The sequence below is a fragment of the Deinococcus sp. Arct2-2 genome (assembly GCF_004801315.1).
GTDB lineage: Bacteria > Deinococcota > Deinococci > Deinococcales > Deinococcaceae > Deinococcus.
Genome location: NZ_SSNW01000016.1, coordinates 1 through 55,338 on the forward strand (window position 1 = coordinate 1; position 55,338 = coordinate 55,338).

The following is a 55,338-nucleotide window of genomic DNA, read 5'->3' on the forward strand; positions in this document are numbered from 1 at the left end:
CAGCAGAACGCAGTTCCTACCTGATTCTCAGCTTTCCAGACAGTCTCTCATACGAGATTAAAGAGAGTCCCAAACATATGGTGTTGCCCTCTCCCACAAGTGGAGAGGGGCGCTGCGCCAGCAGCGGGGTGAGGGGGCCACCGGGAAGACTGTCAAGGAATCATCTTAATTTCGTATCACTGACTACTCACCACTCACAGATGTTCCTACACGCTGCCAGCCACTTCCTGCAAGGCGAACGCCGCATGTACTGCCCGCGTCGCGTGTTCTACCTGTGCGTCTTCTACCGCCACGCTGATGTTCAGCTCGCTGCTGCCTTGGCTGATCATCAGAATATTGACTTCATCGTTGGCGAGTGCGCCGAACAGCTTGGCCGCCACGCCTTTTTGCCCGCGCATGCCGCTGCCCACAATCGCCAGCACCGCCACGCCGGGTTGCTCCTCTACTTTCAGGTCTCCGCTGACGGCTGCACGCAAGGCCGACACGGTGCGCTCGGCATAGATGCTCTGCACAGCCAGAGACACGTTGCTCATCGAACTGCTCTGCGAGACCATCAGCAGGGTAATGTTTTCGCGGGCAATGGCGGTAAACAGGCTGGCGACGACCTCCGGCACGCCCAGCACGCCTGCTCCGGTCACGTTGATGATGCTCACGTTGCGGATGGCGGTGACGGCCTTGACCGGGTGGCGGGCGTCATCGTGCGCCTCGGCATGAACTAAGGTGCCGGGGAAATCGGGGTTGGTGGAATTTTTGAGGCGCAGGGCAATGCCGCTTTCTTGCAGCGGGGTCACGGCCAGCGGGTGCAGCACTTTGGCCCCGAAGTAGGCCAGTTCCATCACTTCGCCGTAGCTCAGCACTTCAATGTTGCGGGCGTCTTTTACGACTCTGGGATCGGCACTCATCACGCCGTCTACGTCTTTCCACGCCCACACTTCGGTGGCTGCCAGCGCCTTGCCGATAATCGTGGCGCTGAAATCGGTGCCGCCGCGCCCCAGCGTGGTCAGTGCGCCCTGTTCGGTTTCGCCCATGAATCCGGCCACCACTGGGGTCACGCCCGCGTTGAGCAGGCCGCTGAGTCGGTCTTTGATACGGGCGTAGGCACTGGGCAAGGGCCGGGCATTGCCGAAATGCGTGTCGGTCACGATGCCTGCCTCGCCGCCCGTGACGTGGTGGGCACGCTGGCCGGACTGCTCGAGGGCCAGCGTCATCAGGGGGGCCGACAACCGCTCGCCAAAAGACACGATCAGGTCACGGCTGCGGGGCGTCAGTTCGCGCAGGAGGTACACGCCGTACACCGCTTGGCGCAGGGTTTCGTGCATCTCGCGGATTTCGCGCACAGCGTCGCTGTCGGGGGCCGCGCCGAGTTCCTGCGCCGCCGTGAAGTGCCGGGTGCGCATGGCGGCAATATCGTCGTTGGCCGCAGCGATATCGCCCGTTTGGGCGGCCTCGGCCAGCCGCAGCAATTGGTTGGTCACGCCCGCCATCGCAGACACCACCACCACCACGCGCACGCCTTCCCTCACGCTGCGGCCCACCAACGACGCGCTGTGGCGAATGGCGCGGGCGTCGCCCATGTTGGTGCCGCCGAATTTCATGACCAGTAAGGTGGGAGCGTCTGACATGTACGCAGTATGAAGCCCCCGGCTGGGGTGGACAGCGGGGCGTCTGGGCAAGCGGGGCTGAAGGAGTCTGGGCAGTCCTTAGACCCTTAGACCCTTAGACGCCCTCCCCCATTCAGTGCCCCTCCATATTCATTTGCCCCGCGTCATGCGTGGGTGGCGGCGTTTCCGACAAAGTGGCTGTCACCGCCAATACACCCACCAACAAGGCCAGTTCCAGCGCCAACTGGGGCCGAATGCCCAAGGCGCGGGCAAAGGCGCGGCGGGCCACTGCGGCGGCCAACAAAGCCAAAGCCACCAGCCCCAGCTTGATCATCAATGTGACGCCGTAAGTGCTGTCCCAGACGCCCCAAAGCCTTCCGGTATGCTCCAACGTGGCAAATGTTCCGGTAAGCGCCAGTGTGCAGACGCAAGCGGTAGCTATCGGCGTAAAGCGGGCCGCATGCGCCTGTCCTGCGCCTCGCAGGGTCAGCAGGGCCAGCACACCGCCCACCCACAGGCACATGGCCCCAGCATGAATGACGTGCAGCAAGCGAACCGTCGGGCCATGACTCGCGCCGTGTCCGACTCCCGCCAGTCCCCACAGCGTTACAGCGGCGGCAGCGGCAGTCAGCAGGCGGGGCCACTGCCCCAATTCGGCAGCCAGCAGCAACAAGCCACCAATCAGGATCAGCATCAGGGCGCGGCCCGCTCCGGTTTGGGTCATGTAATCGAGATAATCGGCGGGAGCCGTGAACCCCACGACAGCCAACGTCGCTAGCAGCGTCAGGGACACTCCTAACACAAGCAGCAAGCCGCCCACGCCCAACACGCGGCGGGCAGGATGAGCAGGCGTCAACTGGCGGCGGGTAAAAATACCGCCTACCAGCAACACGACGCCCGCATACAGCAGGCCTTTGGCGAGAATGAGGAGCGGAATCACCGGACGCGGAACAGGCTTTGGCCGGTGACGGGGTGACCGTCGTCAGACAGCACGGCCCACGCGATCAGGTACGGGCCTGCTTTGAGGTTGGCCTTCAGCGGCAAGCTGAGTTTGGCCGCCATGCCGCTGGGGACGGGGCCAGTGTTGACCAATTGGGGTGAATCGGGCTTGAGGCCCAGTGCCAGCTTTGTTACCTCGGCGGGCGTTTTTCCTAGGGGCATCGGCAGGACACGGAAGGTGGCAAAGCGCAGATTCACAGGTTCGCCAAAGCGCAGCAGCACGGCTTTGGGGGCGCTGACAGGTAAGGCAGGTGTCGGGCTGACCACCGTAACAACGGTGTGGGCAGAGGCCGTACTGAGGGCGGCACTAAACGATAAGGCAAGAAGCCGGTTCAAGAGAAACCTCCGGGGTGAACGGGGCGGAAGACAGAGCAATCTATCTTTCCGCCCGGTGGATGTGAACGATTTTAGGGTGCCAGATTTAGGGTGTCAGACTTACTTGATGTTCGTCTTGCTGGCCGGGGTTTGTTCCGGATCGCTGTCATCCCACGCTACCACCGAGCCGTCGCTGTACTTTTGGTACACCTTCCAACTGACGGCCCCGGCGGTGTCGGGATTGCGGGCAGTAAACAGGAAGCGGGCATATTCCATCGGGGCGATTCGGCCGTTCCAGACCACTTCGGTGATGAGGCCAGCGGAATTTGTGGCTAGGGTGCGGGTAAACCCCGGCATCGTCTGAAAGCGGGTTACGGTCATGCCTGCCGGAACCACCAAGCGGACTTCAGTGGTGCTGATTTCTTTTTCGGTGGGCACATTCAGGCGGTAGGTTTCGTTTTTGCCAATTTCAGAGGAGGTCAGGCCCGCTTCGGTTTTGACGGTGGCGTGGGCGGCGGCAAACGGCACAGCAGCGAACATGGCGGTCAGAATTAGGGATTTGAACATGGAAAATCTCCGGTGGGTAAAACTGAGTTGGCTGGGGCACGGGGCATAGGAACGGCCCCTGCTCACACGGCGTGCAGTGGATTTGGCTTAAGCGTGATGTGGTGGCGCACGGGCATCGGCGTGACGCAGGAGAGCGACGCGGAAATACACCGCCACTGGTGGACTGGGGGCCACGTGAACGACTGGCGCGGGTGGCAACGCGGCGCTGTCGGCTTGCAGTGCGAATGCCCCAGTCAGACAAAATAGACAGTGGGCCTGATGGTTTTGCGGGTGCTGGTCTGAAGAGTCGGGGGAAGCGGCAGCAGCGGCTGTTGCATGCTGCATATGCATCTCGCCCATTGCCAAACCCTCAGGGAGCAGGGCCATCAGCGGGCCGCGCACGGGGAAGGCGAAGGCGGCAAGGATGGTCAGCAAGGCGGTTAGCCAGCGTTTGCCTCTATCCCACCGTCCGCGCTGCATCGTGCAGGCAGTGTAGCGACCAGAGCTGGACAGGTGGCCTTTCCTCTCTGTGTTATTCCAATGTAAATAAAAATGACCCAGCGCCCATCACTCAAGGTAGAGCGATCTTCAGAGTCAGTCAGCTTTATCTCATTTGCTTCACGGCTCAGGCCTCACCATGAAAGTATGACTCACCCCTCAGCTTTGCGTTGGATACAGATTTCTGCGTGTGCGGCGACATTATTGGGGGGAGCGCAGGCCGCCACAACCACCTATTCAGCGGCGGGCGGCACGGCTACCTTTGAACACAAGGTGCGGTTTATCAATGTGAAGGGCAATATTGCGGACGTGACCAGCACCGTGCAGCTTGATGCGGCAGATTTGGCCGCTACCAAAGGCACCGTGACCGTGCCCGTGGTTAAACTGAAAACTGGGCTGGGCCTGCGCGATGATCACGCCCGCAGCGAAGTGGCCCTCAACGCCGCCAAGTTTCCGAACGCGGTCTTTACGCTGGACAAGCTGACAGGCGGCAAGTTACTAGAGGGACAAACGCTGTCCACGACGGCCAGCGGCAAGCTGACCATCAAGGGCAAAACGCTGCCTGTGACTGCGCCGGTGAAGGCCACGTTACAGGGCGGCAAGGTGAATGTCAGCACGCAATTTAAGATCAATCCGCACGATTACGGAGTGGACTATCCGGGCAGCAGCGATTCGGCCACGCTGAACGTGACGTTTACGCTCGCGCCGCGCTGAGGGAGAACTGGTGCGGGACAAATGTAATTGAGGCTCAAAGCTTCTCCCGTCTTGCCGCCTTTCTGAGAGCGCCAAATAGGGGCAATTTCAAACGCCTATGCCAATCAAGTGAACGATAGATCGGCCAGATGCAGCACCAGATCGTGTGCCCGGATGCCCAACACCAACGCCGCACCGGGCGCAGGCAGGGGGCCGCACGCCCTATACCATTGGCCGCTTTCGGGCACACTGATGGGCTGGGCCGATTCGCCATCGGTGATAGGAAGCAGGCAGAGGGGAAAGACATCGGCGCTGTTGTAGGGCGTTTCTAGGTAAAAGCTGAACTGCCAATGCCGAGCGCCGGGGGGCGTGGGCTGATGCAGCCGCAGCTCGGGTGGGTGGTGGCCGCGTGCGCCGAGCCGCAAGACCGTAAGCAGGTTGGGGGCAAGGTGCAGACGGTAGCCGCCGGGCAGCGAGACGGTGGTTTCTGCGGGTATGGCTGCTGGGAGTGAGGAGAAGGTCGAGCGAAATGGGACAGCCTGCACAGGCAGCGGGGGTGTGGACGGTGGAATGTGGCCGGAGTAAGGGGGCGAGTCGCTCCTCTCAGACTGGCGCAGGCTGGCCCGCAATGCAGAATCCAGCGTTCCGGCCAGTGCCGCCCGTTGCAGTTCGCTACGGAAAGCCAAGGGATGCTCGCCGTCGGGCACGCTGAACTGGCCGCTGGGTAAGGTAACGTCCAAATGCGCCGGAACCCGTTCTAATAGCCCCGATTGCAGGGCACGCTCTAACGCCTGATGGGCGAGATTTTGCTCGCTTCCCCCTCCCCGCGCCGCCTGCCGCAGCGTGTGCAGGGCCGTTTCTGCCGAGAAGGGGCCGGGCAGGGCCGCCAACGGTGCAAGCAGAGCCATGTGGCTGTTCAGGACTTGATACGCCTCCCCGATCAGCACGGCCCGCACTTCGGGCGGCATAGGGGCACGCTGGGGCAAGGGCTGAGGCAGCGGCAAAAGGGCCAGCGCCGCCGTTGCCCACCCCTCGGATTGGCGGGCCACTTGAAACAGGTGCCGCTCGCCAGGCGGGTTGGGAGGCGGCAACTCGGGGGGATGCAGATCGGAGGCGGCCAAGGGGCGAGACCGGCTGAGCGTAAACCGTTCGGGGCGCACATGGCGGCCCAGAAGCTGCATCAGGGCTGCTTCGCGGGTGTCGGTGGTGACCAGCACCAACAAAAAAGGCAGCGGCCAATTCAGCGCAAAGTCAAACAATGGGGCCACTTCTTCAGATAGGGCCTCGGCTCCGTGCATCACGACGGTCAGCGGTGCATTGGCCTCTAGCAGCAGGGCCGAGAGCGCGGTCATGGCCTGAGCCGCAGGCAGAGAGCGGGCCATCAGTGCGTGCAGGGCGGGCCGCAAATCTTCGCGCAGCAGGGGCAGCAGCCGCATCATCAAGGACATGACCAGCAACGTAGGGTGCGCCACGGCGTCAAGGTGCGCCACCGGCCAAGGATGCTGTTCTAGGGCCGCTTGTAGCAGTTCGCGCCGCCCGCTGCCGTGCCGCCCTACCAGCAGCAGCAGATGGGGCGCACGCTCGGCCAACCGCGAAGCCCGCAGCAACTCGCCAGCCAGCGGCCCCGCCTGCGCCCGTGCCGGATGAAAGGCCTGAACGTCGGGCGGGTGAGCCAAAGTCAGGCCAAGTGCTTCGGCCCGGTCTTCCAGCACGGCGATGTGGGCACTCTGGCCCTGCTGGACGGCGTGTGACAGCGCGTGTTGCAAGGTGTGCTGCACCTGAGCCGAAATGCGGGCGCGTTGGCTCTGGAGCCAGGGCAGCAGGGCCGGACTCATGGCGTCGTCTAAGCCGCCCAGCGGTGGGCCGCGCAAGAGTTGGGGCCAAGTATGTTCAGCGGCAATGGGCGCGGTGGCGACGTGTTCCAGTTGTGCCCAATCTGTGGGCAAGGTGCAGCGCAGCAAAGGCGCACGCCCCGACGAGAGGTGTACTCCGGCTTGCCGCAATTTGGAGAGTTCTACCCGCAAGCTGCCCAAGCCGCCACCAGTGGGCCACAGCAAGTTGGCCACCGTCTCGCGGTGTATGGGGCGGTCTTCCAGCGTCAGGTAAGCCAGTAGCGCCAGACCTTTGGCCGACACCTTAACTGGCCCCGCCACCGTATGCAGTGAAGTTGCACCCAAGAGATTTGGGGTCAACATACAAGGCAGGTTACCTGCAAACTCACCATCATGAAAAACCTCACGTTTTAATGGCGGCCCCTTCTCATTTGTTTTTTATTCTACACTTAAAGAGTGTTAATGACGACTAATTTACACAGTTTATATACGATTGGACGTGAAAGGCGAAAAATCTACTTTAACGTTGACAAACTTTTACTTCACCTTTGGTGAGCCTGATGCGCTTGACGTGAGTTAGGTGTGTTTGGTCTCAAGCATGCTCCCTAAACTGCCGGGTAATGTAACCAAAGTCTGATTTTAGAGCCGGATATAGCTTCACCACACTTTAACGTTGAGCTTTACGTCATAGCGGGGCCGAACTTGACGCTCTGCCAGTTCGCCCATAGAGTGACCTCAGTTCAAGACAACTTCGCACTGCAGAGCACTTAGACCCATTTGGCCTCCGGGGGGATGCCGGGTCTGTGAGTTGGACTGCGTCGGGGAGCAATGAACGGGAGGAAGTTATGAAGAAAATGATGCTGCTCGCCGCAATGATGGTTGGAACCGCTAGTGCTGCACCTGCCGCCAGTGGCAACATCACGTTCAACACTCAGGTCAATAATGTGTGCGCGATTTCCGGAAATGCATCAGGCGGTGGCACCCTCTCGAGCGTTCCGGCCACTGTAAATCAGTCGGTGACCACAGCGGACTACAACGCCTTGCAAAATCCAACCTCTACGGCCACCACTGGCAATATCGGCTACTTGCAGTGCACCACAGGCACCCCGCTGACGCTGACGACCACTCCCTCTAGTGGATCTGCCGCCAATACTCAGAGCGGCAACAGCAGTGCGGCCATCGTCAACACTGGATTGATGAACCTCACCTCTGGGAGCAACACACTGACCGGCAATTACGAAGCCAAGCTGTCGACGACTGCTGCTGCTTCTCGCAACGGTGACGTCTGGCGAGGCGAATTTTCGTTTAAGCCTGATGGGGGCCAGTGGAACGCTCCCGCCGGTGCCTACAGCGGAACTCTGAACTTCACCATCACTTACAACTAAGCTTCCTGTTCGCTGGGCGTTCGGGCTGCTCTGCCCGGACGCCCACTCTCTTACCTCTTCCCTTTCTTTGCCCCGAGGTTGCCATGTTCCCCAACATCTTTTCTCTGCTGCATATGGCGCTGGCCCTCGGCGGAACCGCGCAGGCTGGGTGCGAAATTGCCCGCACTGCTTTCGATTTGACTGGTTACACGGCGCTGCAAGCCCAACAAGGCAGCTTTCAGGTGGACGTGCGCTGCGACGCGGTGACAGACCGTTTTCAACTGGAATTGCTGGGTACGGAGGGGTTTGGGGGTGGGGGGATGGCAACGGTGGCCCAACCGGGTGAGGCTCTTGCCGTCAGACTCAACGCTCTGGAATCCGGTGGACAGTTGCTGATCTGGCTGCAGGGCGCGGGGGCACTGCTGAACGGTGAGGTGATGGAGGGAAGCCAGCGCCTGCGCTTTCCTCTTGCTGTGCCTGCAGGGCAGTGGACTGGAGGCGGAACTTACCGGGCCAACTTGCGCCTCAGCTTGCTGGCGGTCGGCACGCTCAGCACCGCCGATATTTTTTCCGGAGTCAAACCATGATTTTAATTGTCAACTGGTCTTTTTGGCGCACGCTGCTGCTGGCTCTCGGCCTCTTTTTGGGGGTCAGCGCAGCACAGGCGCAGGGATTCGGAGTTGCGCCGACAGTGCTGAACATCAATGCACGCGAGTCGCTGAACACGTCTGCGACTTTGTTCAATACCACTGCCCGGCCCGCCCGTTTTGCCGTGACCCTCAAGAGTTGGAAGATGGTGGACGGGCAAACGGTTCTGGCCGACACCCGTGACCTGCTGATCAATCCGACGACTTTTACTATTCCGGCGGGAAGCAGCCAGATTTTGCGAGTAGGCCTCCGCAAGAACCCCACCAATGAAGAACTGACCTACCGTATTCTGATTCAGCAGTTGCCCCTCGAAGGCAGCATGGCCCAGATCGAAACCCAGCAGCCCAATGGAATTACAACCAATCTCAACTTGGCGTTGGGGTTTTCAGTGCCGATCTATGTGGCGAGTCCAGCCATGAAATCGGCTGTGCAGTACGCGGTGCAGCGTGAAGGCAGCGACCTGATGGTCAAGGTGACCAATCAGGGCAACCGCCACGCTACCTTCAATGGTTTGGCCGTCGTTCGGGACGACCAGAAGGTGGATATACAGTCGTTCGCGGTGCTGAGCGGCGCAACGTTTACGCTCCGAATTCCCGGCCTCGCCGAAAAAAGCGGCCAACTGAAATTCACTTTTCGTAATGAGGATGGGGTGACTGTCAATGACCTCATCTCTGTCCCCTAAAGGACGCACTGGCGCGGCCCACCGTATGCGGCATCCTTGGAGCAAGACGGTGCTATGCAGCCTCATTCTGTGCAGTGGGGCAGTCGCACAATCGGCTGCAACGCCAGTGGTGCCTCCAGTGGCAGCCGCATCTGAACCCCCCGGCTGTAGCGCCACCGAAGAACTGCTGAGTGTGGCTGTAGGCGGCACGGAGCGCGGTACGTTCATTGTGCGGGTCAGCCGCGACGCCCAAGACCGGGTTTCGGTGCTGCTGCCTGCAGCGGTGTTGCGGGCAGCAGAGCAGGCATATATCGCGCAGAACCTAAGCTGCGACGGTGAGGCGTTTGTGCTGCTGAGGCCAGAGATTCAGGTGCGCTATGACCAGAGCGCTCAGGCGGTGCGTGTGTCTCCGGCACTGAATCTGCTGGGGAGCGGCAGTGTCGATTTAAGCCTGCCTGATCCAACTGCAGAGGCCGCCCCTGAGCCTCAGGTGCAGCGTTCGTCTTGGGGCGTGAATGCGGGCGTGCAGGGTACGGCCAGCTACCGACAAAATGGTGCCTCTGGTGCTTTGCCCAACAACTCTCCCAACAGCTATACAGGCGCGGCTTATGTTGGCGTGGGCGCGGCGCAGGCAGGATTGGCAGGCTACGCGGGCCTGCTGGCACGTTCGGCCACCGCCACCCAAGAGGCGTCGATAGAGCTGCGGGCCGCAGGACAATGGACAGTCAATCCCGATCTGGTGGTCTACGGCGCTTGGAATGCCGCCCCCAACGGCAACGATCCGGCCTTTTCTCCGTCTACTTTCCGGGGTGTGGCTGTCGCAGCGCGGGGCGGCTTTTCGCGCCGACTACCCAAACTGGTCATCGAATTGCCAGTAGAAGCCGACATTGAAGTCACCGTCAATCTAAAAAGAATTAGGGCGTTCCGGGCCGCCGCCGGATCGTTGACGCTCCTTAACATTCCGCTCAGTGGGTCTGGGCCGAGCCGTGTGGTGGTCTATATCACCGATGAAACCGGCACGCGGCAAGTAGACGCCGAGGTGCCCGGCAGTGCCCGCGCCCTGCCCCCCGGCGCTTACTTAGCCAATGCACAGGCGGGAATTTCCAACGGCACCTTATCGGGCTCCGCAGCAGTTCAACTGGGACTGGCAAGCGGCTGGACGATCACAGGTCAGGCTGCCGCACAGGGGGCACCCTCGGCAGGCAACCGCTTTTCTGTGCGCGCAAGTGCCGCCTACAGTCAGGCCCGGTTCAGTGTAGCGGGAGGTCTAGAGGCCGTCCGGGCTACCGATTCGGCGGGCGCAGTGAGCCAAGCTTGGACGGCCAATCTCAGCGCCGGAACAAATTTGGGCGCTGGACAACTTCAGGCGTTTCTTAGCCTGCCGCTGAATGACCTGTCGGGCAGCGTGGTGGGGGGCAAGGCCTCTTACACCAACCGCAACTGGCTACTGGGGGCCAGCGCTTCTTCCGGATTTCAGCCCCAATCATGGCAGGCTGGCGCTTCGGCCACCTACTTTTTTGGCCAGCGGGGCAGCCTCACGGCCCAAGCCGACCTGTCTCCCGGAAGCTCACGCATCGGCCTGAGCGCGTCTTTTGTGCCTTGGCCAGAGCTACAGCTGGCGGCGCAAGTTTCGTCTAGTCCCACAGGAGCGCAGATCAGCGGCAGCGCCGGATACCAAATCAGCCCCGCTCAAGCCCTGCGTCTCAACGTTTCTAACGAAGACGCGGCGCTGTCTTATACCTATAACCGAGAAGTCGATGTTCAGGTCACGGCAGGGTTGCATGCAGCGGCGGTTCAGGCCACCGGCGCTTTGGTGTTGACGAATGGAACGGTGCAGCTCAAGCCTGCGCTGGCCCAAAGAGCGTTGCTGATTCAGACTGGTGTTCCCAATCTTCGCCTGTTGCTAGCAGGAACGGTGGTTGCCGTGACCGACGGACGCGGCGAAGCCCTCATCACCGATTTGCCGCTGGGAGAAGTGGTGTCCATCCGGGTTGATCTGGCATCCTTGCCGTTCGGTGTGGCGGTGGGCGCAGAACAGCGTGAGGCCGTACCGCCCCTGAGCGGCGTGACCACTGTGGATTGGCGCGACAACTTTAAAGCCTTCCGGTTTGTTCGTTTTTTTTGGTCGACACAGGAAGTGGCTGCCGGAACCGATGTGCTCATCAATGGTGAGCGTGTGCTGGTCGACGATGAGGGCTACGGCCTTACCCCTCGTTCCTCAGTGGTGTTGCAGGCCGAGATTCGTAGCAATACCGATGCTCGGAGCTGCCGCGTCGACATCGGCCCCAGTGCTGAACAGGCCGCTTGTACGGAGATCCGCTAGAATATAAGGCTAATAGAACGTGGCCCAGCCTGCCTGCTGCTGGTCTGCTTGCTGCACATCGGGAGAAGCGGCAAAGGTGTAGCGGTTTAGGGTTCCGCCCTCGGCAGCGGGCTGCGAGTCTGTGAGGGCCAGCAGCGGTTGTGCAGGCAACTGACCCCACAAAGAGATCACGGTGCGTGGATCTGCCGGACTGAACCCTTGAGTACAGCGCAGCGTCACGCCCTCAGCATCTACACCGCGCAGTTGGCAGGTACCCAGCACGTTGACATGGAACGTGACGGTACCGTGTTCTGCCGCAACAGCAGAGGCAGGAGAGGCACACAGCAGCGCGGCCAAACTGGCCTGAGTACAGAGCTTGAGCAGTCGTTTGAGTCGTAGGTGAACCATGTTGCCTCCCGGATGAACAGGCTTCCGGCTCAGGCAGCGGTCAGCCCTCACCTCGATAAGCCCAGCGTAGACGGCAAAGCCTCACGGGCTTCTCTCCGTGAGCGACATCAATCCGGGATTTTCAACGCGGCAGCACAAAGGGCGTGAACTAAAGCACGCCCGAAGTGAGGTTGGTACGTTTTGCTGGGTTCAGCGGCCCAGAGTCAGAGAAACCTGCGCCGACTCGGCAAACGGAGAGACTTTCACGGCGCGGCCTACATCGACCAGAAAGACGTTCCAGCCGCGCTTCAGGCTCGCTTCGTAGCCCCGGTTGGCCTTCACAGTCACGTCGGTGCCGACCCAAGCCACAAAGACGCTGCTGTTCCCCGAATTCAGCGTGACCTCGTTCAGCGGTTCATTGTCGTCACGTTGGCCGCTGCGGTTGGTGTCGCGGTAGGTAAAGAATTTCAGTTCCGCCGTTTGCACAGGGGCGCTGACCGTGACGGGGTCGATCACGCCGGGCCAACTCACGTTTTGGGCGCTGAGGGAAGTTTGGGCGCGGGCACTGGGAGCGATGGCAGGCAATTCTAGGCGGAATTTGCTGTCTACAACGGGCACACTCACGACCTCTTGTACGGCCTGACCGCTGGGTGTCACAGCCCAACCGCTGACCCGCGTTCCATCGGCAACGCTGCCGGTAACGGTGCCCGCAATGCCCAGCGCGGAAGCCGGGGCCAGCGTGCCCAGTCCCAGCAGGGTCAAGGTGGCGAGGGTACGAGCAGTGAGGTTCATACCCATAGTCTACTCGCGGGCCTGATGTTGGTGTGACGACGGATGACGATCTCTTTACGTGTGCGGGGGAAAATTGGTCACAAGAAAAAGGCCAGAGCGTATGCCCCGGCCTCTCCCCTGTTTTGCTTGCTCATACGGATTCCGGCCATTCCGTTATCCTCCGGAAAAACACCGGAGGCTAACTCCATTCTGGAATCCGTACTGTTTCCCACTCGCTCCGCTCGGATTAAAAGCCCAAATACATGGCTTTTAATCGGAATCAGTTCTGAATATTCAGCGCTTTCTTGACCATGTCCATGATTTGGGGCATGGTGTCGGCCACAGGCACATTCACGGCGGCAAAGGCGGCCAGCTTGCTTTCGGGCGTGCCCACGTTGCCCATGATGATGGCTCCGGCGTGGCCCATGCGCTTGCCAGCGGGCGCACTACGGCCACTGATGAAGGCGATCACGGGCTTCTTCATATGCTTGCCGATGTACTCGGCGGCGGCTTCTTCGTCGGCCCCACCAATCTCACCGATGAGCACGATGGCGTCGGTGTCGGGATCGGCTTCAAACATGGGCAGCACGTCGGCAAAGGTAGTGCCGATCACGGGGTCGCCGCCGATGCCCACCGTCGTCGACGTTCCGAGGCCCGCGTCGCTGAGCAGCTTGGCGGCTTCGTAGGTCAGCGTTCCGGAGCGGCTGATCAGGCCGATGCGGCCCTTTTCGCTGTAAATCTTGTTGGGCATGATGCCCACTTTGCACTCACCGCTGGTGACGAGGCCGGGGCAGTTGCCGCCGATCAAGCGCACGCCCTCGCCACCGTTTGCACGGCTGATGGCGTCAAGCGCCTTGACTTCCTGCACGGCCCGCATCATGTCGATGGTGGGCACGCCTTCGGTGATCAGGATGATCAGGGGCATTCCGGCGTGGGCGGCTTCCAGCACGGCGTCGGCGGCTCCGGCGGGGGGCACGAAGATGATGGAGACGTTTGCGCCGTGTGCCGCTTTGGCTTCCGCCACGCTGTTGTACACGGGCCAGCCTTCAAAGTCGCTGCCGCCTTTGCCGGGGGTCACGCCCGCGACGACTTGGGTGCCGAATTCTTTCATGGCGCGGCTGTGGCTCGCGCCTTCGCGCCCGGTCATGCCCTGCACGATGACCTTGCTGTCTTTGTTGACTAGGATGCCCATGACTTATTTCGCCTCCCCAGCTGAGTTTGCGTCTCTAGAGGCCGCTTCTGCCGCCTGAAACATATCGGGGTACATCTGAATCAAGGGGCTATTCACTTCTGCAAGCAGCGCCTTGGCTTCTTCTTCGGCGGTTCCGGCAATCCGCATTCGCACGGGCTTGGTCAGAATGCCTTCGTTGAGGGCCTGAATCACGCCTTTGGCCACTTCGTCGGCGCGGGTGATGCCGCCGAAAATGTTGATGAAAATGGCTTTCACGTCGGTGTCCTTAGACACCAACTTGACGGCGTTGTACACGATTTCGGCTTTGGCACCGCCGCCGATATCGAGGAAGTTGGCGGGTTTGGCTCCGGCGCGGTTCACCACGTCGAGGCTGGTCATGACAATGCCTGCGCCGTTGCCCAATACGCCCACGTTGCCGTCATCCAGTTTTACGTAAGCAAAGCCGTACTTGCTGGCTTCGATTTCCAGCGGATGCTCGGCTTCCAGTTCGCGCCAGTCCAGCAAGTCTTTGTGGCGGTACATGGCGTTGTCGTCGATTTCGAATTTAGTGTCCAGCGCCAGCGGCGTGCCGTCGGCGTCGATAAACAGCGGGTTGATTTCCACCAACACGGCGTCGCGGGCCAGTGCGGCCTGACTCATCTTCACCATCATGTCGGCAATCTTGTTCAGGTTGCCCTTGAATCCGGCGCGAATGGCGACTTCACGGGCCTCGTAGGGGCGCAGGCCGGTGATGGGATCGACGCGGTGGCGAATGATGGCTTCGGGACGCTCGGCGGCGAGTTCCTCGATTTCCATGCCGCCCTCGGCGCAGGCCATCAGCGTAAAGCTCTGCACGTTGCGGTCAACGATCATGCCCACGTAGTACTCGGTTCCGGCGTCGATATCCACGGCTTTGGTGACCAGCACCTTGTTCACCGTCAGGCCCTTGATGTCCATGCCCAGAATCTTCTCGGCATTCTCGAAGGCTTTGTCGATGGTAGGGCTAAACTTCACGCCGCCCGCTTTGCCGCGCCCGCCCACATGCACCTGAGCCTTGACGACGACGGCCTGACCGTACTCCCGCGCAATGGTGCGCACTTCGTCGGGGGTGTAGGCCACTTTGCCGTCTTGCACGTTCACGCCAAATTGCCGCAGCAGTTCCTTGCCCTGATACTCGTGAAGTTTCACGGTTTCTCCTCTTTGGTTCCCACGCGGGAACAGTCTGTTTTGTGTTGACCCATGCCCGATCAGGCAGGGGCCGCCGTCTTTTCGTCCCGAAGAAGTATAAGCGGCGGGGAGCGGGGGCGGGCGAATGTCCCTACAGTGGGGACAGTGACGGGCCGTCTGAGACTCCACATCCCCTCGGCGTCCCTTCTGTTACCTTGGCGGGCATGACACAACTCGCGGACTTACAGCAGGCCATTCGGGAAGCAGGTGTAGACGCCCTGTGGGTCAGCACTCCGGCCAATGTGCGGGCGCTGACGGGCTTTTCCAGCGGCGCAGACGGCAAGGTGTTGGTGGGGCCGGGAGACGCGGTGACGCTGTACACCGACTCGCGCTACACCGTGCAGGCGGGGGAAGAATCGCGGGTGGCGGTTCATATTGCCCGCCCGCCGGAAACCTACCAACATGCGGCAGACACTGTAAAAGGTCTGCGCGTGGGTATCGAGGCCGAGCATCTGACTGTGGCGAGCTTGGAAGACCTGCGCCAGCACTGGGACGCTGAACTGGTGCCGGTGCGGGGGCTGATCGAGGGACTGCGGGCTATCAAATCGCCGGAAGAAGTGCAGGCCATTCGGGAAGCACAGGCGGTGGCAGACCGTGTGTTTGCCGAGGTGCGTCCCATGATCCGGGCGGGCGTGCGGGAACTGGACGTGGCGCTGGAACTGGAATTGGGTTTGCGCCGCGCTGGGGCCGAAGTGGGCTTTGACGTGATCGTGGCGAGCGGGCCACGCGGGGCCATGCCGCACGGCGTCGCCTCGGAGCGTGTAATTGAGGACGGCGATCTGGTGACCATCGATTTTGGCGCGAGGCTGCACGGCTACCACTCCGATATGACGCGCACGCTGGCGGTGGGCACGCCATCGGATGAGATGCGGCGGGTGTACGGAGCGGTGCTGGAAGCCGAAGAAGCTGCCATTGCTGCCGTGAAACCGGGCATGAAGTGTGCCGATCTGGACGCCCTCGCACGCGGCATCTTGGAGCGGCACGGCTTAGGCGAAGCCTTCGCGCATTCGCTGGGGCACGGGGTGGGCCTGAATATCCACGAGGCTCCCGGCCTCCGCAAAACCAGTGAGGAAGTGCTGGCGGCGGGCATGGTGATTACCATCGAACCGGGCGCGTACCTGCCGGGCGTGGGCGGCGTGCGAATCGAGGATTTGCTGTTGGTGACGGAGGACGGCTATGAGGTGCTGAGCCTGACGCCGAAGGAGACGGTGTGAAACGGGCGCTCTTACTGACGCTCCTGCTCCTCGGGACTGCCTCTGCCGAACGGGTCTACCGCGTGCAACCGGGCGATACTTTGTGGAAGCTGGCCCAGCAAAATGGGGTGACGGTGGCCGCGTTGCAGCGGATGAACGACTTACCGGGCCAACTGTTGGAAGTCGGGCAAGTGCTGAAGCTTCCCGGCGGGACGGACACGGCGCGGGTGGTGAATGAGGAAGCCCCCGTCTTTCAGCGTGGCTCGGCGGTGTATTACGGCGGGCGGGGCAACAGCCAAACGTCTATGACCGCCGCGCACCTGAGCTTGCCGTTTGGAACATGGGTGCGTGTGACGCACGCCAACACGGGCCGCAGCGTAGACGTGATGATCAATGACCGGGGGCCGTTTGGCGTGCCCAGCCGCATTATCGATCTATCCAACGAGGCGGCGGCGGTGCTGGGGATCTTGTCGCAGGGCGTGGCCCCGGTCACGCTGACGATCTTGTCAAGGCCCTAAAGCTGACTTTCTGGCCCACCCCGCACCGGCCCCCGGCTGCATGAAGACCTTTCCTACCGCGTAGGCATCGGCGGGAGTGTTAGAATCTCACGGGTTTCAACCACACAAGCTTCAGTCCCAATCTGTTTGTGTTTCACCCCACCGAGGAGGATGGTTTTAATGACGATGGAAACGGCACTACTCACGCTGGACACGCTCGCGAAATACCTGAAGGAAAAAGAAGTCCAGTTGGACATGGAAGAGAACAACGGCCAGCGGTTTATTCGCATGGGCTGGCGCTTCGAGATGGGCGACGCCGCCGTATTGGTGAGCGTCAACGACGGCCCCAACAACACCAGCCGCCTCGAAGTCACTTGCGTGACCCAGAAGCAATACCCCGGACGCCGCGCCGAAATCGTGACCATGCTGAACGACCGCAACCGCGAACGCGCCTTTGCCCGCAGCATCGACGCCGACGGCAACGTGTGGCTGGAGTACGTCGGCTTTTACCCCACACTGGCCGAAATGCCACAGGAAACCTTCGACACGCTGTTTGGCGGCGTGCTGATGCACTTCCAAGACGACTACGCCACGCTGGAAGGCTACGTGGCAGGCAACGGAGAAATGCAGGTGCAGATGCCTCAGGCGTAAGCCTCAGGGATTGAGCGGGGCGGGGTCATTCCCGCCTTTGCTTTGAGATGATAAGTGAAATGATTCACGACAATTCCAACTCGTGAGGACTTTGTCTGCTGTTTCAATTCCGTTTAAGGATCAGGGGTCTAAGGGTCTGTGGAAGGGCAAAAGCTGTTGAGGGCGCTGTTGCACTCCCCTTGAGGGGGGCTGGCTGCGAAGCAGACTGGGGGGTTTACACCGACTCAAATTAACAAGAGTTTCCAATCAAGAAAATGCGTCGTGTAGAACGTTCATTTCAGGATTGAAATGGAAGAAAGCACGGTCAGCACAACACATTTCATATTGACCGTGCAGGACACGGGTCGCAGTTAGGGGAAAGGAGAGTGCAGCGGAAACCTGAAGGGGAATGCAGCGCATCAGGAGCGTGGTGAGAACGGACGAGTAGCGTTCAAACGCGCTGACAGCGCGTTTTTCAGGATCACCCATTGTTGACGTACTGACCGCAGTTTTCATACGCCGACCCTGCTCTTTCGCCCGCCCAGACGTCTTGCCCAATCTTGTGGAAACTCTTGAAATTAAAATTGGAAGGTGAACCCCCCCGTTGCTGGCGCAACGCCCCCCCTTGAGGGGAGGACAATGGCAACAAAACACGGACGGGCCATACTCCAGCCACGTCCGTGCTTGCAAAATTTTATGACCGTCGAAATGACCTCTTTCAGTTCTGCCGTTCCCGCAACAACTCCTCCAACCGATCTACATACTGCTCAAGCGTGCGGAAGGTGGCCTGCACCGGCTCTGGCGAGAGCATATCTACGCCCGCCGCTTTCAGGGCGTCGATGGGATCGAGACTGCCGCCGGATTTCAGGAACGTCAGGTAGCGTTCGCGAGCGGCGTCTGGGTCGGCGTCGAATTGGCTCAGGAGTTGGTGGGCCGCGCTGATGCCGGTGGCGTACTGGTAGGCATAAAAGTTGGCGTATAGGTGCGTGGAGAACTGTGCCCACAGGATGCCGCTCCGGTCACGGTTCATGGTCACACCATCGCCGTAGCCCTCGGCCAATAGGTCGGCGGTCAGGGCATTCAGATCAGGGGCGCTGAGGCTGCCGCCCGCTTCGACGCGGCGGTAGGCTTCCAGTTCAAAGGCGGCCAGCGTGGGCATGATGAAAAAGTAGCGGTGGAAATTGCCCAACGCCTCTTCGATCAGGGCGACTTCCAAATTCGTATCGCCCGCCGCACGCGCCCCCTTCAGCAAATGCTGGCGCACCATCGCCTGATTGAAATTACTGGCGACTTCGGCATGAAACAGCGTGTAGCGCGGCACGCTGAAGGGATGCTCGCGGGCCGACAGGAGCGAATGCATGGAGTGGCCGATTTCGTGGGCGAGGGTGGAATAGCTGGCGAGCGTGCCGTTCCAAGTCATGAAGATGTAGGGCTTGACGCGCCCGCCACCGTTGGAATACGCGCCCTGACGTTTGCCGTCGTTCTCGGCGTAGTCCACCCAGCGCTCGGTGGTCAGGCCCGCCCGCATTTCGGTCACGTAATCGGGGCCAAGCGGGGCCATGCCCTCGGCCAACCATTCCACAGCCTGCGCGTAGTCCACAGGCACGGGCGGCACCAGCGAGGCTTTCACGTCGTACTCGCGCAGTTCGGGCAGATTCAGCCACTCGCGGCGTACCTTCCAGTAACGGTGCCACGTGGAGGTGTGGGCGCGGTAGGTGTCCAGCAGCGTGGTCACGACGGCGGTAGGAATCTGGTCGGGGGCGAGGGTGGCCGTGATCGCGTCGGGGTAGCGGCGAGCGCGGGCCAAGAAGACATTCTGACGGACATTGGTGGAATAGGCGGCAGCCTGAGCGTGCTGCACGGCCAAATGTGCATCGGCGTAGCCTTCCCACGCCTCACGGCGAATCTCCCGGTCAGGGTCGGTGGTCAGGCGGTCTACATTGCCCTGCGTAACGGGCGTGCCGCCTGCCGTGCCAAATCGCAAATCCATGTTCACCAGTGCAGGGTGAATGCCACGTTCGGAAGAAAAGGGAGCCTGCACCGCGCCCAAGAGTTCTTCTATTTCGGCACTCCGCACATGGGGCTTTTGGCGCAAAATCCGCTCTAGGCGAATGCGGAAGGGTTCCAGTTCAGGCTGGGTCATCCACGTCGCCAACGTAAATTCTTCCAGCGCCAGCAGTTCCGGGCGGGCAAACGCGGTGACGCTGCCGTAGCGGGCGGCGATGCCACTGGCGCGGTCACGGCGGGCAGCGGCTTCCGCGTCGCGTCCGTCCACACTGGCATTCATGGAGGCATAGGAAAAAAAGCGGGTCAGACGCAGTTCCAGTTCCGATTCGGCCTGTAAGTAGGCCAGCAGCGCGGCAGAATCGCGGCCCAACGTGCCCGAATAGGCGGCCAGCGCGTCAATATCGGCAGGCAGTGCGGCGGCGTCGGCTTCCCACGTTTCAGGGGTGGCGTACATGGCTTCGATGTCCCATGTCTGCTCACGGGGCACTTCATGGCGCTTGGGCAAAGTCACAGAAGGCTGAATTGTGGTCATGGCGAGAAGGCTAACACGGGGAGGGTGAGGCGTCTAAGGGTCTAAGAGTCGAGGGTCTAAGGGGGTGAGGCGGGGGCGCTTTCTCGGTGGCCCCCTATGCTGCGCAGCTCTGCGAGCCACCCCGCTGCGGTGCAGCGCCCCTCTCCCACAAGGGGCGAGGGCTAAAAGCAAGACCAAAAAGCTGTGTGTTCTCCCTCTCCCCTTGCGGGGGAGGGCCGGGGAGGGGGGTGAGTGAGCGCAGCGATTGCCCTTCCTTAGACCCTTGACTTTTAGACCCTTAGACCAAACTAAAATGAGTCCAGAACATGTTTAATCCAGGGGAAGAGGGTCAGCGATTTGACTTCCGCTGGGGCCTGTTTAAGACGGACACACTCTGCGGCGATCAAGTCCTCCACTTCTTGAAGGGTATTCAGCGTCTGGTTGGCGATGGGAAGTTTCAGCTTGGTGACCATCGGCTCAGCGGGGGACAGTTCCGGCGTATACGCCGGAAAGGGCAGGAGGAAGAGATTGGGCGGCACCTGGAGTTTCTGGCTGGTGTGCCAACCGGCTTGGTCGAGCAAGAGGACGATGAGTTGCTGCTGGTGTGGATCGACGGCCCGGCTGAACTCGTCCAGCGCGACTTGCATTAGAGGAACGCTGACACTGGGAAGGATCAGGAAATCACTCTGTCCCGTGAGGGGTTCGACAAAAATGTAGGTGTAGAGCCATTGATATTGACGGCGCTGAGCAATCACGGGCCGCTGACCCTGAAGCGCCCAGAGGCGCTTCAGCACAGGTTTCAGACCAAAGCGCCCTTCGTCCTGCACCCACAGCCGCACCTGTTTCTCCGGGTACGCGGCCCGTGCGGTTCTCAGGGCCGCTTCGACTTTTTTATCCAGATCGCCTGTTCCTCCGGCGTCGCTGCCTGCACATGAGTTGGACGCGGTACCTGCACGGTGAACCCCAGCTTTCTCAAGTAGCCCCAAGCACACACCGACGTCATCTCTACTTTGAACTGCTCATGAACGTAGGCTTGCACGTTCTGGCTCGTCCAGAAGCCACCCGAAACGGGTGGCTTCTGGAGCACACCAAACAACACCTCTTGTTGTTCCACACTGAGCGCAGGAGCCGATGTATTCCAACGGCGTTTGTCCACCACCGCCGCTGGCCCATCTTCGTTGTAAGCCCGAATCAACGTGCTGATCGTGCTGCGAGAAAAACTCGTGACCGCTTTGATCTCTGGAATCGTCAGCCCTTTGCTTTTCAGCCACAAGATCTGCCAGCGGGAGCGCTCCACCGCTCGCTCGGACTGGCGATAGGCCAACTCCAACTCATCGGACGTCTGATGCGGGAACAGCGAGGCAGGTCTCATAGTCAAGACTCAGTTTAATCCCGTATTAGACCAACCCCCAACGACCTCAGCCGCCCTCCACCTTCCCCAAGCTCAAGCCCCCCTCAGTGCTGCCGAAGCGTTCGCGCAAAAAGCGGCCCTGCGTCAGCAAGCGGTCTGCCGCCGCGTGATCGTGGCGCAGGGCTTCGCGCACGCCGTCTTCCATCAGCACAATCTGCTCGGCCAGCAGCGTATCCGGCGATTGGCCCTGAGCCTCCAGCGCCCGCCGCGCTCCGTCTGTGAGGCCCAAGTAGGCCCGCAAAGTATCGGGCAAATACGATTCCCGCGTTTGGCGCAGCAGATAGGCCGTGCGGGTGTCGGCATTTCCTGTGCCTTTTTGGGCGTCGGCCACCGTACACAGCAGCGCCCAAGCCCGCGCTCTGGCATCGGCGGGCAGGCGCACCATCAGGGTTTCGGGGGCGTCGGGTGCGGGAGCAGAGGCTTGGGCATTCGGCAACGCCGCCAACGCTTTGGCTGCTGCCGCTGGCAACGCCCCGCCTGCTTTAGCCGCCGCTTCCTCTAGTCGCCACGCCCGCCGCTGCGCTTTGGTGGTGTTGTCTACATACGTGATCAGGGCTATCCCGCCAAAAATCACGATCAGAATCAGCACAGCAATCATGGGTTCATCCTATCCAATTCGCTCCAGTCCACTCCTTTAGGGTTTGGGCGTCGTCGCCGCGCTCTGCAAGCTCTTCAAGTCCAGCAAAAAGTTACCGTCGGCGGGCAGCATCACGGTATTGATGCCGGGGGCGAGTTTTTCGGCCACCGTCAGTTGAATGAGGAGCGGATTTTCACGCAGGGCACGCCCCCGCAGCGTCAGGGCTTCGGCGTCGCCGCGTGCTTTGGCTACGGCGGATTTGGCTGCACCTTCGGCCACCACGACTTCACGCTGTGCGCTGATTTCGGCCTGTTGCAACTTATTGCGCTCTACGGCCACTTGTTGTTCGGCGGCCTGCTTTTGCTCAATCGCTTTGGCGATGCTGTCGGGAATCCGCAGTTCGCGCAGCAGCACAGCGTCGAGCAGCAAGTTATTCTTCGTAAACACTTCGCGCAGGGCGTCCGTAATCCGGCCTTCCACCTGCTGCCGCTGCGTACTGATGATGTCTGCGGCGCTAAATTGCCCAATCGCGTCGCGCACCTTGGAGCGGATCTGCGGGCTGATGACGGTCTGGACGTACCCGCGCCCGAGTTCCTTGTGCAAAATGGCGGCCTTGCTGCGGTCTATTCGGAACTGCACCGTCACGTCTGCCGTGATGTCCAGACCTTCTTTGCTGCGGGCGCGAATGGCTCCAGACTCGCCGCCATTTTCGTCGGTATGAGCCAACGTAATTTCTTGCAACTTGGCGTCATACAGGTTCACGCGGTCTACAAACGGCGTCACAAAATGCACCCCTTCCTGAATGACGCCCGGTTTGACCCCGCTGAGGGCGCTGAACACCACCCCCACATAACCCGCCGGAACCACCTTGAAACTCTGGCCGATCAGCAGGGCCGCCGCCACCACGCCGCCGACAGTCCACAACATGCGGCGCGAAGGGGGCGTGCGCGGCACAGGCGCGTCGTTGCCGATTTTGGGAAAGGGCCGGGTGCGTTTGGTGTCGGTGCTGGCTTCGGTGTCCGCCGTGTTGTCTGGCGTAGGGTTGTCGGTCATAGTCCTGTGTACGCGTCTCGGTACGGCAGAGTTGCCGGGGAATGGGGGGGATGCATCCCCTGAGGAGCAGTCCTAAACAGGCTCTGACTTTGAAGATTGTGTATCCGAGTCGGCTACCACAGTCCGTCTCCACGCAAAACCCATGTCTCCAGCAGTCTTCATCCCTCCACTTCCTCCCCGTCCACGTATACCCACGCGCCCCCAACCTGCTCAAAGCGGCTGCGTTCGCGCAGGCTGTAGCGTTCGCCGCCCGGCAATTTCAGCGAGGCCGTGAACTCTACCGTTTCGCCCGCCGCCGTATGCACGCGCAGGCCCGTATAGCGCGTGCCGTCGTTCAGATCGAGGTGACTGGGGCGGGTGCTGGCGTGCCAAGTGTTCAGCACGAACGGCATATTGCCCAAAGCGTAGGCCGTGTACCGCGCCCTCATCAGTGTTTCTGGGGTGGCAGCAGGCCGGGAGCCGTCGTGGACAGGCCCGCAACACGCGCCGTAGCTGCGGCCTGACCCACACGGGCAAGACTTGAACGGCGGATAGGCGAGCGGCATAGGATTAAGGTAGTGCAGGAGCAGGCGCTTCGGTAAGTGGTCAGCAGTCAGGGAGCGGCGGTCAGTGCGAACCCCGTCTAAGGGTCAAGGGTCTAAGAAGACTGGCCGATTACCCCCACTGCTCACCGTCCGTTACCTCACCCGGCGGGCATAATGAGGCCCGATGACCGCGCCGGACGTAATTACTTCTCTTCAAAATGCCCTAGTCAAGCGGCTGGTACGCCTGCACACCCGCCGGGAGCGCGAACTGGACGGCGTGATCGTCATCGAGGGAGCCAGAGAAAGCGCACGGGCGCTGGCTTCCGGCGTGCGCCCCAGCCTGATCGTGACTTGCCCGCCGCTGTACAGCCCCGAAGCGTTGGCGGTGGCCCCCCTGTTATTTGACGGGCTGTCCGGCGAACAGGTACAACTCTCGCGTCCGGCCTTCGAGAAGATCAGTGGCCGAGAGAATCCAGACGGTCTGCTGATGCTTGCGCCCACGCCCACGCCCGTGCTGCCCGATCCTCCCGAACAGGCCACCGTAATAGTTCTGCACGGCCTAGAAAAACCCGGCAACGTGGGCGCGATTCTCCGCAGCGCCGATGCAGCCGGGGCGCACGCGGTGCTGGTGCTGGGGCGCGGCGCTGATCCTTACGGCCCCAACGTGATCCGCGCTTCTCAAGGCAGCGTGTTCCGCATTCCCACCGCTGTCGTCAGCGAAGAACAGGCGTGGGACTGGCTTCTTCAGCACGGGTTTACCACAGTGGCCTGCACGCCCGACGCGCCCCAAGCCTACTGGGACGCCCCCCTCACCGGCCGTGTGGCCCTGCTGCTCGGCACCGAACACGAGGGCCTGCCCAAAGAATGGCGCACGTCCCGCACGGCTTCCAGCATCAGCGTCAGCATTCCTATGCACGCCGCAGCGGGCGGGGCCGACAGTCTGAACGTGTCTACCGCCGCCGCGCTGGTGCTGTTCGAATGCGTGCGCCAACGCCGCAGCCTCTCCGTACATTCCTTGCCCAGCCAGTCCACAGCCGAGGTAACGCCATGACCAACCCAGCCCCCATTCATTCCAACGACCCGTACAGAGAATGGCTCCGCAAGCGCCTCGGCCAAGAAATGGGCGTGCGTGAGGCCGAAATGACCATTCAGGGGGCGGTGCAGCGGCGTGGCTGGACGGCGGTTCGGGCGCTTGGCCCCCGCGACGTGGTGGCTGTCCTGCAAGACGTGTACAAAGTCATGCGCGATCAGGTGGGCGAGGGCCGCGCCGACAAATGGCTGGAGGTGGCGTCTACCGATCTGGCACATCTGGCCGAAACCGTTCCCGTGCCTACCATCACGCCCATTTTTACCGAAAGTACGCCGCGTGCCCTGCGCTGGGGCCGCCGCGCCCATGATCTGGCCTTGCTGCTGGCCCGTTCCCATGCCGAAATTGCCATGCGGAGCCTCGGGGCCATTCGCTCCAACCCCGATTTGTCGGCCCTAGAGACCGCCGCCGAATGGGACGTGCAGGCCACCCAAGCCGAAGTGCGCCGCTGGGAAACCGAGGACATGCTGACCAATTTGCGGGCCGATCATGCCCGCGTAGAAGTAGCCGATCAGGTGGCCGCCTCCCGCGCTCAGGCCGAACTGCTGTTTTTGCGCGTGGCCGAACTGGAAGCAGGGAAAGGCCGTGAGCAGGCTTCTCCCGCGCAGTTGGCGCACAGCCGCCTGATGCTGACCCAAACCACGTCGTTCCTCGACGCTTTTGCGCCGCTGGTGGCCGAAGAAGACGCCGACACGCCCCTGACCATGCTGGACATGAACCTCGACAATGCCCGCTTTTCTTTGGGTGTGCCGCTGCATCCCAACGTGCTCCGCGCCCGCCATACCCTGAACTATGCCCAGTGGCAAGCCGGAGAACAGGGCGCTGAGGCCCCCGCCGTTGCCGAGGCCCGCCGCACTTTGGCACAGGCCGAAGCTGAAGCGGGCGCGCAACTTCACGCCACGCTGGACGCCGCCCGCCAGCATCAGACGGCCCTACGCCAGTTGGCCCAAACCGTAGAAGATCTGGAGGCCCGCGCCGTGAATCTCAACAACCTTGGCGGAGACGCCCTGAGCCTCGCCCTCGTGCGCTTCGAGTGGCGTCAGGCCCGCGCCGCCGCCCGCATTCAGAGTCACCGCATGGAAGAAGCGATTCGTCTGCTGGAAGCGTTGGTGAGCGAGCCGGGGGATTTTCGGTAGGGGCGGGGAGGGCGGTTGAGGTGGCTTGGGGGTTGGTCGAGGGTCTAAAGGTCTAAGGAAGGGCAGAAGGGCAACCCTCTGCGCTCGTTCACCCCTCTCCAGCAAGGGGCGAGGAACAAATCACGCTCCCTGCCTTTTGCTCTTAGCCCTTGCCTCCTGCGGGACTCGCAGAGCGCAAGGAGCAAAGGGGGCCACCCAGCAACCAAACCCGCCCCAACACCTTAGACCCTTCGCCCCTCGACCCTTAGACCCAGCCCCTTCCACCCCAAACCCTAAAGATTGCACCCAGTCCAGAACGGCAGGCCACAGGCGACACAGCCGCTAGTCTGCCCTTATCTATGACCCTCACCACTGCATTTTTGGGCCTCGGCGCGATGGGCAGGCCGATGGCCGCCCACTTGACGCGGTACGCACAGGCCAACGGCGGGCGCTCGTTGGTGTGGAACCGCACGGCGGCGCGGGCCGAGGCACACGCTGAGGCTTACGGCAGCGAGTTGGCCACGCCCGACAGCTTGGCCGAAGCCGACGTGTTGTTTTCTTGCTTGCCTACCAGCACTGACCTTGATGAAGTGCTGGCCAGCCTGCCCACCCTAAAACGCGGCGCGGTCTGGGTGGACTGCACCAGCGGGCATCCCGACGCGGCACCCCGGCAAGCGGCGGCCTTGGCAGAACGCGGTGTGGCTTTTGTGGATGCCCCGGTCAGTGGCGGCACGGGCGGCGCAGTGTCGGGTCAACTGACCGTAATGGTGGGCGGCGCGGAGGCTGACCTAGAGCGGGTGCGACCCTTGCTGGACACCTTCGCAGGGCGGGTGATCCGGGTGGGCGATACGGGCGCGGGCTTTGCGGTGAAGGCCATCAACAATGCGCTGTTGGCCGTGACGCTGTGGGCCACCGGGGAAGGCTTGGCCGTGCTGGGGCGCAGCGGCGTCAATTTGGGCGCGGCGCTGGAGGTTATCAATGCCAGCAGCGGGCGCAGCAATGCCAGCCAAAACCTAATTCCGGCGCGGGTGCTAACGCGGGAATTTCCGGCCACATTCGGGCTGGGCCTCTTGGCTAAAGATGCGGGCATTGCGCTGGATATGGTGAACAGTACGCACAGCAGCGCCCCCATGTTGGCGCAAACGGCGGGCTTGATGCGGGCGGCAACCAACATTATCGGCAGCGACGTAGACCATACGGCGGCCCTTCAACTCATCGAGCAGATGAATAAGGTGGTGATTCAGTAATGACTGGACAGGCGAAGTTTGGAGTTGTGACTGATGGTGGGCTGGACGCTTACGCAGACCTGAAGAACAGCGTGCCTGTCGCGCCGTTCAGTGTGAATTTCGGCAGCGTCAGCAGGCGCACGCATGAAATTAGCCGGGAAGACTTGCTCCGCGAGTTGGCGACCAACCCGGAACATCCGACCAGCAGCCAGCCCACGCCGCAGGACTGGGCCGACGCTTACCGGGCGGCGGGCACGCCGGAAGTGTTGGCGGTCACCATCAGCGCGGGCCTCAGCGGCAGCCGGAATGCGGCGGAGCAGGCCACGCAAGTGACGGAAGGCGCAAAGGTGACTATTCACGATTCGCGCACGCTCAGCGCGGCGCAGGCATTTCAGGTACATGCCGCCGTCACCGCTGCCGAACGGGGCGAAAGTATGGGTACGGCGCTGGACTGGATGAAAGCCCTAGAACAGGAAACGGAACTATATTTCACGATTGAGACGCTGGAATACCTGCGGCGCGGCGGGCGCATCGGGCGCGTGCAAGCTACGTTGGGCGGGCTGCTGAACCTCAAGCCAGTCATTACGGTGGACAAGACCACAGGCGCGTACACCAATCTGGCCCGCGTGCGCTCTTACCGGAGCGCCATAGAAGCGATTGCCACGCAAATGACAACCCGCTTTGGCGAAGGAACGCCGCTGCGGTTGGGCCTGTTGTACGGCAGCGAGCGGGCCGACGCCGACGCGTTGCTCAAGGCAGTTCAGGCGCGGCATCCGGTGATCTGGGCAGGCTTCGCGGGTGTGAATCCGGTGCTGAATATTCATACCGGACCAAGAACGGTGGGCATCGCGGCAGCACCCGGCGCGTGGCCTTGGGAGCGCTAGTAACGTCAGTTGCTTAGACCCTTCGACCCCAGACCCTTAAACGCCTTACTCACGCCCAAATTCACCCCCGCATGTGGAAATACCGCACGAACTCCCTAAATCCCAGCCGCTCGTAGAAGGGGGCGACATTCGTCCAATCGATCGCCATCGCCTGTGCGCCACGAGCTTGCAGGTGGGTCATAGCGGCCAACATAAAGGCGCTCCCGACGCCGCCGCCCCGCAAATCGGGCGCAATGCCGATGGGGCCGAGGCCGCCTACCAAGTCGTCCGTTCCCACCGCTTGGCGCAGAGTCTCGGGGAAGAAAAAGGAGGGCAGCACGGCGGCGTCGGTTTCCAGACCGGTCAGGGCGAATCCGGCCACTTGCGGGCCTTGCATCAGCATCAGCACTTGCGAAGGATTGCGGTCAGCCACAGCTCCGGCGTCGTGTTTCCAGCGGGGGCCGAAGACGGCTTCGGCAAAGGCCAGCAGCGGCGGGATCATCCCCGCTTGGCTGGCGTCGGTGACGTGGAAACCCGCTGGGACAGTGAAGGCGGGCAGGGGCGAGCGCAGGTCAAGCGCCATGTCCGAGCTTTCGCGGCCTGTGCGGGTAAATCCCAGTGCTTCAAAAAAAGGCAGGCTGGCCGCTGTGGGGGCGGGCAAAAAGTGGCCGCGTTCTTCGCCCAGCGCCACTGTGACGGGGCCGATGCGTTCGCGGGCCTCCTGCATCAACGAGCGCCCCAGCCCTTGCCGTCTGAAATCTGGATGCACAAGAATCAGGCGAATGTGCGCGTGGGCGTAGGCTTCAGGCGGGCGCAGAGCAAGGGCGGCCAGCAAAGTGCCGTCTGGGGCGCGGCGGGAGAGCCAGTGGCCGCCATTGCCTAGCCGGTGTTCCAAACCGCGTGGATGGGGGAGCATGTCCGGCCATGCGGCGGCCCAGAGTGCGTGTAGTTCGGTGGCAGTGGGAACGGGGGGAGTTGGAACGGTCATGGGTTCACCTCGGCAAAAGGCAAGTGTCCGGTCAGGGAACGCTGGCCGCTCAGCCATCCCAGCAACGCGGCGCGGGCTTCGGGCCGAAAGCCGAAGCTGACGGCAGCGGGCGCGTCGATGTCCAGCACGGCGTAGGGGTTGTACAGGGCCAAATGCAGATCGGGCTGCACGCCCAGCAAGGCACTCTGGCGGTGGCGGGTGGTGGTGGCGAGGATGACAGGCAAGCCACTGGCGCGAATGGCGGCCCAGTCGAGTTCTTCGGGTGCGTCGTAAGCGTGCAGTTGCACGGAATACACGTTGCCGAGTTCGCGTGCGAGCGTATCGGCATCTACGCTGGCTTCGCTCACGTTTTCGCGTTGCACGCGGCGTTGGGCCACTAGCAGTACACGGGAGCCGGGGGGCGGTGGGGTGGGATTTCGGTATGCACTGAGGCCATGCGCCCAAGCTTCGGCAAAGAGGGGCGTGTCGGTGGCAGGATCAAAGGCGGTGGAGGCGGACGGATAGGCGGCGGCGAGCGTGTGCAGGCGGCGCAGGCTGGCGTCGAGTTCGCTGGGGTTCAGGGTGGGCAGGGCGGCTTGCATGGCGCTCAGGGTGGCTTCTTGGGCGTCGCGGCGACCTAGGGCCATGACCAGATCGGCTCCAGCCCGTAGCGCCAGCACCGCTGCTTCTCCGCGTCCGTAGTGAGAATCAATGGCCTGCATCCCCATACTATCTGTCAGAGTTATTCCATCGTAACTCCATTCAGTGCGCAGGAGATCGGTCAGGATTGGGCGGGACAACGTGGCGGGGTGAACGGCGTCTAGGGCGTCATAGACGATGTGTGCGGTCATAATGGCAGGCGTGAGGGGCAACAAATCGCGGAAGGGGGCAAACTCGGTAGCGTCCAGTTCAGCGCGGCTTTTGCTGACGCGGGGTAAGGCTTTGTGACTGTCTAAGTGCGTGTCGCCATGACCGGGAAAATGCTTGACGCAGGCGGCCACTCCACCGGAGGCATGTCCGGCCAAAGCGGCCCGCCCATGCCGGATCACCAGTGCGGCGTCTGCGCCATACGCCCGCTCCCCGATCACCGGGTTGGCGGGGTTGACGTTTACGTCCAGCACGGGCGCAAAGTTCCAATTGATGCCCACTGAGCGCAGTTGGCGGGCTAGCGCCGCGTTCACTTGCTCCGTCAGCGCCGGATCGTTGGCCGCGCCGAGACCCATTGCAGACGGTGCGAACGGCCAGAAGGTGGGCCGCAAAATCGCGCCTCCCTCGTGGTCTAGAGCAATTAGGGCGTCGTCGCCCAGCACTTCCCGCAAGTCGGCACACAGGCGCGAAAGCTGCTGCGCCGACTCTATGTTTTTGCCGAACAAGCACACGCTGCGGACGCCGTGCCGGGTCAGGTGAGCGGCAGTATCGGCGTCTAGGACGGGGCCGGGAATATCTACCATCGCCAATGCGCCGTGCTGCGGGCGGGATGCTTGTGGGGTCACGGGACTCAGGGTAATACGGATTGGGGAAGGAGCCGTGCATTCTTGGGTGTGGGGGCGAAATGTGTGGGATGGGCGTCTAAGGGTCTAGGGCCTAAGGAAGGGCAATCCCTACGCTCACTCACCCCCTCCCCAGCCCTCCCCCCTCAAGGGAGAGGGAGCAACACCAAGTTTCTGGCCCTTGCTGTTAGCCCTCGCCCCTTGCGGAACTCGCAGAGCTGCGGAGCAGAGAGGGGCTTGGGTTGCAGCGGGGTGAGGGGGCAGTTCAGCGACGCCCCCGCCCATCCCCTTAGACCCTTAGACGCCTTTACCTAAACCGCCAATCCACACCCCACCCACCCCCGCCGATGCTTTAGGCTTCCCCCCATGACCGAACAAGCAGCCCGTTCTCCCCTACCCGCCGCCCTCGAACGCCTGCGCGGGCAACTGGTGGTCAGTGTGCAGGCCGACGACGGCAGCCCGCTGAGAGAAGTCGTACATATCGTGGCGCTGAGCCGGGCGGCACTCTTGGGTGGGGCAGCGGGCCTGCGCCTGCGTTCGGCAGAAGATATTAGGGCGGTGCGGGCCATCACAGGCGTGCCGATCATCGGGTTGACCAAGCAGGCTCACCCCGGAACTGACGTGTATATCACCGCTACGCCGCGAGAAGTGCGTGAGGTAGCCGAAGCCGGGGCCGACATCGTGGCCTTCGACGGCACCGATTTGCTGCGCCCATACAGCGTTACAGAGTTAGTTGCAGCGGCACACGCGGCGGGTGCTTTGGCGATGGCCGACATCAGCACCTTGGCTGAGGCGCAGGCGGCATATGCAGCAGGGGCCGACATCGTGGGAACGACTATGAGCGGCTACACGCCTCACAGTCCGCAGGGGCAAGGGCCGGATTTTGCGCTGATGGAAGCGTTGGCGGTGGCTGGCTTCCCATTCATTGCTGAGGGGCGTATCAATTCACCGGAGTTGGCCGCGGCAGCGTTGAATACAGGGGCGCTGTGCGTAGTAGTGGGAAGTGCGATTACCCGTCCTGACCACGTCACACGCTGGTTTGCACGGGCGATCCGAGGTACTACGCCGGGCGCATGAGAGGCAGCGGCGCAATTCTCAGGTTGCCGTTAGATTCACACGCTAGTCTGAGCGCAATCTCAACATGACCTCAAGGCCAGTCTCCCAAGACCTGTGGGCGTGCCGATTTCAAGGAGTTTTGCTATGACATCCACCTACAAAAAAGCTCTACTGACCGCCGCCCTCATTGCCGCATCCACCGCAGGCGCACAGAAGACCGAGCTGGAATTCTGGACGATCAGCCTCGCACCCTTGTTCAACGATGAAATGAACCGTCTGGTGTCGCAGTTTGAGAAGGAAAATCCCACGATCAATCTGAAATGGGTGGACGTGCCCGCCAACGCGATAGAGCAAAAGCTGCTGGCTGCCGTCGCGTCGGGCCGCCCGCCTGCCGCCGTGAACCTCAGCAGCGATATGGCCGTGAAGTTGGTGCAGCAAGGGGCGCTGGAGCCTTTGACCCTCTCTGACGCGCAGAAAAAGAGCTATTTCGGCAGCCCACTGAACACCTTTACCTTCGACGGCAAAACGATGGGCGTGCCGTGGTACTGGGCACCCAAAGTCGTGGCCTACAACACCGACATTTTCCGCAAGGCAGGGCTAGACCCCGCCAACCCGCCCCGTACCATTCAAACGCTGATTGCCGCTGCTAAACAGATCAAAGACAAGACCGGCATGTACGGCTTCATGCCCAATATCAACAACATCAATATGCTGTTCATGTTCCAAGAAGCGGGCTTGCCTATCTTTGACAAGAGCGGCGCAAAGGCTGTGTTCAATAGCCCGGAGCATGTGAAGCTGCTGCAAACCTACGTGGACTTGTACAAAGGTGGCTACATCCCCGAAGACACCATGCGCCGGGGCTTTACCGCCGCTACCGAACTGTATTCCAGCGGCAAGCTCGCCATGTTGATTACGGGGCCGCAGTTCATCTTGCGCGTCGCCAACGATAACAAGGCCATCTATGACCTGACCAAAGTTGCGCCCTACCCCATCAACATTGCCGGAAACGTGATTCATACGCCGCTGATGGGCTTTACCGTTCCCAAAGGCGTGAAGGATAAGGCGCTCTCGCAAAAGCTGGCACTGTTCCTGACCAACGATGTGAACCAGTTGCAATTCAGCAAGGTTACAAAGACTACCTTTCCTAGCACCGTGAAGGCCAGCACCGACAAATTCTTTAAGCAGGGTGGCGCAAATGCTATCGATCAAGGTAAGTTGGTCAGCAGCACCGAACTGAAAAAAGCCAAAGATCTGACGTTGGTTTACCCTGACGCCAGCAAACTGAACAAGGTGTTTAAAGACAATGTAGAGGCAGCAATGGCAGGCCAGAAAACGGCTAAGCAGGCGCTGGATGACATTGTGAAGGCGTGGAACGCGAGTCTGTAAGGATGATTTCAACAAAGGGTAGGGTCGTCTTGATGGCGGCCCTATTATTGTGTGGTACCGGGTCAGCGCGAGTCAGCAAACCGCATAGACCGCACGCTTCTGAACCTGTTTCTACACCGTATTACCCAGCCTACCGCCCCGACGATCAGCCCGAGTTCCCGCTCACTTCCGAGGTGGATCAGTCCCGAGTTGCCCCCGGTATTTGGGACACGCCGCCGGAATTGATCGGTGACTCGCGGGTGGGCGTGCTTACCGATGATGGGGTGAATCGGGGCTTCTTGTTCATCGGTGCCTACGAATCGCGCATTGGCGAGGAGTATTTGGTGCTGCGGTGCGTGGCTGGCAGCGAATACGAACTGCGACTGGTGCTAGAGCAACCGCTGCTCAGGACGCAGGCGTACCGTTTTGAGGCGGCTTGGACTGGAAGCACGCGCACGCTGGAGCTTGGGCCTGCTGACCCGGAAACCGCAGACTCCGTATTGCTGGCGAAAGCCGACGCTGCCGCCTTATTCGGCAATCTTTTGACAGGCCAGAAGGTACAGATGACTGTTTCGCCTCTATCCAGCTCAGGCACGATGCTGGGCAAATCGCTCACGCTGAACTTTGACGGTGCGGGCGTGGCGGAAGGCTGGCAAAGGATTGATCGCTGCCAACCCTAAGCAGGTTTAGCCCATCGGATTCAGGTCAGGCAAATACACAAAGGTGATTGAAATGCAACCAAAAACACGACTTAAAATGAACCTAAGCGCGGCTTTACTGCTGAGCTTGCTGATGAACGGAGCCGCCCAAGCCGCCCCACTCCAACTCTCCCCCGTCCCCGATGCCCGCGCCCTTACGCCGCTGGGAACGCTCGTTCCTGCACCCAAGCAGGCCAGTTTTCCGGCGGGCGTGTTGCCCTTGGCGGGCTTGGGCGTGCGCGTGGTGGGCACTGCGCCCGAACTGGCTTGGGCCGTGCGCGACTTGCGGGCCGAGTGGAAAACGCGGCTGGGAGCAGAGTTACCGGATTCGGGAAAAGTGATGATCACGGTGGGAACGCTGGACAACCCAGACCTCGCCGCCAAATTGAAAACGGCTGGGCTGACGGCAACGGGCGCGGAAGGCTACGCGCTGTGGGTGGAGGCGGGCGGCGCGTATGTGGTGGGCGCAGACGCACGCGGGGCGTACATGGGGGCGCAAACGCTTCGGCAATTGCTGACGCAAGGCGGCCTGAAATTCGCCCGTATCAGCGACTCGCCCGCGCTCTCTCAGCGCATTGCGATGATTTATCTGGATCAATACAGCGCGGCCATTAACGACAAACTTATTCCTATGTTGGCGGCCCTGAAGTACAACAGCGTGTTGGTCATGAGCAACTATGTGCAGTGGGACACGGCCAAAGCGGGCGGCTGGGCGCATCCCGGCGGGGCCAGCAAAGCGGAGGCGGCGCGGGTGGCGGCGTTGGCCCGCAGCTACGGCCTAGAGCCGATTCCGCTGATAGAAACGCTGAGCCATGTGGGCTGGATGTACTACGGGGGCAAAAATCTGGACTTGCGCCAAGACCCCGACAGCCAGAATGCGTGGGCTTACGACACCCTCAATCCGGCCACCTACTCGCGGGTCATCCTGCCCATTTTGAAGGAAGCGGTGGACGTGTTTAAGCCCAAAGTCATTCATATCGGGCATGACGAAGTGCGGAACCGTGACCGCTTTCCGGCCCGCGAGAACGGCAAGGCGCTGGGATTCGAGAAACTGTTTGTAGACGACGTGGTGAAGCTGCACGATTATTTGAAGATGCAGGGCGTAGGCACGATGATGTGGCACGACACCGCGTTTGCCGACGCCGTGATTGCCACGCTGCCCGCGCAGTTGCCCAAAGATATTCAGGTGGCCTACTGGAATTACGCCCCCGGCAACAGCTTTGGCCTACTAGGACGCATCAAGGCGCTGGGATTCCCGGTACTGGGCGCGTCTTGGAATGAAGTGGGCAACGCGGAGGGCTACGCCAAAGTTGCCGCGCAGGTGGGCGCAACGGGCATGATTCAAACGCGCTGGACAGGCTATTTTGGCAACCCCAGCATTTGGGACGGGGCGGCAGATCAGGGCGTGCCGTTCGTGCGGGCGGCCAATTCTTTTTGGAACCCGGCGGCAGGCAGCGTGCCAAATGCAGAGGGCATTTACCGCGCCACCTACCAGCCGGAAGCGTACCGGGCTACGGCTGGCACACTCGTCAATTTGGCCCCGCTGGTCACGCGCTCGCTGACCGACGACGATGAAAAAGGCTGGATTTTGAAGGGTGCAGACATAGATTTGCGGAACCTGAAGACCGGAGTGAACCGCTTCGGCGCGTACACATTCAGCGTTACGGGGGCAGTGATGCTGAAGGGTTCGCGCCCCGCTGCCAAAGACCTGCCCGAACGGGTCACGGTGGAACTGGGGCGCAAGGCCACGTCCATCGCCTTCCTGCACACCACTGGCTGGCCCGCCGCCACCGCCCGCGAGGTGATCGGGCGCTACGAGGTGCGCTACGCCGATGGCAGCATGGTCAATCAACCGCTGGAATATGGGCGGCACATCCGGGCATGGACGGATACACTGCCGAGTTCTATGATTCCGGCCCCGGCGTGGGCGGGCAAAACCAAAGACGGCCTAGAAGTGGCCGTGCCTGTGCTGGACTGGGTCAACCCCAAACCCGACAAGGTCATTTCGTCGGTGACGGTGGTCAGTGAGGGCAAAAATGCCAACCTGACCTTGATCGGGCTGACGCTGATTGGAGAAGGGAAGTAATTTAGCTGTCCAGCACGCCCGAATAGATATCGTCGAGGCTCAGGCTTTGGCCCACGCAAGGCAACAGAATATCGCCGGAGCCGACTTGCTCGGAGAGTTCCCACTCTGACCCGCCCCGCTGATACACATACACGCGCCGTTCCTGCTGCTCTACGATCAGGTAGGTTTGCAGGCTGGGAATGGCGGTGTAGGCGGCGTGCTTGGCAAGGCGGTCTGTGCTGGCCGTGCTGGGAGAGATGATTTCCACCAGCAGACAGGGTGCGGTTTCATAGTGGGAGTCGGGGCGCTCGGCGCTGCACACCAACATTACGTCGGGGTAGTAAAAGTTGCTGGCATAGGGCAAGCGCAGCTTCATGTCAGACGAATACAAACGGCAGCCCTGCGCTCTGGCTGCCCGGTGCAACGCAGCCACGATATTCACGCCGATTTCGACGTGCTGACCGCTGGTTCCGGCCTGCGCTTTGGTTGCGCCGTGCAGCGCGTACACATAGCCGCCCACATACTCCCGCTTCACCGGGCTACTTTCCTCGGTTCGCAGGTACTCCGCTACGCTCATGGGCTGCAAACTGGGGGCGCTCATAACGCTATGTTACTGCTGTCCATGCGTTCAGAACAGACATTCAAGCTGATGGCCGACTATCACTGTTTTCCGCTGTGGGAGCCGGGTGGAGATAACATTGACCCGGCCACGCTGGGCCTGCCAAATACACTGGCAACGCGGCTGGAAGCATGGACCGATGCCTCCGATTCCACGCTGAATATGGCTGATCCCATGTCGCCCCTACCGATGCGGGCAGATTTTTTGGGGGTGGGCGAAAACGAGGACGCCGCCTTCGAGCGCGAAGGCCATGCGCTGTGGTGGGCACTCCGGGCAGCCTTGCCGGGGCGGAAGCTAAGCTATTTCAGTACGCTGTTGGGGCGGGCCATTGCCGCTGGTGACGATGAATTGCTAGACAGGCTGGACGATGCTGGAGAGGTGTCGGGCGTGCTGTGGCGCTCGGTGTCGGACGACGTAAAAGGCGTGCGGGGCGTGAATGCCTTCTTCCGAAATAGTGCAGGCCAACTGCTATTTCCGCGCCGTGCCCCCCACAAAACGCGCTGGCCGGGGGCGCTGGATTTCAGCGTGGGCGGCTACACGCTGGCGGGCGAATCGTTGGATGAATCCTTTGTACGGGAAGCCCGCGAGGAACTGAATGTGGATATTGCGACGCTGGGGTGGCGTGTGTTGGCTGATCTCTCGCCGTTCAACACTGAAATTAACTGCTTTATGCGGGTGTACGAGGTGGACATGGAGGACTTGCCTCACCTGAATCCCGACGATTTCAGCGGCGCAGAATGGCTGACGCCGGAGCAACTACGGGAGCGGGGAGCGGCAGGCGAAAAACTTAAACCTGATCTCTTGAAGGTTGTTAACCTTGTGTATGCCAAGCAGTAACTAGATTTAGCTATACATTTGTAAACAGTCGGTACATTCAGCGCGGCGTTTTGTGCTGAACTGGCAGCATGGCTTCATCTGATCAGGGTAACAACCTTCTAAGCGTGGCAATCGTGGGCGGCAGCGGGTACGCGGGCGGGGAATTCTTGCGGCTGGCGCTGGGACATCCGCACCTGAGTGTCACGCAGGTCACGAGCGAGCGCAGTGCGGGGCAGCCTGTGGCGCTGGTTCATCCCAATTTGCGTGGGCGCACCAACCTCAAGTTCCGCAAGGCCGCCGAACTGGAGGAAGCCGACATCATCGTGCTGGCCCTCCCGCACGGCAGCGCCGCCGGACGTATTGCCGAATTTGAAGGCAAAGGCCGCATCATCGTAGACCTCAGCGCCGACTTCCGGCTCAAAGACCCCGAAGTATTTCAGCAGGCTTACGGGGAAGCGCACCCAGCCCCCGACGCGCTGGGCAACTGGATATACGGAAATCCCGAACTACACCGCGAGGAACTGAGAACCGCCACCCGAATCGCTTGCGCGGGCTGCTTTGCTACCTCTGTGATTCTGGCGCTGTACCCGCTGCTGAAACTGGGCGTGCTGCTGCCCAAAGACATCATCGCTACCGGGCTGGTGGGCAGTAGTGCGGCGGGCGCAAGCAGTTCGGACGCCTCGCACCACCCGGAGCGGGCCGGAAGTCTGCGCGTGTACAAACCTGTGGGCCACCGCCACACCGCCGAAGTGCAGCAAGAACTCCCCGGCCATTTCCCCATTCACCTGACCGCCATCAGTACGCCCCGTGTGCGCGGCATTTTGTCCACCATTCAGGCGTGGATTCCCGACGGCTACAGCGACCGCGACGTCTGGAGCGCCTACCGCGAGGTGTACGCTGCCGAACCCTTCATCCGGATTGTGAAGGTGGCACGCGGCATCCACCGCTACCCCGATCCGATGTTGCTGGACGGCACCAATTACTGCGATCTGGGCTTCGAGATGGACATGGATTCGGGCCGCGTGGTGCTGATGAGCGCCATAGACAATCTGGTGAAAGGCACAGCGGGGCACGCCATCCAGTGCCTCAATATCGCGCATGGGTGGGAGGAAACGGCAGGCCTAGAGTTTGCAGGGCTGCACCCCGCCTGAATCTGTGCTTTACCCCGGCCCCGGCGCACGCACGATGCTCAGCATGTAGCGGCCCAGCGCGTGAATAGCAGCGTAGAAGGTATCGAACTCGATGGGTTTGACCACATAGCTGGCCGCGTGCGCCTGATAAGACCGCAAAATGTCCTCGTCGGCGGCGCTGGTGGTCAGCATGATGATGGGAATCGTCATCAGTTGCGGGTCGTGCTTGATGGCCGACAAGACTTCTAGGCCGTTCATGCGCGGCATATTGATGTCCAGCAAAATCACGTCTGGGCGCGGCATGAGGCTATATGACCCTTCTTGGCGCAGAAATTCGAGGGCCTCTACGCCGTCGCGGGTCACGTGCAAGTTATTGGTCACGCCTGCTTGGGCAAACGCTTCTTGCGTCAAGATAATGTCGGGTTCACTGTCTTCTACCAGCAGTATTTCTATAGGGGTAGTCGTGTTCGGCGCTGGAAATAGGGACGCTGAGGGGTTGGGATCGGGCGGCGGGATCATGACACTTCTCCTACTGACAGGGAGGTCAGGCGTTCTGACCATCAATTCTTCCTGACTTCTAGTGTGGCTGCCGAGTCTGGGCGCAGCATGACGGCAGCTTTACCGTGTGGAAAGCTGGCCTTGACGGTCTCTTATAGCCGCGCTTGGATGGTGTTTATGTTGACTGCTTGCCCGTAGGCGCTAGCTTGGGCGCATGAACCTCTTGCAAGCCTCGCTGGGGGGCAGCGCCGCCTTCCGGGAACCCGAGTACATCCTAGAAAACCTGACCTCCGAAGTGGCTGCAAAGCCTGTGCCGGGGCTGCCCTACACCATTGCAGACGTTCTGTACCACCTGAACGCCACGATGCGGGCCAGCCTTGATCTGGCCTCTGGGCGGGCGGCGGATTGGCCGGAAGGCTTGGAGGTGTGGCCCGACATGCCGCCCAGTACCGAACAACACAGTGCCGAGCAATCCAGCGCCGAACAACTGGCCCAGATTCGGCTAGACGTCGCTTTGGCACTGTCCGAAGCCGTGATGCTGGCCGAAGACCCCTCAGAGCGGGCGCGGGAAATTCTGACCGACTTGGCCGTAAATAATGCCTACCACTGGGGGCAAGTGGCCCTGATTCGGCGCTTGCACGGCGACTGGAGCGGCGAAGACCCGGTTACTGGTGGGGTTGTTGGCGGCGGAGTGGTCGGCGGGTGAGGTTGGTCATTGTGGGCAGTCAGAATCCGGCCAAGGTGCGGCCCGTGCAAGAAGTTTTTGCGAAACTGGAACCGGAAGCTGTGATCGTGGGCCAAAACGTGCCCAGCGGCGTTCCAGATCAGCCTTTGGGCGAGGAAGAAACGCGGCGCGGCGCGGTAAACCGGGCGTGGGCCGCTGTGCACATCGCAGAAGCGCAGCAAGCCGAGGAAGCTTGGGGAGTGGGCCTAGAGGGCGGCGTGCGAATAGATGACGCGGGCAACGGCTGGCTGTTTGGCATCGTCGCGGTGGCCCACAGCGGCAAGCTGGAAACCGTGCGAACGGCGGAAATGAGGTTGCCGCCCCCAGTTTTGGCCCGCGTGCAAGGGGGCGAGGAGTTGGGGAGCGTGATGGACGACCTGCTGGGAACTGTAGACGTCAAGCGCGGCGTGGGCAGCGTGGGCGTACTGACCGGTGGACTGGCAGACCGGGCAGATGTCTGGCGACTGGGGCTGGCGTTGGCCTTAGCGCCGTTTCTGAACGCAGAACTGTACAGCTCCGGGCCAAGCGACACGCAAACGCCATCCATGCTCTAGGCTCTGGCATGACTGCCCACGAACCTGCCATGCCCACCGAAGTTGTCAACAACGAAACCGAACGCCGCTATGAACTGAAGCTGGCTGGGCGCGTAGTGGGCGTAGCCGAATACCGCCCCGCCGGGCCTTCTTTGATGTTTACGCATACCGAAATAGAAGAAGGGCATGAGGGTCAAGGCCTCGGCAGCAAGCTGGTGCAGGCCGCGCTAGATGACGCACGGGCGCGGAAAGTGGACGTGGTGCCGATGTGCCCGTTCGTGGCCGCCTTCATCCGCGAGCATCCCGAGTATGTGGACTTGGTGCAGCCACAGCAGCGGGGCATGTTCGGCCTCTAAACGAGAAGCATTCAACAACAGGTCAATGGCAAGTTAATTGACAGCCTGATATTTAGGCAGGCTGACTTTCTGCAAACACGACCGTGAGAAACTGACCGCCTGATGAGCGCCGTAGACCTTGCCTTGAGTGTGTTTGTCGGGTGGCAATTGGTATGGAGCTTAGTAGCGTTTGTGGCCATCTGGCACGACAAAAACTTAGCCGCCTCCCACCGTTGGCGAATCCCGGAAGACCGCTTGCACGGCTACGAATTTTGGGGCGGCTGGCTGGGATCGGGGCTAGCGCAGCGGCTTTGGCGGCATAAAACTTACAAAGAGTCTTACCAACAGGTCTACAAACGCACGGCGCTGATCTGGCTGGCCGCCTGCCTGATCGTACTTAGCGTCTGGATAGTGTCTCGCCTGAACGCTTAACATGTGCTAAGTTTGCACGCATGATTGTTGTGAAGGTCGGCGGAAGCGCCGGAATAGATTACGACGCCGTCTGTGCAGACCTCGCCGCCCGCTGGAAAACCGGGGAGCGGCTGATTTTGGTGCATGGCGGCAGCGGCGAAACCAACCGCGTGGCCGAAGCGTTAGGCCATCCGCCCAAATTTGTGACCAGTCCCAGCGGTTACACGTCGCGCTTTACAGACCGCCAAACGCTGGAAATCTTCGAGATGGTGTACTGCGGCAAGATCAATAAAGGCATCGTAGAGCGGCTGCAACGTCTCGGCGTAAACGCGGTGGGCCTGAGTGGGCTGGATGGCCGGATTTTTGAGGGACGCCACAAAGACAGCGTGCGGGCCGTAGAAAACGGCAAAGTGAAGGTGCTGCGCGGCGATCATACTGGAACGGTAGAAAAGGTCAACACCGGCCTGATCGAGCTGCTCCTGAACGCGGGCTACCTGCCCGTGCTGACGCCGCCCGCTGCCAGTTACGAGGGCGTGGCAATTAATGTAGACGGAGACCGCGCCGCCGCCGCCCTCGCTGTGGCGCTGAAGGCCGATGCGCTGCTGCTGCTGAGCAACGTTCCGGGCCTGCTGCGCCATTACCCCGACGAAGCCAGCCTGATCCGGGCCATTCCTGCCGCCGACGTAGAAAGCTACCTAGAGTTTGCCCAAGACCGCATGAAAAAGAAGGTACTGGGGGCCGCCGAAGCCGTGCAGGGCGGCGTAAAGCGGGTGATTTTTGGCGACGCCCGCGCCGGAGCGCCTATTACGGCGGCGCTGGACGGGGCGGGAACGGTGGTGAGCTAAGGGCATCTAGGGGTGGGGCTGTGCTCCCTCTCCCTTGAGGGGGGAGGGTTGGGGAGGGGGTGAGTACGCGCAGCGAATGCTGTTCTACACGCAACTTGGCGAGATGAGCGACCTCTTATAAATACGCTTTAAGCAAGGGCAACCGCTGCTCACTCACCCCTGTCCCACCCAACCTGCTATCTTTCCCGCTCTATGTCGGCCTCTGCCCCAACCCCCTCTCACACCACTGCCGCACCCATCGCCGCTTCCGCCCTGCTGGATTTTTTGGCGGTGCGCGGCGGGCAGGAGTTCCGGGTGGCCGCCTGTGTAATTCAGGGCCGGGGCCGCCGCCAAGAGCTGCGCGAGGTGGGCGAATACCGCTTCACAGTGCGCGGCGACGCGGTGCAGGCCACCGGGCCAAGTGGACAAACCCGCCAACTTTCGCGGGCGGGGTATCTGGACATCTTCGGCACCTACGCCTTCGGGAGCGCGGAAGCAACGGGAGAGATGACGGACTTGGGGCCACTGTTCGGCTAGATGTATTGGTCAGCTCAGTTTACTGATCGGTGGGCAACGTGAAAGCCTGCAATTTCACCGTCACATCCCGCTTTTTGCCACCCTGCTGAACGGTCAGTTTGATGCTGTCCCCGATGCGTTTGCCCAAGATCAGACGGCGCAAATCTTCGCCTTCGGTGATGGCTTGGCCGTCTATAGCGGTGATGATGTCGCCGTCTGTGTAGACCGAATCTGTAGCTTGACCCGGAGTATTCAGGCTCAGGCTATTGCCCGTTCCGCCTTTTAGTCCGACGGCGGCAGCGGGACTGTTGGGGTAAACCTGCTGAATCAACGCGCCAGCAGCGGGCAACTTGGCCTTCTGACGGTCTTCGTCGCTCAGGGCGCTGAGATCGGTGAAGCCAACCCCCAGCGTAGGCGTTTGCACGACTTTACCGCCCGCTGCCTGAAGCTGGGGCAACAACTTGGTCACGGTATTCACCGGAATCGCAAAGCCGACGCCCGCGCTCTGGCCGCTGCCGCCGGTCAGGATTTGGGTATTCACGCCGATCAAGTCGCCCGCGCTGTTCAGGAGGGGGCCGCCAGAGTTGCCGGGATTGATGGCCGCGTCGGTCTGAATGACTTGCTGATACACCTGCCGGGTGCCCACCGGGGCTGTGCGCTCTAGGCTGCTGATAATGCCCTCCGACACGCTGAAATCCAGCCCGAACGGTGCGCCCATCGCAATGGCTTTCAGGCCCACGTCCAGCTTGGCGCTGTCGCCCAACGGAATAGGCTGGATGGCTCCGGCGGGCAGTCCCTCGGCACGGATCAGGGCAAGGTCAAAATCGGGGGCGCGGCCCACCACTTTGGCTTTGTAGGTCCTCTTGGAGCCGTGCAGCCGAATGGTAATCTCGCTGGCTCCCTCCACGACGTGGTTGTTGGTGATGATATCGCCCGCCGCGTTTACGAAAAAGCCGCTGCCCGTGCCGGTGCGTGCCTCGCCGCCTTCAGGAATGGGGAATCCGTACTGGTCTTGCAGACGGCGGCGCATCTGGGCTTCGGCGCTGTTATCAGCCCCCTCAGTCACGCTGATATACACCAGACCGTTTTGGCGCTGCTTGACCACCTGCACGGTGTTGGCTTCGGCTTCGGTGCGGGCGCGGCCATTGTCGTAGGTGGTGGCAGAAGGATTGGTCACAGAGGTTTGAACGGTGGTGGGGCTGTTGGGCGTCACCTGCGCGTTACTGCGTTCATTCAGGCCGTAGCCGACAAACCCGCCCAGCGCGAGGGTTCCGGTGAGGGCCAAGAGGGAAAGGTTTTTGTTCATGGCCGAATAATGGCGCAGAGCGGTTATACGACGGTTAAAATCACTCCCGCAGTCTCTTTACATGCCGGGGCAGTTGGGGTCAAGACAAGTGGTCAATTGCCAACCGGAATCTTTTGGCTTGACACCCTCTGTCTACACCCCTACCCTAAGCGCACGCTTGACACTTTTTATCCGCCATTCATGATCGGACGCCCTCACAAGGGGGCGGCGAACGTGTGGCGGGATTTTCGGAGGTTCCATGAAGAAAGTACTCTTTAAGAACGTGCTTCTGACCGCAGCTTTGGCGACCCTTTCTTCTGCCTCAGCCGCCACGCTGGTCTTCGGGGCCAACGGCGATCCTGTATCGCTGGAAAGCGCCAACATCACCGACGGCATCAGCATTTTGGTGCAGCGCCAGATTTACGACACCCTCGTGGATTTCAAGAACGGCACCACCGACCCCGTGCCCGGCCTCGCCACCTCTTGGAAGAGCAACGCCAACGCCACCCAGTGGACGTTTACGCTGCGCCGCAACGTGCGCTTCCATGACGGCACGCCCATGAACGCCGACGCCATCATCTTCAACCTCAGCCGTTGGTGGGACAAGGCGCACCCTTACGGCTTCCGCGATCAGGGCCGCACCTTCGAAATCGTGGGCGAACTCTTGGGCGGCTACAAAGGTGACGCCACCGCCGTTATCAAGAACATCGTGAAGGTCAACGACTACACGGTTCGCGTGGATTTGAACAAGTCCAGCAGCGTGTTTCCCAACGTGATCGGCAGCGGCTACTTCGGCATTGCCAGCCCCACCGCCATCAAGAAAGACGGCGCGAAATACGGCACGCCCGCCAGCAAAGCGGTCGGCACCGGCCCCTTCATTTTCCAAAGCTGGCGCACGGGCGACCGCGTGGTACTGCTGCCCAACAAGCTCTACTGGGGCGAAAAAGCCAAAGTGGATCAGTTGGTCATCCGCTCTATCAAAGACGCTTCTCAGCGCCTAAACGAGCTGAAGGCCGGAACCATCGACTTCACCAACGACCTGACGCCCGACGCCCTGCGCAGCGTGCAGAGCGATAAGAATCTGGTGGCCGTCAAGCGCCCCAGCTTCAACGTCGGCTTCGTGAGCCTGAACAACCGCAACCAGTACCTCAAAGTTGCCAAAGTGCGTGAGGCCCTGAGCATGGCGATTAATAAGAAAGCCATTGCCGAAGCCTTCTGGAACGGCCTTGGCGTCAGCAATGCCAGCTTCGTGCCGCCCGTACTGGCGTGGGCCAACAGCGGCAAAGTGCCGACCGACTACAAATTTGACCCTGCCGCTGCCAAGAAGATGCTGGCCGACGCGGGCTACCCCAACGGCTTCTCGCTGGATTTGTGGTACATGCCTGTCAGCCGTCCTTACTTCCCCACCCCCAAGCCGATTGCCGAAGCCATTGCCGCCGACCTGAGCGCCATCGGCGTGAAAGTGAACCTGAAGACCGAAGACTGGGCCAAGTACCTCGAAGACCGCAACAAAGAACCCGGCTTCGACATGTACATGATCGGCTGGACGGGCGACTACGGCGACCCCGACAACTTCTACAGCGCCTACTACGGCCCCAACGCCTCCGACGACATCAACTGGAATCCACCCGAACTTCAGAAACTGCTGGAGCAGGGCCGCGCCGCTACCTCGCAAGCCGAGAAAGCCAAAGCCTACTCGCAGATTCACGAGATCACCTACAACGCCAACTACCGCATTCCGATGGTACACAGCAACCCGCTGTCGGCAGCCCGCACCTACCTGAAAGGCTGGGTTCCTAGCCCGCTGGGCAGCGAAGCCTACAACACGATTTCGCTGGTGGGCAAGAAATAAGTCTGTTCCGCTGGGGCACCGTTGTTGTGTTCTAGCGGAGTGGAACGAGTGAGCGGGCTTCTGTTCTAGAGGCCGCACACCACGTTCGAACAAGGTTGATGGGGGTGGGGCTGGCCTGTACTGGCCGACCTCGCCCCCTTTGCTGTGGCCCGTTGTCAATGGCTCGGACAGTTTCGAATTTCTATGATCACAGGTGACAAACACGGGGTTTTAGCCCCACTCTCCTTGCTGGAAGGCATCCTAGACGACGTTTCTCTGTATCAGGCTTTTCTTAGGTCGGAAATGTCCACACCATTGATGATCCGAGTTCAGGGCAGGGCGGGTAAACTGGCGCTAGCCCCAATCTGGCAACTCCCAAAAAGCGTGCCGCTGCCGTCTTCATCCACATCTTTCTATTTCCAGAGTTTTTACTTTCAGAAGGGGGCTTTTCCTTGGGCAGTTATCTGATTCGCCGTATCGCAAGAACCCTACTGGTCATGCTGGGCATCAGCCTGTTGGTGTTCGTGTTCGTGCGTTCTATTCCCGGCGACCCGGCCACCGCCATGTTGGGCGAACGCGCCACGCCACAGGCCGTCAAGAACCTCCGGACTCAACTGGGCCTCGATAAACCGTGGTTCTTCAACCCAACCAATCCGCTGGACGCGCAGTATCCGAAGTATGTATCGGCACTGGCAAAGGGCGATCTCGGCAGCGGGATCAAGAGCAATATCCCCGTGCGCGATGAACTCGGCTCGCGCTTTCCGGCCACCGCCGAACTGAGCTTGGCCGCCCTGTTTTTTGCGCTTGTGATTGGCCTGCCCGCTGGCATTTTGGCTGCGCTGCGCCGCAACAGCGTCTGGGACAACCTCGCTACTACGATTAGCTTGGTGGGCGTGAGTATGCCTGTGTTTTGGCTGGGGCTGCTGCTCTCTTACTTTTTTGCCGTGAAATTGGGCTGGCTGCCGCCGAGTGCGCGATTAGGCAACGAATCCACACTCCAACCAATTACAGGATTCTATGTGTTGGACGGCATTTTACGTGGCAGTCCCGCCGATGCATGGGACGCTCTGCGCCACCTGATTTTGCCCGCCATTGCGCTGGGCAGCATTCCGCTGGCGATTATTGCCCGGATTACGCGCAGCAGCCTGCTGGATGTACTGGGCCAAGATTACGTGCGAACGGCCCGCGCCAAAGGGCTGTCTCAGCGCAGCATTACGCTGAAGCACGCGCTGAGGAATGCGCTGCTGCCCGTCGTCACGGTGATCGGGCTACAAGCCGGAGCCTTGCTGGGCGGCGCGGTACTGACCGAAACCATCTTTTCGTGGCCCGGCATCGGCTCGTGGGTCTATGAGGCCATCAGCCAGCGCGACTACCCGATCATTCAGGGCGGCGTGATTTTTGCGGCGCTGGTGGTCAGCGTCACCAACCTGCTGGTAGACCTCAGCTACGCCACTCTCGATCCCCGGATTCAGTACCGATGAGACCTGTCAAGCCTTTTCCGAACACAGGGGGAACCCCATGACCGCCGTCTCCCCCACCGCCCCCCAACAAAAAAAGCAGCCCAGCATCTTTTCGCGGCGCTTTCGGCGCAGCACCCCCGGCAAAGTCGGCGCGGCCATCGTGGCTGTCTTCGTGCTGCTGGCGCTGTTGGCCCCCATTCTCAAGCCTTACGACGCCTCCAGTGACCGCAACTACCGCCTGAACCTGAAGCCGCCTAGCGTGGCCGCGCTGTGGGATAAGGATGTAGCCGAGGAATACCGTGACCCCGTAACAGGTCAGGTCAATCCTTGGTCACACCTGTTCGGCACCGACAACTTGGGCCGCGACGTGCTGACCCGCGTGTGGCACGGCACCGCCATCAGCCTGAAAGTGGGCGTAGTCAGTACGGTGCTGGCCCTTGTCATAGGGACGTTGGTGGGCGTGCTGGCCGGGTATTTCGGCGGCTGGTTCGATTCCGTTACCGGCTACCTGTCGGATGTGATGTTGGCCTTTCCCAGCATTCTGCTCGCCATCGGCTTTGCCAGCATCTTCAGCGCCGACAATCCGCCGTTGCTGGTCAGTGCCATCAACAGTTTGTTCGTGCTGAATAGCCCGCAGCTTGTGACGGCCATGCTCGCGGTGTCGCTGGTGCAAATCCCGGTCTATATGCGCCTTTCACGGGCCGTGGTATTGGGCCTGCGCGAGCGCGAATTCGTGCAGGCGTCGGGCGCACTGGGGGCCACCCAGATTCGCACCGTGTTCAAGCATGTGCTGCCAAACAGCCTCTCCCCCCTGATCGTGCAGGGCGCACTCAGCATTGCCACCGCCACCATCGAAGTTGCCGCACTGGGCTTTCTGGGTATTGGCGCTCAGCCGCCGCTACCGGAATGGGGCACCATGATCAGCGATTCCCGCCAGTACTACGTGGATTCGCCGTGGACGATGATCTTCCCCGGCCTCGCCATCTTCCTTACCGTGCTGGGCTTCAACCTGCTGGGCGACGGTTTGCGGGATGTGCTAGACCCGCGCAGTACGCAGTAAGGCTAGAAACTTTGACAGACGGGAGAAGGGACGCAGACTGAAACTGGTCTGCGTCCCTTCTCTTTTGGGGGTGGAATTTGGTCTTGTTCCCTCTCCACCTGTGGGAGAGGGCGTTGCGAGAGCAACGGGTGAGGGGGCCACCGAGCAAACGCTTCTGCCCAATACACCTCCTCTCGCTTATCGCCCCCCACAGCTCAAACCAATTAGCCCCGTCCTTTTTCCTTGTCCCACGTGGCGAACGTCTTGCCCTCATCGGCCAACTGCTTCAGCAAAGGCGCGGGCGTCTGGCCGTATTGTGCTAGCGAGGCAGCCACGTTTTGCAGGCCCATTTCGTCGGCGTACTGCATGGGGCCGCCCCGGTAGGCGGGAAAGCCGTAGCCGTAAATGTAGATCACGTCGATGTCTCCGGCACGCTGGGCAATGCCTTCTTCCAAAATCTTCGCGCCCTCGTTCACGAGGCTGTAGGCCAGCCGCTCGGTGATTTCCTGCGGGCTGATAGTACGGGTCTGCAAGCCTTTTTCGCTACGGTAAGTGGTGATCAGGTCTGACATTTCGGTGCTGGGCACGGGCTTTCTGCCGTCCGGGTAGTCGTAGATTCCGGCCTGCGTCTTCTGCCCTTTGCGGCCCTGCGCCACAATCCGGTCTAGCCAGCCGTCGGGCTGTGGTTCCCCACGCACTTTGGCCTGATGCTGCCGGATGGAATAGCCGATGTCCAGCCCCGCCATATCGGACATCTCGAATGGCCCCATCGCCAGCCCCAGCGCGTGCATGGCGGCGTCTACGTCCTGCGGGTTCGCGCCCTCCTCTACCAGTTTGCGGGCCTCGTCGCCGTAGCGGTGAACCATGCGGTTGCCCACGAAGCCGTCGCAGACGCCTACCACCACACCCACTTTCTTAATCTTGCGGGCAAGGGCCATGCTTGTTGCCAACACGGACGCGCTGGTTTTCTCGGCCCGCACGATTTCCAGCAGTTTCATCACGTTGGCGGGGCTGAAAAAGTGCAACCCAATCACGCTTTCGGGACGCGACGTGACGCTGGCAATTTCGTTCACGTCAAGGGTACTGGTGTTGCTCGCCAGAATCGCACCGGGCTTGGCAATCCCGTCTAGGCGCGTAAAAATCTCTTTCTTCACGTCCATGTTTTCAAACACGGCCTCGATGATGATGTCGGCTTGCGCGAGGTCATCCATATTCAGCGTGGGCGTCAGCAACGCCATTCGCGTTTCTACGTCGTCTAGGGTCAGGCGGCCTTTTTTGGCAGTGTTCTCGTAGTTGCGCCGAATAATAGCCACGCCTCGGTCTAGTGCGTCCTGCGCGGTTTCCACGATGGTCACGTGAATGCCCACATTCAGGAAATTCATGGCGATGCCGCCGCCCATCGTACCCGCGCCGATGACGCCTGCGCTGCGAATCTCGGTCAGGGGGGTGTCTTTGCCGATGCCGGGCACACGGGCGCTTTCGCGTTCGGCAAAGAAAATATGGCGCAGGCCGCGTGACTGCGGCGAATCTTTGGCCTGCAAAAACAATCCGGCTTCGGCGTTCCAGCCTTCTTCAAAGGGGCGAGTGGCGGCCACCTCGGTGAGGTCGACGATCATGCCGGGCGACATCTGGCCCCGGTGCGTTTTGCCTAGACCTGCGCGGGCGGCGGCAAACAGTTCGGGGCTTGCGCCTTCTACGTTGCGCTCAGAGACACGGGGCAGCGGGCGGGCAGCGGCGTGGGCGCGGGCAAAAGCCACAGCAGCGGCGCGTAATTCGGCTTCCGATTTGCCTTCTGCCAGTTCGTCGATCAGGCCCAACTGTGCGCCCTCAGCGGCTCCGATGGGGTTGCCCGACAGCATCATCTCTAGGGCTTTTTGTGCGCCCACCACGCGGGGAAGTCGCTGAGTCCCGCCTGCACCGGGAAAAATGCCCAACTTGACTTCGGGCAGGCCCAACTGTGCGCCTGCCAACGCCACGCGGTAGGTGCAGGCCAGCGCCACTTCTAGGCCACCGCCCAACGCCGTGCCGTGAATGGCTGCCACTGTGGGCCTAGCAAAAGCGTCCAGCCGCGTAATGAAGCCGCGCAAATCAGGAGCCTGTTCGCGGGGCAGGTCAAATGTTTTGATATCGGCCCCAGCGATGAAGGTACGCCCGCCGCCGATAATGACCACTGCGCTGACGCTCTGATCCTGTTCGGCCACGTCCAGCCCCGCGTGCAGGCCTTCCGGCACACCGGGCGAAAAAGCGTTGACGGGCGGATTGTTGATCGTGAGAATCAAAATGTCGCCGTCGCGGGATTGGTCGATCATTGGAGTTGGGGCAGTGGTCATGGGTGGAGCCTCCTGAGAACAGTGTTCTGTCAGTGGTAAGTGGTGAGTGGGAAAGGCGTGGTGGCGGGGCACTCTAGGCTTTTGGCAAGAACTGGAAAACCTTCGTCTGAAAGGAAAGCTGTGTTGGAGTGGGCTGTTGAGAAGGCATGCTGTCACGCCGCACCCGCTCTGGTCAAATACGTCGACGTTCAGAATGTCCGTCCACGTTCACTTTCAGGATTCAGTCAGGTATGCTTCAGCCTATGACCGATACAGCCCAAAGTGAAGCGGCACAGACGATGAGGGCCATTGTGGTGGAGCAACTCGGCGCACCCGACGTGATGCAGGTGCGTGAGGGCGTGCCTGTGCCGCAGCCGGGGCCGGGGCAAGTGCGCCTGAAGGTAGAAGCGGTGGGCATCAACTTTGCCGATGTGCTGAGCGTGGCGGGCGAATACCTGACGAGAACCCGCGTGCCCTACACCCCCGGCATGGAATTTGCCGGAACCGTGGACGCATTGGGTGAGGGCGTGACGGGCGTGCAGGTGGGGCAATTGGTGGCCTGCTTGGGCGGCAGTGGCAGCCTCGCGACTTACGCGGTGGCCCATGCAGCAGCCCTGATTCCCGTGCCAGCCAGCCTCACGGCGGCTCAGGCGGCGGCGTTTCCGGTGTCGTATTTCACGGCCTATCACGGCCTGAAGACGCTGGGCTACGGGCAGCCGGGGCAGTGGGTATGGGTGCAGGCCGGAGCGGGCGCACTGGGCACGGCCAGCATTCAACTTGCTAAGGCGATGGGCATGAACGTAGTCGCCAGCGCCAGCACCGAGGAAAAGCTGGAACTAGCCCGCAAACTGGGCGCAGACGTGACTTTGCTACAAGATGACCCAGACCGCGTGCAGAAAATCCGCGCTGCCGCCGCCAGCGACACTAACTCCAAAGGCGGCGTAGACCTCGTGCTGGAAGTGGTGGGCGGGCCAAGGTTCCAAGAAAGCTTAGACGTGGTGATGAACCGGGGCCGCGTGATCGTGATCGGCAACGCCAGCCGCGAGCAGGCCAACTTGCGCCCCGTAGAACTGATGAAACGCAACGTGACCGTGACGGGCCTGTGGCTGACCAGCCTCATGGGCGACGCCGAAGCTACCCGCGACGCGGCGATGGCCCTGACGCCCCTGATCGCCAGCGGGCAAGTGACGCCGCAAGTCGGGCCAACCTACGCGCTAGACGAAAGCGTGCGGGCTTTTCAGGACATTTTGGATCGGAAGACGACGGGGAAAGTGGTGATTGAACCGCAGAGGTGAAAAACGGTAAGTGGTGAGTAGGTAGTGGTCAGTGGGTGAAGTGCCAGAGCAGAGGCGATTTGTGTTTTGATCTTGACCTTCCCACTCACTACTGACCACTCCCCACTCACGGTTTTTAGCTAAAGAGCCGCAGCAAAGGCCGCCACCAAGGAATAGACACCAGCAAAATCAGGAGCGTTACCGCTGTCCAGAGGGCCGCCACACGGAATTTGGCCCGGTCTGTGGCGGCGCGTTTGCTGAGGGCACTGGCGAGGGTGGCGGTTACAGCGGCGATCAAGCCGAGGCCGACGTGCTGCCACTGATAGCTGGTGCTTCTGTCGGCAAACGCTCCGGCTCCCTGCGATCCTAAAAAGCCGAACAATAGGAGTCCTAGAACCACTTGGAGATGCACGCTGCCCGCAAAAAGAACCACTGGGCGGCGGTCTGCGATGGTGAACTCCTTGTTGCCACTTAGAGCCGGAACCGTGCGGATCAGCGCCCACACGCCCGCGATCAGCACCAGCCAGCGCGTGATGTTGTGGAAGGTAAGCAAGAATAGGTAGAGGGTCGCCATAATCGTCAGATTAAGGGATGGGGGGTGGGATGGTTGGCCCGCTGGAGAAGGCAATCGCTTTGCTCACTCACCCCCTCTGCTCCGCAGCTCTGCGAGTCCCCAGCCCTCCCCCCTCCCTTCGGGCTGTGCCAGTCAAGGGTGAGGGAGCAAAAACTATCCCTGCTACAACACGTCTTCTTTACTTCCCCGCTTCTTCAAATTGTTCTGCGTTTTACGCCAACGCAGGGCCTTCACGATGGCGGGGGCGGCGGCGTTCAGGTTCAGATCGTAGGCGGGATACCACACGCGCTGCTCGCTAAATTTCAGTTTCATCTTGAAGACACCGAACGAGTGTTTTTCTTCGTCGAGTTGGCGGGGAATGCCCCAGAAATCGAACAGTTCGTAGCCGCGCTTCTTGGCATCCAGCATGGCGTTCCAGTAAAAGGCGTCGGGGGCTTTGGCATCCTTACGGGGTTCGCCATTTTCGCCAACGCGGTCATCGCGCACGCTGCCGCCGAACAGGTAATACGCGCCTTTGCCCATGCCCAAGAAGAACCCGCCCGCCAGCGCTTTGCCCTCATGCCGCGACAACACGATGTAGGCTTCGCCGCCGTAGGCATTGCCTTCACGCAGCATGGCTTCGTAGTAAGCGCGGGGAAATGCGCCCAGTTTGGCCCGCTCGTTGGTAGCCGTAAAAATGTCCCAGAACGCCTCGAAGTCATCGTCCCGGCCTGCTACCACGCCCAGCTTGTGAGCCGCACGCACGTTGCGGCGGGCCATGCTGTGCAAGTCGGCAAACATCTGTTCTTCGGTGCGGGTCAGGTCGGCAATGATGGTGTGTTCGGGCTGCTCGGTTTCGGCGCGGCGAAAGGGGCCGTATTCCGCGGGCACAGTCACGCTGTCATCGGCAGGGATAGGCAAGGGCGGCTCTATTTTCAGCAGGGCGTCGGTGGGTTTGGCAACTTTGCGCAGGGCTTCGGCCACAGCGGGCAGCAAGTCCAGCGATTCTAGGGCGGGGCCACGCGGCGCATACAGCGTAGAAAACCCCGGCACGAGGCGCTTGCGGAGCAGTTGCACCGCGCCCACCGTGCGGCCCTCCGACTTGATGAGATAACGCACAGGCGTTTGGCCCAGCACGCGCCGCGCCTCGCCGTAGCCCCAGCCTTGCAGGGCGCTGGTGATGGGCAAGCTACTTACGGCGTCGTCATAGACGCGGGCATCGGTGGTTTCTTCCAAAGTCAGGCGCACGGGGGGGATTGTACGACAGCTGAGGCAAGTGCTGTTCATGTGGCGCTCAGCGTGCCTGCCCGCCGGAACGCTAAAATAATCGGTATGAAATTTGCTGGATCGACTGCGGCCCGCCTGACGACGACTTTGCTCAAGGGAACACTGCTCACCGGAACGCTGCTGCTGGGCGCGGCTTTGGCCCAAACCACCCCCGCACCCACGCCGACGCCAGCTCCCGTGACCCCCGTCCAGACTCCTACGCCAACTCCCGCTCCAGCGCCCACTGCGCCTGCAACGGCTCCTGCTGCTGCCCCGGTAGCCACTCCAGCCGCCACACCCGCTGCCGATCCATCCACTTTGGTAGCCAACATCGGCACCGAGAAAGTGACGCTGGGCGAGTTTGACCAAGCCTTCCGAGTTGCTGTGGCACGGTTGGTCAACTCTCAGGGCATCCCTTTTGAAGACTCGTACCTGACCGAATTTGCCGACGCCCGCCGCGACTTTTTGACGCAGTACGTGCGCGACCGCGCCGTGTACCAGATTGCCCGCGTAGCCAACAAGCCCGACGCAGCGGCCATTGATGCCCAGTTTGCCAAAGCCCGCGAAAACTTTGCCACCGACGCCGAGTTCAGCGAAGGCTTGGCCCAGACGGGCTTCAGCACTCCCGCCGAACTCCGGGCCGAGTTGGAGCGGCAAGCCGTTGTCGCCGCCTATTTGGACGGCGTGAAGAAGCGCCTGACCTTTGGCAGCGCAGTCGTTCAGGGCTTTTACAACCTCAACAAAGCTTCGTTTACCCGCGAAGCCGAAGCCTGCGCCAAGCACATTTTGGTCAAGACCCAGCCCGAAGCGCAGCAGATTCAGAAGGATTTGGTGGCAGGCGGAGACTTTGCAGCCATTGCCAAAGCCAAGAGCCAAGACCCCGGCAGCGCGGCAGACGGCGGAGACTTGGGTTGCTTCGGGCCGGGCCAAATGGTGGCGGCCTTCGATACGGCCAGTTTCAAGGGGCCACTCAACGTGCCGCAGTTGGTGCAGACCGAGTTTGGCTACCACGTGCTGACCGTGACCGGGCGTACCGAAGCGGGCCTTGCACCCCTCAGCGTGGCCGAGCCGCTGATCCGCGAGCAACTGGCCCGCGACGCCTCGCAGAAATACGTGAATTCTCAGGTGGCCCGCTTGAAAGTGCAGAGCTTTGCCGGTGTGGTGGGCGCGGCTCCAGCCAAATAAGGAGCGAGTGATTTAGAGGGCGGAGGCTGCGGCTTCCGCCTTCTTTTTTGTTGTGCTGGATGGCTGGGGCGGGGTCTAAGGGTCTGAGGGACTAAGGTGCTGGGGGCAGTGACGTTGCAAGGTGAACCCCCCATTGCTCCGCAACGCCTCCCCTTGAGGGGAGGACAACTGCGCTTTTATGCTGTTCTTAGTCCCTTAGACCCTAGACGCTGTTTACATAACGCCCGCGACGCCGCTTCCCTGCACCCGGCTCCCTACCGCCCCCATCAAGTCGTCCAGCGCACCAAACGAGCGCATTTCGGCGGCGGAAATCCACTCCCGCAGTGTGCCGTCAGACTGTACTTCAAACGCGGCGGGCAGCGGCACACCGTCTAGGCCGTATTCGGCGCGGAGTTCATCGCGGTGCAGGAACCGCACATTTGGCCCCAAACGGCGCACAAACTCGCGCCACTCGCGCTTCATTCCCAGCGGGCCATACGTAACGGCGCAGAGTTGGCATTCATAGTCTTGCGGGCGCACCGTTTTGATCCACAGGTCTTTGAGGCCGTTCAGCACGCCGCCATCGGCGTTGTAGACGAAAACGAGGGGGGCGGGCTGGGTCATGGCCCAAGGGTACGGGGGCCAGCATGAACACACTGCACGCCACAACCAGATTCACGCCAACGTTGCTTTAACACAGCCTGCGTAAGCTTGTTTCAGCAAACAGATTTCAAGAGACACATGCACCCCCAAGGAGCCGACATGAACCAGCACCCGAACGTGAACCCCGCGCCCGAAGAAGACAACGATGATGAAATGGTGGGAACCCTGCTGAGCCGCAGGCGGGCGCTGAGACTCCTCGGCTTCGGCGGGGGCGCGGCGGCGTTGGCAGCAAGCAGCGTGTTGGCCCAGCGCACTCCGCCTCCCGGTGGGCAAGGCGGCAGCACCAGCTTGGGCAGCAGCGGCGCAACGAGCTTGCCCGGATGCGTGGTGCGGCCCGCCCAAACCGAAGGCCCGTATTTTGTAGATGAAAAACTGAACCGCAGCGATATTCGCAAAGATTCCAAGACGGGTAAGGCCAGCGCAGGCATTCCGCTGACGCTGAATTTTGTGGTGTCGAAAGTGACGGTGGGCAGTTGCACGCCGCGTGGAAGGGTACTGATAGATGTGTGGCAGTGCGACGCGCTCGGCGTGTACTCGGATGTATCGGGCAACACCGACGACTTCCTGCGCGGCTCGCAAGTCACCAACGCGCAGGGCAAGGCCAGCTTCACCACCGTTTATCCCGGCTGGTATCCGGGCCGCGCCGTGCATATTCACTTCAAGTTGCGCCCACTGGACGCCAGCGGCAAACCCACCGGGGAGTTCACGTCGCAACTGTTTTTCCCCGAAGCCGTGACG

Annotated in this window: 56 protein-coding genes (1 of these 56 only partly in view); 30 read left to right on the plus strand and 26 right to left on the minus strand. The window is 61.3% G+C overall.

Going from position 1 to position 55,338, the window contains the following annotated elements:
* Positions 1–206: 206 nt before the first annotated feature.
* The 5 genes from E7T06_RS08935 to E7T06_RS08955 form a co-directional block, all read right to left on the minus strand.
* Complete coding sequence (locus tag E7T06_RS08935) at positions 207–1,622, minus strand: aspartate kinase (RefSeq protein WP_136365491.1); 1,416 nt, start codon at positions 1,620–1,622, stop codon at positions 207–209.
* 112 nt (positions 1,623–1,734) lie between these two features.
* On the minus strand, positions 1,735–2,541 hold the full coding sequence (locus tag E7T06_RS08940) for a CopD family protein (protein ID WP_240740929.1): 807 nt from the start codon (positions 2,539–2,541) through the stop codon (positions 1,735–1,737).
* Positions 2,538–2,936: a copper resistance CopC family protein gene (locus E7T06_RS08945; RefSeq protein WP_136365492.1), complete on the minus strand. Its 399-nt coding sequence runs from the start codon at positions 2,934–2,936 to the stop codon at positions 2,538–2,540. Before E7T06_RS08945 ends, E7T06_RS08940 begins: the two co-directional genes overlap by 4 nt.
* A gap of 99 nt (positions 2,937–3,035) precedes the next feature.
* Positions 3,036–3,482, minus strand: coding sequence for a DUF1775 domain-containing protein (locus tag E7T06_RS08950; protein WP_136365493.1), 447 nt, complete (start codon positions 3,480–3,482; stop codon positions 3,036–3,038).
* A gap of 87 nt (positions 3,483–3,569) precedes the next feature.
* Entirely contained in the window at positions 3,570–3,941 is a 372-nt protein-coding gene (locus E7T06_RS08955; protein ID WP_136365494.1) for a DUF2946 family protein, read from the minus strand.
* A 165-nt stretch (positions 3,942–4,106) separates the two neighbouring features.
* Between E7T06_RS08955 and E7T06_RS08960 the strand changes: the two genes are divergently transcribed.
* Positions 4,107–4,673: a YceI family protein gene (locus E7T06_RS08960; RefSeq protein ID WP_136365495.1), complete on the plus strand. Its 567-nt coding sequence runs from the start codon at positions 4,107–4,109 to the stop codon at positions 4,671–4,673.
* Positions 4,674–4,777: 104 nt separating this feature from the next.
* On the opposite strand, the gene E7T06_RS08965 is transcribed toward E7T06_RS08960, so the two are convergent.
* Positions 4,778–6,847, minus strand: a complete 2,070-nt coding sequence (locus E7T06_RS08965) for a hypothetical protein (RefSeq protein WP_136365496.1) — start codon at positions 6,845–6,847, stop codon at positions 4,778–4,780.
* A gap of 482 nt (positions 6,848–7,329) precedes the next feature.
* Between E7T06_RS08965 and E7T06_RS08970 the strand changes: the two genes are divergently transcribed.
* From E7T06_RS08970 to E7T06_RS08985, 4 genes are all read left to right on the plus strand, one after another.
* Positions 7,330–7,869, plus strand: coding sequence for a hypothetical protein (locus E7T06_RS08970; protein WP_136365497.1), 540 nt, complete (start codon positions 7,330–7,332; stop codon positions 7,867–7,869).
* A gap of 83 nt (positions 7,870–7,952) precedes the next feature.
* The gene (locus E7T06_RS08975; RefSeq protein ID WP_136365498.1) at positions 7,953–8,435 is read left to right on the plus strand and encodes a hypothetical protein; all 483 of its coding nucleotides are present in this window, start codon (positions 7,953–7,955) and stop codon (positions 8,433–8,435) included.
* A complete protein-coding gene (locus E7T06_RS08980; protein WP_136365499.1) occupies positions 8,432–9,178 on the plus strand; it encodes a fimbria/pilus periplasmic chaperone in 747 nt (248 codons plus the stop codon). The genes E7T06_RS08975 and E7T06_RS08980 overlap by 4 nt, the downstream gene beginning before the upstream one ends.
* Positions 9,156–11,480 carry a hypothetical protein gene (locus E7T06_RS08985; protein ID WP_136365500.1) on the plus strand — a complete coding sequence of 775 codons (2,325 nt, stop codon included), beginning with the start codon at positions 9,156–9,158 and terminating at the stop codon, positions 11,478–11,480. Before E7T06_RS08980 ends, E7T06_RS08985 begins: the two co-directional genes overlap by 23 nt.
* A 9-nt stretch (positions 11,481–11,489) precedes the next feature.
* Here the strand turns inward: E7T06_RS08985 and E7T06_RS08990 are convergent, their stop codons facing one another.
* The 4 genes from E7T06_RS08990 to sucC form a co-directional block, all read right to left on the minus strand.
* Positions 11,490–11,867, minus strand: coding sequence for a hypothetical protein (locus tag E7T06_RS08990; protein WP_136365501.1), 378 nt, complete (start codon positions 11,865–11,867; stop codon positions 11,490–11,492).
* Positions 11,868–12,056: 189 nt separating this feature from the next.
* Complete coding sequence (locus E7T06_RS08995; protein ID WP_136365502.1) at positions 12,057–12,638, minus strand: hypothetical protein; 582 nt, start codon at positions 12,636–12,638, stop codon at positions 12,057–12,059.
* Positions 12,639–12,897: 259 nt separating this feature from the next.
* Complete coding sequence (gene sucD, locus E7T06_RS09000; RefSeq protein ID WP_136365503.1) at positions 12,898–13,809, minus strand: succinate--CoA ligase subunit alpha; 912 nt, start codon at positions 13,807–13,809, stop codon at positions 12,898–12,900.
* A gap of 3 nt (positions 13,810–13,812) precedes the next feature.
* Positions 13,813–14,976, minus strand: coding sequence for an ADP-forming succinate--CoA ligase subunit beta (sucC, locus tag E7T06_RS09005; RefSeq protein WP_136365504.1), 1,164 nt, complete (start codon positions 14,974–14,976; stop codon positions 13,813–13,815).
* A 203-nt stretch (positions 14,977–15,179) separates the two neighbouring features.
* On the opposite strand from sucC, the gene E7T06_RS09010 reads away from it, so the two are divergent.
* The 3 genes from E7T06_RS09010 to E7T06_RS09020 all read left to right on the plus strand — a co-directional run bounded on the left by E7T06_RS09010 (position 15,180) and on the right by E7T06_RS09020 (position 17,356).
* Entirely contained in the window at positions 15,180–16,229 is a 1,050-nt protein-coding gene (locus E7T06_RS09010; protein WP_136365505.1) for a Xaa-Pro peptidase family protein, read from the plus strand.
* The gene (locus E7T06_RS09015; RefSeq protein WP_136365506.1) at positions 16,226–16,726 is read left to right on the plus strand and encodes an RlpA-like double-psi beta-barrel domain-containing protein; all 501 of its coding nucleotides are present in this window, start codon (positions 16,226–16,228) and stop codon (positions 16,724–16,726) included. Before E7T06_RS09010 ends, E7T06_RS09015 begins: the two co-directional genes overlap by 4 nt.
* Before the next feature lie 159 nt (positions 16,727–16,885).
* A complete protein-coding gene (locus E7T06_RS09020; RefSeq protein WP_136365507.1) occupies positions 16,886–17,356 on the plus strand; it encodes a YbjN domain-containing protein in 471 nt (156 codons plus the stop codon).
* A gap of 246 nt (positions 17,357–17,602) precedes the next feature.
* Here E7T06_RS09020 and E7T06_RS09025 read toward each other — a convergent pair whose 3' ends face one another.
* From E7T06_RS09025 to E7T06_RS09055, 7 genes are all read right to left on the minus strand, one after another.
* On the minus strand, positions 17,603–17,851 hold the full coding sequence (locus E7T06_RS09025; protein WP_136365302.1) for a hypothetical protein: 249 nt from the start codon (positions 17,849–17,851) through the stop codon (positions 17,603–17,605).
* Positions 17,852–18,053: 202 nt separating this feature from the next.
* On the minus strand, positions 18,054–19,874 hold the full coding sequence (gene pepF, locus E7T06_RS09030) for an oligoendopeptidase F (protein ID WP_136365508.1): 1,821 nt from the start codon (positions 19,872–19,874) through the stop codon (positions 18,054–18,056).
* Between the two features lie 287 nt (positions 19,875–20,161).
* Positions 20,162–20,839 (minus strand): transposase, encoded by a 678-nt coding sequence (locus tag E7T06_RS09035; protein ID WP_168733446.1) that lies wholly within the window; start codon positions 20,837–20,839, stop codon positions 20,162–20,164.
* Complete coding sequence (locus tag E7T06_RS09040) at positions 20,725–21,225, minus strand: winged helix-turn-helix domain-containing protein (protein WP_136365510.1); 501 nt, start codon at positions 21,223–21,225, stop codon at positions 20,725–20,727. The genes E7T06_RS09035 and E7T06_RS09040 overlap by 115 nt, the downstream gene beginning before the upstream one ends.
* 46 nt (positions 21,226–21,271) lie before the next feature.
* Positions 21,272–21,862 (minus strand): hypothetical protein, encoded by a 591-nt coding sequence (locus tag E7T06_RS09045; RefSeq protein WP_136365511.1) that lies wholly within the window; start codon positions 21,860–21,862, stop codon positions 21,272–21,274.
* A 36-nt stretch (positions 21,863–21,898) separates the two neighbouring features.
* A complete protein-coding gene (locus E7T06_RS09050; RefSeq protein ID WP_136365512.1) occupies positions 21,899–22,894 on the minus strand; it encodes a prohibitin family protein in 996 nt (331 codons plus the stop codon).
* A 158-nt stretch (positions 22,895–23,052) separates the two neighbouring features.
* The gene (locus E7T06_RS09055; RefSeq protein ID WP_136365513.1) at positions 23,053–23,439 is read right to left on the minus strand and encodes a YchJ family metal-binding protein; all 387 of its coding nucleotides are present in this window, start codon (positions 23,437–23,439) and stop codon (positions 23,053–23,055) included.
* 163 nt (positions 23,440–23,602) lie between these two features.
* Here E7T06_RS09055 and E7T06_RS09060 point away from each other — a divergent pair, with 163 nt between their 5' ends.
* The 4 genes from E7T06_RS09060 to E7T06_RS09075 all read left to right on the plus strand — a co-directional run bounded on the left by E7T06_RS09060 (position 23,603) and on the right by E7T06_RS09075 (position 27,730).
* On the plus strand, positions 23,603–24,469 hold the full coding sequence (locus E7T06_RS09060) for an RNA methyltransferase (RefSeq protein WP_136365514.1): 867 nt from the start codon (positions 23,603–23,605) through the stop codon (positions 24,467–24,469).
* A complete protein-coding gene (locus tag E7T06_RS09065; RefSeq protein WP_136365515.1) occupies positions 24,466–25,641 on the plus strand; it encodes a hypothetical protein in 1,176 nt (391 codons plus the stop codon). The genes E7T06_RS09060 and E7T06_RS09065 overlap by 4 nt, the downstream gene beginning before the upstream one ends.
* Before the next feature lie 338 nt (positions 25,642–25,979).
* Positions 25,980–26,867 carry an NAD(P)-dependent oxidoreductase gene (locus tag E7T06_RS09070; protein WP_136365516.1) on the plus strand — a complete coding sequence of 296 codons (888 nt, stop codon included), beginning with the start codon at positions 25,980–25,982 and terminating at the stop codon, positions 26,865–26,867.
* Positions 26,867–27,730 carry a DegV family protein gene (locus E7T06_RS09075; protein ID WP_136365517.1) on the plus strand — a complete coding sequence of 288 codons (864 nt, stop codon included), beginning with the start codon at positions 26,867–26,869 and terminating at the stop codon, positions 27,728–27,730. The genes E7T06_RS09070 and E7T06_RS09075 overlap by 1 nt, the downstream gene beginning before the upstream one ends.
* A 61-nt stretch (positions 27,731–27,791) precedes the next feature.
* Here E7T06_RS09075 and E7T06_RS09080 read toward each other — a convergent pair whose 3' ends face one another.
* The gene (locus E7T06_RS09080; protein WP_168733447.1) at positions 27,792–28,697 is read right to left on the minus strand and encodes a GNAT family N-acetyltransferase; all 906 of its coding nucleotides are present in this window, start codon (positions 28,695–28,697) and stop codon (positions 27,792–27,794) included.
* On the minus strand, positions 28,694–30,169 hold the full coding sequence (locus tag E7T06_RS09085; RefSeq protein ID WP_346763194.1) for a glycoside hydrolase family 3 protein: 1,476 nt from the start codon (positions 30,167–30,169) through the stop codon (positions 28,694–28,696). Before E7T06_RS09085 ends, E7T06_RS09080 begins: the two co-directional genes overlap by 4 nt.
* 363 nt (positions 30,170–30,532) lie before the next feature.
* Here E7T06_RS09085 and E7T06_RS09090 point away from each other — a divergent pair, with 363 nt between their 5' ends.
* The 4 genes from E7T06_RS09090 to E7T06_RS09105 all read left to right on the plus strand — a co-directional run bounded on the left by E7T06_RS09090 (position 30,533) and on the right by E7T06_RS09105 (position 35,371).
* Positions 30,533–31,243 carry a putative N-acetylmannosamine-6-phosphate 2-epimerase gene (locus E7T06_RS09090; protein ID WP_136365519.1) on the plus strand — a complete coding sequence of 237 codons (711 nt, stop codon included), beginning with the start codon at positions 30,533–30,535 and terminating at the stop codon, positions 31,241–31,243.
* A 123-nt stretch (positions 31,244–31,366) separates the two neighbouring features.
* Positions 31,367–32,608: a sugar ABC transporter substrate-binding protein gene (locus tag E7T06_RS09095; protein WP_136365520.1), complete on the plus strand. Its 1,242-nt coding sequence runs from the start codon at positions 31,367–31,369 to the stop codon at positions 32,606–32,608.
* Between the two features lie 32 nt (positions 32,609–32,640).
* Complete coding sequence (locus E7T06_RS09100; protein ID WP_136365521.1) at positions 32,641–33,267, plus strand: hypothetical protein; 627 nt, start codon at positions 32,641–32,643, stop codon at positions 33,265–33,267.
* A 52-nt stretch (positions 33,268–33,319) separates the two neighbouring features.
* On the plus strand, positions 33,320–35,371 hold the full coding sequence (locus E7T06_RS09105; RefSeq protein WP_136365522.1) for a beta-N-acetylhexosaminidase: 2,052 nt from the start codon (positions 33,320–33,322) through the stop codon (positions 35,369–35,371).
* Position 35,372: 1 nt separating this feature from the next.
* On the opposite strand, the gene E7T06_RS09110 is transcribed toward E7T06_RS09105, so the two are convergent.
* A complete protein-coding gene (locus E7T06_RS09110; protein WP_136365523.1) occupies positions 35,373–35,951 on the minus strand; it encodes a Uma2 family endonuclease in 579 nt (192 codons plus the stop codon).
* A 21-nt stretch (positions 35,952–35,972) separates the two neighbouring features.
* Here E7T06_RS09110 and E7T06_RS09120 point away from each other — a divergent pair, with 21 nt between their 5' ends.
* Both E7T06_RS09120 and argC read left to right on the plus strand, forming a co-directional pair.
* Entirely contained in the window at positions 35,973–36,806 is an 834-nt protein-coding gene (locus E7T06_RS09120) for an NUDIX domain-containing protein (RefSeq protein WP_240740930.1), read from the plus strand.
* A 68-nt stretch (positions 36,807–36,874) separates the two neighbouring features.
* Positions 36,875–37,936 (plus strand): N-acetyl-gamma-glutamyl-phosphate reductase, encoded by a 1,062-nt coding sequence (gene argC, locus E7T06_RS09125; protein WP_136365524.1) that lies wholly within the window; start codon positions 36,875–36,877, stop codon positions 37,934–37,936.
* Between the two features lie 9 nt (positions 37,937–37,945).
* Here the strand turns inward: argC and E7T06_RS09130 are convergent, their stop codons facing one another.
* Positions 37,946–38,434: a response regulator gene (locus E7T06_RS09130; protein ID WP_136365525.1), complete on the minus strand. Its 489-nt coding sequence runs from the start codon at positions 38,432–38,434 to the stop codon at positions 37,946–37,948.
* A gap of 193 nt (positions 38,435–38,627) precedes the next feature.
* Between E7T06_RS09130 and E7T06_RS09135 the strand changes: the two genes are divergently transcribed.
* The 6 genes from E7T06_RS09135 (at position 38,628) to E7T06_RS09160 (ending at position 41,777) form a co-directional block, all read left to right on the plus strand.
* Positions 38,628–39,119: a damage-inducible protein DinB gene (locus E7T06_RS09135; RefSeq protein WP_136365526.1), complete on the plus strand. Its 492-nt coding sequence runs from the start codon at positions 38,628–38,630 to the stop codon at positions 39,117–39,119.
* Positions 39,116–39,691, plus strand: coding sequence for an inosine/xanthosine triphosphatase (yjjX, locus tag E7T06_RS09140; protein ID WP_136365527.1), 576 nt, complete (start codon positions 39,116–39,118; stop codon positions 39,689–39,691). The genes E7T06_RS09135 and yjjX overlap by 4 nt, the downstream gene beginning before the upstream one ends.
* Before the next feature lie 8 nt (positions 39,692–39,699).
* Positions 39,700–40,026: a GNAT family N-acetyltransferase gene (locus tag E7T06_RS09145; RefSeq protein WP_136365528.1), complete on the plus strand. Its 327-nt coding sequence runs from the start codon at positions 39,700–39,702 to the stop codon at positions 40,024–40,026.
* 102 nt (positions 40,027–40,128) lie between these two features.
* On the plus strand, positions 40,129–40,437 hold the full coding sequence (locus tag E7T06_RS09150; protein WP_240740931.1) for a DUF1294 domain-containing protein: 309 nt from the start codon (positions 40,129–40,131) through the stop codon (positions 40,435–40,437).
* Positions 40,438–40,457: 20 nt separating this feature from the next.
* Positions 40,458–41,261 carry a [LysW]-aminoadipate kinase gene (locus E7T06_RS09155; protein ID WP_136365530.1) on the plus strand — a complete coding sequence of 268 codons (804 nt, stop codon included), beginning with the start codon at positions 40,458–40,460 and terminating at the stop codon, positions 41,259–41,261.
* 192 nt (positions 41,262–41,453) lie between these two features.
* The gene (locus tag E7T06_RS09160; RefSeq protein WP_136365531.1) at positions 41,454–41,777 is read left to right on the plus strand and encodes a hypothetical protein; all 324 of its coding nucleotides are present in this window, start codon (positions 41,454–41,456) and stop codon (positions 41,775–41,777) included.
* 19 nt (positions 41,778–41,796) lie between these two features.
* Here E7T06_RS09160 and E7T06_RS09165 read toward each other — a convergent pair whose 3' ends face one another.
* On the minus strand, positions 41,797–43,062 hold the full coding sequence (locus E7T06_RS09165; RefSeq protein WP_136365532.1) for a trypsin-like peptidase domain-containing protein: 1,266 nt from the start codon (positions 43,060–43,062) through the stop codon (positions 41,797–41,799).
* Between the two features lie 238 nt (positions 43,063–43,300).
* Between E7T06_RS09165 and E7T06_RS09170 the strand changes: the two genes are divergently transcribed.
* The 3 genes from E7T06_RS09170 to E7T06_RS09180 all read left to right on the plus strand — a co-directional run bounded on the left by E7T06_RS09170 (position 43,301) and on the right by E7T06_RS09180 (position 47,392).
* Positions 43,301–44,893, plus strand: coding sequence for an ABC transporter substrate-binding protein (locus tag E7T06_RS09170; RefSeq protein WP_136365533.1), 1,593 nt, complete (start codon positions 43,301–43,303; stop codon positions 44,891–44,893).
* 431 nt (positions 44,894–45,324) lie between these two features.
* Complete coding sequence (locus tag E7T06_RS09175; protein WP_136365534.1) at positions 45,325–46,353, plus strand: ABC transporter permease; 1,029 nt, start codon at positions 45,325–45,327, stop codon at positions 46,351–46,353.
* 37 nt (positions 46,354–46,390) lie between these two features.
* Positions 46,391–47,392, plus strand: coding sequence for an ABC transporter permease (locus E7T06_RS09180; protein WP_136365535.1), 1,002 nt, complete (start codon positions 46,391–46,393; stop codon positions 47,390–47,392).
* 203 nt (positions 47,393–47,595) lie between these two features.
* Here E7T06_RS09180 and E7T06_RS09185 read toward each other — a convergent pair whose 3' ends face one another.
* The gene (locus E7T06_RS09185) at positions 47,596–49,701 is read right to left on the minus strand and encodes a 3-hydroxyacyl-CoA dehydrogenase NAD-binding domain-containing protein (RefSeq protein WP_136365536.1); all 2,106 of its coding nucleotides are present in this window, start codon (positions 49,699–49,701) and stop codon (positions 47,596–47,598) included.
* A gap of 242 nt (positions 49,702–49,943) precedes the next feature.
* On the opposite strand from E7T06_RS09185, the gene E7T06_RS09190 reads away from it, so the two are divergent.
* On the plus strand, positions 49,944–50,975 hold the full coding sequence (locus tag E7T06_RS09190; protein ID WP_136365537.1) for an NADPH:quinone oxidoreductase family protein: 1,032 nt from the start codon (positions 49,944–49,946) through the stop codon (positions 50,973–50,975).
* 115 nt (positions 50,976–51,090) lie between these two features.
* On the opposite strand, the gene E7T06_RS09195 is transcribed toward E7T06_RS09190, so the two are convergent.
* Both E7T06_RS09195 and E7T06_RS09200 read right to left on the minus strand, forming a co-directional pair.
* A complete protein-coding gene (locus E7T06_RS09195) occupies positions 51,091–51,528 on the minus strand; it encodes a hypothetical protein (protein ID WP_136365538.1) in 438 nt (145 codons plus the stop codon).
* 162 nt (positions 51,529–51,690) lie between these two features.
* Complete coding sequence (locus E7T06_RS09200) at positions 51,691–52,755, minus strand: peptidoglycan bridge formation glycyltransferase FemA/FemB family protein (protein WP_136365539.1); 1,065 nt, start codon at positions 52,753–52,755, stop codon at positions 51,691–51,693.
* A gap of 84 nt (positions 52,756–52,839) precedes the next feature.
* Between E7T06_RS09200 and E7T06_RS09205 the strand changes: the two genes are divergently transcribed.
* Entirely contained in the window at positions 52,840–53,958 is a 1,119-nt protein-coding gene (locus E7T06_RS09205) for a peptidylprolyl isomerase (protein WP_136365540.1), read from the plus strand.
* Positions 53,959–54,171: 213 nt separating this feature from the next.
* On the opposite strand, the gene E7T06_RS09210 is transcribed toward E7T06_RS09205, so the two are convergent.
* On the minus strand, positions 54,172–54,561 hold the full coding sequence (locus tag E7T06_RS09210; RefSeq protein ID WP_136365541.1) for a hypothetical protein: 390 nt from the start codon (positions 54,559–54,561) through the stop codon (positions 54,172–54,174).
* 138 nt (positions 54,562–54,699) lie between these two features.
* Here E7T06_RS09210 and E7T06_RS09215 point away from each other — a divergent pair, with 138 nt between their 5' ends.
* On the plus strand, positions 54,700–55,338 hold the 5' portion of the coding sequence (locus E7T06_RS09215) for an intradiol ring-cleavage dioxygenase (protein ID WP_136365542.1). The gene runs 168 nt beyond the window's last position; only the first 639 of its 807 coding nucleotides appear in the window; the start codon lies at positions 54,700–54,702; its stop codon lies beyond the right edge, outside the window.

What these genes read in the sequence shown, in the direction of transcription:
- E7T06_RS08935 (WP_136365491.1), bottom strand. Translation starts at nt 1,622, where the DNA reads ATGTCAGACGCTCCCACCTTACTGGTCATGAAATTCGGCGGCACCAAC.
- E7T06_RS08950 (WP_136365493.1), bottom strand. Translation starts at nt 3,482, where the DNA reads ATGTTCAAATCCCTAATTCTGACCGCCATGTTCGCTGCTGTGCCGTTT.
- E7T06_RS08955 (WP_136365494.1), bottom strand. Translation starts at nt 3,941, where the DNA reads ATGCAGCGCGGACGGTGGGATAGAGGCAAACGCTGGCTAACCGCCTTG.
- E7T06_RS08960 (WP_136365495.1), top strand. Translation starts at nt 4,107, where the DNA reads ATGACTCACCCCTCAGCTTTGCGTTGGATACAGATTTCTGCGTGTGCG.
- E7T06_RS08965 (WP_136365496.1), bottom strand. Translation starts at nt 6,847, where the DNA reads ATGTTGACCCCAAATCTCTTGGGTGCAACTTCACTGCATACGGTGGCG.
- E7T06_RS08970 (WP_136365497.1), top strand. Translation starts at nt 7,330, where the DNA reads ATGAAGAAAATGATGCTGCTCGCCGCAATGATGGTTGGAACCGCTAGT.
- E7T06_RS08975 (WP_136365498.1), top strand. Translation starts at nt 7,953, where the DNA reads ATGTTCCCCAACATCTTTTCTCTGCTGCATATGGCGCTGGCCCTCGGC.
- E7T06_RS08980 (WP_136365499.1), top strand. Translation starts at nt 8,432, where the DNA reads ATGATTTTAATTGTCAACTGGTCTTTTTGGCGCACGCTGCTGCTGGCT.
- E7T06_RS08985 (WP_136365500.1), top strand. Translation starts at nt 9,156, where the DNA reads ATGACCTCATCTCTGTCCCCTAAAGGACGCACTGGCGCGGCCCACCGT.
- E7T06_RS08990 (WP_136365501.1), bottom strand. Translation starts at nt 11,867, where the DNA reads ATGGTTCACCTACGACTCAAACGACTGCTCAAGCTCTGTACTCAGGCC.
- E7T06_RS08995 (WP_136365502.1), bottom strand. Translation starts at nt 12,638, where the DNA reads ATGAACCTCACTGCTCGTACCCTCGCCACCTTGACCCTGCTGGGACTG.
- sucD (WP_136365503.1), bottom strand. Translation starts at nt 13,809, where the DNA reads ATGGGCATCCTAGTCAACAAAGACAGCAAGGTCATCGTGCAGGGCATG.
- E7T06_RS09010 (WP_136365505.1), top strand. Translation starts at nt 15,180, where the DNA reads ATGACACAACTCGCGGACTTACAGCAGGCCATTCGGGAAGCAGGTGTA.
- E7T06_RS09020 (WP_136365507.1), top strand. Translation starts at nt 16,886, where the DNA reads ATGACGATGGAAACGGCACTACTCACGCTGGACACGCTCGCGAAATAC.
- E7T06_RS09025 (WP_136365302.1), bottom strand. Translation starts at nt 17,851, where the DNA reads ATGAAAACTGCGGTCAGTACGTCAACAATGGGTGATCCTGAAAAACGC.
- pepF (WP_136365508.1), bottom strand. Translation starts at nt 19,874, where the DNA reads ATGACCACAATTCAGCCTTCTGTGACTTTGCCCAAGCGCCATGAAGTG.
- E7T06_RS09040 (WP_136365510.1), bottom strand. Translation starts at nt 21,225, where the DNA reads ATGAGACCTGCCTCGCTGTTCCCGCATCAGACGTCCGATGAGTTGGAG.
- E7T06_RS09045 (WP_136365511.1), bottom strand. Translation starts at nt 21,862, where the DNA reads ATGATTGCTGTGCTGATTCTGATCGTGATTTTTGGCGGGATAGCCCTG.
- E7T06_RS09050 (WP_136365512.1), bottom strand. Translation starts at nt 22,894, where the DNA reads ATGACCGACAACCCTACGCCAGACAACACGGCGGACACCGAAGCCAGC.
- E7T06_RS09055 (WP_136365513.1), bottom strand. Translation starts at nt 23,439, where the DNA reads ATGCCGCTCGCCTATCCGCCGTTCAAGTCTTGCCCGTGTGGGTCAGGC.
- E7T06_RS09060 (WP_136365514.1), top strand. Translation starts at nt 23,603, where the DNA reads ATGACCGCGCCGGACGTAATTACTTCTCTTCAAAATGCCCTAGTCAAG.
- E7T06_RS09065 (WP_136365515.1), top strand. Translation starts at nt 24,466, where the DNA reads ATGACCAACCCAGCCCCCATTCATTCCAACGACCCGTACAGAGAATGG.
- E7T06_RS09070 (WP_136365516.1), top strand. Translation starts at nt 25,980, where the DNA reads ATGACCCTCACCACTGCATTTTTGGGCCTCGGCGCGATGGGCAGGCCG.
- E7T06_RS09075 (WP_136365517.1), top strand. Translation starts at nt 26,867, where the DNA reads ATGACTGGACAGGCGAAGTTTGGAGTTGTGACTGATGGTGGGCTGGAC.
- E7T06_RS09080 (WP_168733447.1), bottom strand. Translation starts at nt 28,697, where the DNA reads ATGACCGTTCCAACTCCCCCCGTTCCCACTGCCACCGAACTACACGCA.
- E7T06_RS09090 (WP_136365519.1), top strand. Translation starts at nt 30,533, where the DNA reads ATGACCGAACAAGCAGCCCGTTCTCCCCTACCCGCCGCCCTCGAACGC.
- E7T06_RS09095 (WP_136365520.1), top strand. Translation starts at nt 31,367, where the DNA reads ATGACATCCACCTACAAAAAAGCTCTACTGACCGCCGCCCTCATTGCC.
- E7T06_RS09100 (WP_136365521.1), top strand. Translation starts at nt 32,641, where the DNA reads ATGGCGGCCCTATTATTGTGTGGTACCGGGTCAGCGCGAGTCAGCAAA.
- E7T06_RS09105 (WP_136365522.1), top strand. Translation starts at nt 33,320, where the DNA reads ATGCAACCAAAAACACGACTTAAAATGAACCTAAGCGCGGCTTTACTG.
- E7T06_RS09110 (WP_136365523.1), bottom strand. Translation starts at nt 35,951, where the DNA reads ATGAGCGCCCCCAGTTTGCAGCCCATGAGCGTAGCGGAGTACCTGCGA.
- E7T06_RS09120 (WP_240740930.1), top strand. Translation starts at nt 35,973, where the DNA reads ATGCGTTCAGAACAGACATTCAAGCTGATGGCCGACTATCACTGTTTT.
- argC (WP_136365524.1), top strand. Translation starts at nt 36,875, where the DNA reads ATGGCTTCATCTGATCAGGGTAACAACCTTCTAAGCGTGGCAATCGTG.
- E7T06_RS09130 (WP_136365525.1), bottom strand. Translation starts at nt 38,434, where the DNA reads ATGATCCCGCCGCCCGATCCCAACCCCTCAGCGTCCCTATTTCCAGCG.
- E7T06_RS09135 (WP_136365526.1), top strand. Translation starts at nt 38,628, where the DNA reads ATGAACCTCTTGCAAGCCTCGCTGGGGGGCAGCGCCGCCTTCCGGGAA.
- E7T06_RS09145 (WP_136365528.1), top strand. Translation starts at nt 39,700, where the DNA reads ATGACTGCCCACGAACCTGCCATGCCCACCGAAGTTGTCAACAACGAA.
- E7T06_RS09150 (WP_240740931.1), top strand. Translation starts at nt 40,129, where the DNA reads ATGAGCGCCGTAGACCTTGCCTTGAGTGTGTTTGTCGGGTGGCAATTG.
- E7T06_RS09155 (WP_136365530.1), top strand. Translation starts at nt 40,458, where the DNA reads ATGATTGTTGTGAAGGTCGGCGGAAGCGCCGGAATAGATTACGACGCC.
- E7T06_RS09160 (WP_136365531.1), top strand. Translation starts at nt 41,454, where the DNA reads ATGTCGGCCTCTGCCCCAACCCCCTCTCACACCACTGCCGCACCCATC.
- E7T06_RS09165 (WP_136365532.1), bottom strand. Translation starts at nt 43,062, where the DNA reads ATGAACAAAAACCTTTCCCTCTTGGCCCTCACCGGAACCCTCGCGCTG.
- E7T06_RS09170 (WP_136365533.1), top strand. Translation starts at nt 43,301, where the DNA reads ATGAAGAAAGTACTCTTTAAGAACGTGCTTCTGACCGCAGCTTTGGCG.
- E7T06_RS09180 (WP_136365535.1), top strand. Translation starts at nt 46,391, where the DNA reads ATGACCGCCGTCTCCCCCACCGCCCCCCAACAAAAAAAGCAGCCCAGC.
- E7T06_RS09185 (WP_136365536.1), bottom strand. Translation starts at nt 49,701, where the DNA reads ATGACCACTGCCCCAACTCCAATGATCGACCAATCCCGCGACGGCGAC.
- E7T06_RS09190 (WP_136365537.1), top strand. Translation starts at nt 49,944, where the DNA reads ATGACCGATACAGCCCAAAGTGAAGCGGCACAGACGATGAGGGCCATT.
- E7T06_RS09195 (WP_136365538.1), bottom strand. Translation starts at nt 51,528, where the DNA reads ATGGCGACCCTCTACCTATTCTTGCTTACCTTCCACAACATCACGCGC.
- E7T06_RS09205 (WP_136365540.1), top strand. Translation starts at nt 52,840, where the DNA reads ATGAAATTTGCTGGATCGACTGCGGCCCGCCTGACGACGACTTTGCTC.
- E7T06_RS09210 (WP_136365541.1), bottom strand. Translation starts at nt 54,561, where the DNA reads ATGACCCAGCCCGCCCCCCTCGTTTTCGTCTACAACGCCGATGGCGGC.